The following is a 54,731-nucleotide window of genomic DNA, read 5'->3' as shown; positions in this document are numbered from 1 at the left end:
ACGAGATGACATTCATCACTGTGATCTACCTGATCGGAGCACCCATCAGGGAACTACTCGTTCCATAGCATTTCCACGTCCAACGTCGAAGAACCGAAACGCAACGAGTAAACAAGCATATTAGCCCTTATTGCCGTCCTCGGACAACAGCTTTGATCTGCTGTCGCATATCGGGCGTGACTGTGTCGGTGCGGTCCAACTCTGTCCGATCGAAAGAGACCCTCCCCCACAGTCCTTGACATTGACGCCACTCCCATCACCGATGATCAGATAGCCGGGAATGCTCACCCTTTCAACGGACTGCTAAAGATCCGGATACTTCCAGGGAACAGGGATGTCCTTGAAGGAGCACACGGTGATGTCCTTGGCCAGGGAATAGGATTCTCTCCCCGGGTAGATAATCCAGGCATGAGACAAGTTCAGGTCCTTCATAGCGGTGGTCAGGCTTTTGGTCCTTCCAGGAGCATCCGCATACTTGAACTCAATCCCCCAGTTCCGCCCTCCATGCTGCCAGAAGAGATCGAGTTCGGTTCCCCCGTGGGTGCGGTAGAAGAAAAGCTCCTCGTTCCGCTTGTTCAGGGCGAAAGCAATGTTTTCAAGGGCGAATCCTTCCCAGGAAGCGCCTAGCTTTGGGTGCGTGTGCAACTGTTCATGGGAGAAAATCGTCATGAAGCCATGGAACAGTCCCGAATCCCGCAGGTAGATCTTTGGTCGTTTCACAAGGCGTTTGGAAAGGTTCTCGCTCCATGGTGCAAGAAGACGGACCATGAACGTTCCGGCAAGAATCTCCAGATACTTGCGCACGGTCATATCGGAAATGCCGAAGGACCGGGCCAGTTCGGAGTAATTGAGTTCCTGGCCGTGGTAGTGGCTGATCATGGTCCAGAAACGGCGCAATGTCGGTGCGGGGATGGAGATGCCCAGTTGCGGGATGTCGCGCTCCAGAAAGGTGGAGACATAGTGTTCGATCCAGAGGAAGGCCTCATGGTCACCCGGAGCGAGAAAGGCCCGAGGGTATCCTCCTCGCAGCCAAAGGGTTTCCATGTCATCAACATCCTGAAGTTGGAATCCCCCAAGATGATAGTACCCGATCCGGCCCGCAAGGCTTTCACTGCTCTGCTGCATCAGATCACGTGATGCGCTGCCCAGGATCAGGTATCGCTGATCGGTTTGGTAATCGACAAGGACGCGGAGCAGAGGGAATAGATTCGGCCGACGTTGGATTTCGTCGATCACGATCAGCCCCTTCAACCCTTCAAGCGTGAGTTGCGGTGTCTCGAGGCGCGCAAGATGGCGGGGATTCTCGAGATCAAAGAAGTGGTCGGAAGCGAAGGTCCTCGCCAGCGTCGTTTTGCCGCATTGGCGGGCCCCGAGAATGGCGGAGACAGGAAACAACGCCATCATCTGTTCCAGTCGCTGGGAATCAGTGGTTCGCTGGATCATCTAGTATCCTTGAAATTTCATAGTGCAAGTATGATTTTTCAATGAAAAAGTCAAATGGGGAATCCAGGAGCGCCGTATCGCGTCCTGTCAACCATATCGAACCTGTCGCTTAGTTCTTCTGGTTTGTCGAGTGGTTTCGAGTATATTTGGCTCAAATCGGCAAAATCGTTTGACTTCGTGCGTAATCCCTTTGTAAATGAGAAAATTTTTAGCCTGGGAGAGATTCGTCCAGTCTCTCCCGTTTCGCCTCTGGCGAACGTGGCAACAAGCAAAGCGTCCGTGGAGCATGACAGTGTGTTGAAAAGCCAGATTCTGCAGGCTGTTCAAAAAACCCGAAGGAGCAACGACGGGCCATGAACCATGTGATCCATAACAGCATCGTGAATTTTATCTGGGGCATCGCCGACGACGTGTTGCGCGATGTCTATGTGCGCGGAAAGTACCGTGACGTGATCCTGCCGATGACGGTCATCCGCCGTCTCGACGCGCTTTTGGAGCCGAGCAAGGAAAAAGTCCTCGGCATGAAGAAACAGCTCGACGGAGCCGGAATCGCCAACCAACACGCCGCGCTTTGCCAGGCTTCCGGCGAGGCCTTTTACAACGTCTCGCCATTTACGCTGCGCGACCTGAAAAACCGCGCCAGGCAGCAGCAGCTCAAGGCCGACCTGCTGCTCAAGCCGCAAGCCGGAACCGGTGCTGGACCAACTGAGCAACATCATCAAGACGTTCAACGACCAGTTCGGCAATATCGAATGGAAGGACGGCGACAAGATCCGCAAGGTCATCGCCGAGGAGATCCCGGCCAAGGTAGCCGCGGATTCGGCCTACCAGAACGCCATGAAGAACAACGACAAGAAGACCGCCCGGATCGAACACGACGCCGCGCTGCAACGCGTCATGATCGACCTCTTGTCCGACCACACCGAGCTGTTCAAACAGTTCAGCGACAACCCATCGTTCAAGAAATGGCTGGGCGACACTATCTTCGGCGTGACCTATCAACAGCAGGCCGAGCAATCTGTAACGGAGGCGAGTTGCACCCCGGCTCGCTGCGCATCCTGACGCCCGCGCAATGTTTGGAGGAATGGCCATGAGGAGTACATTGACGATCCGTTTGCCCGACGATACGGCGCAACGCCTGAAGGCGCTTGCCAAGAGCCGTGGCTTGAGCACGAACAAGCTGATTGAGGAGTTGAGCGCGCATGCTCTGGCGGCCTAGTATACCGAAAAACTTTTCGGGCCTTGGCGGCGACGGGTGATGTGAACCGGGCGCTGGAGATTCTGGAGCGGCTGGATGCCGAGGATACTCAGGCGGGTGTATAGCGCACCGCCCACGCCGTCCCGCCCGCCGCGACTTGCCTGCCGACAAGCGCACCAACGCGCCTCGTGTTGTCAAAATATTAAATTACAAGACCTGACCCCGATCACGCATTTTGGGTGAATTTATGACTGCCGCATAAAGCTGACCTCAGCGTCAAGAGGCAGATGGCTTGAAATCGTTAATGCCTTTGAAATCATAGAATTTAATGTGGCTGTTCAGCTGAAGAAATGCTAGCAATCATAATAGCGGAAAGGACTGGAATTTGAAGGTCGGTATTTTGTGAAATCCGGATAATAACTCTGTTAAGTGAATTAAAAAAAATGAATACGAAAATTTCAAGATTCATGAATAAGTATTGTAAGGATGTACTTGCCACTATTGTGCTTATTTCACTTATTTATACCTCAATTAAGTTGAAATATTCTCTAGGCTATTTGATAGGATTTCTAATTTTATTTCTATTTCTTGTTCTAGATCATGTAAGAAGAATTATCTTTGAACTCAACGTAAGAAAAGTCTTTGGGATAGAATTCGGAGAATCAGAGAAAAAAGAAATAAAAAATCATTTTAGAAGTGAATTACACAAAAAAGGGATAGAAATTGATTCAAATATCATCGATGAAATTACTGATTCAGCACTAAATAGTGTATCAGGAGTCGAATTTAAAGGTCGATACTATGAAGAATTAGTTTCCTATGCATTAAGTGACTTAGGCCTTCCATTCCTCACGGATATGAGAGGAGGAGTAAATAATGAAATTTATCAACTTGATTTTGTGGTTGAATTAGAACATGAAAAAGTAGTAGGGATTGAAGTGGCGTATTCAGACAGAAAATATTTATCTAAAGAGAAAATTCATCAAGTTATTCAATATATGGATGTCTTTAAAAAAGTAGACAACATATCCCATTTTTTACTTATTACTAATACAGAGGTTCGTCAGCAAGATAAAGAATCGTTAAAGTCAAAAAATCCACAAATTGATGTTATAGAAAACACAATATCACCAGATGGAGTTTTAAGCCAATTACAATATTATTTTAAAAATATAGATAAAAACAAAAAAGGATCTTTAGAAAAATAAACAAGGCTCTATTGTCATCTAATGTTGAAGAATTCCTTTTCCGGCACATCCCTGTAACCAAGAAGCTGAACTTTGAACAAAGCGGCGGCTGTCCATGGTCCTGAACCAGCCCAGGTAGCTTCGGAGATATTTCGTTGCCACGCCGCGAAAACGACCGATCCAGCCCTTGAGTCTTTGATGGTAGGCGTTGACGTTTTGCAGATGAAACACAGGTTCTCTTTCATGCCATGCCGACCAGGAGCAATCATTTTGCATGAGATGCCGTTTTGTTGGGCAAATCCCCAAAGCGCTTTGCCACCGTCAATGCAACGCATCGTGTTTTTGCCGAGCGCTTTCCGGTCGCACGTCCCCAGAGCTTGACGTTTCCGGATTGGCAATGGACGCAGAGCCGGTGCTCCATGGCCTGCGATTCAATGATCCAACGACCTTTTCAAAATCAGCGCAACCTTGGAGCGCTTCATGAAGAGCATTGCGCTGGGCTTCATCCAAATCGTTGATCCAGGCCAGGATGAGTTGAAAGTCTTTGTCCGTCATAACCCATCATTAATCATTTGCAAAAAATAGTCAGAATTCTGGTATAAAAGGCGATCCAATTCCCAAGGTTCCATGTTTGCCTCTTTTGCAACATCAATAAAAAATAATTCTAGATTGTTGTGATTATAAACTCCGATTGCTTTAGCAATTTTTTTTAATCTTTCATCAATTGCAATAGATTTTCTAAAATCTTGATCATAAATATCCATCCATATATTACGACCATACTTAGATCCTATTCCTTTAAACTGAGTTACAAAATTGAACTTTTCATCCATTCCTTTGAGTCTCAACATGCTTTTCGTTACATTTTCTACGCCGCCCATATTTTCAATTATTGTAAAATTTTCTGCAAGCTGCGTTGCTTTTTTGGTTTGCATACGAACCTTTGCCTTACGAAGTGCTTCAAGAATTCGTTTTTCGCGATCAACAGGGGATAATTTAGAAAGTTCTGAATATGATACTGAATTTAGATTGTCTTGGTCACGCATTAAAAGCAGCCATCCCCTCGAATTACCTTGTGTTGATGCACTTTGGAGTAACAAGTACCAAAGCAGGTCACTACGTTTCCTAAGCATCTCTCCATAAGTTTTACTTTTTTCAATTTCTTGTATCATGTAATCTGGAAGCGATTTGAGTGCTGAGACTAGCCTAGACCTTTTAACTGTTACGGTATCCTCGTCCCGCGAAATTTTGCCTAGATCAGTAATCTCCTGGTCTATTGTGTATCCGTTGTTGCCCTCATCATGCCAATTTTCAAATAAGTATTCGTGGGTAGGCCCGCATTTCACTGCTACATGCCTAACTGTTCGCCCTTTGTTGTCAGCCAGATTTCCAAAACGCCCAAAATCGAAGTCAAGTGGTAAATGGCCATGCTCTGCTGCCTCGTGCGCTACGGTTCGCCCTTCATTATTAGCTAGTATCCCATAACGTTCCCAGTCGAAGTTTTCCGGCAGTCCTTGGGCAAAATATCCAAAATCTTGTCTTCCCGCCGCTATGTGCGCTACGGTATTGCCATGAACATCTACTAGTTCCCAATTGTTGAAGCTGTCTGGCAGATTGCCCTCTATCGCCGCCATATGCGCCACTGTCCAGCCCTCGTTATCCGCCAGTTCCCACCTATCAAATCCATCGGGTAGATTTCCTCCGAATGTACCTCGAGCAGCTTGGTGCGCTACGGTCCGACCACGTTCGTCAGCCCACTCCCAATTGCTGAAACTAATGGGTAGATTACCCCGGGAAGCCGCCTCGTGCGCTACAGTCTCGCCTTGTTTATCCGCTAGCTCCCACTTGTCGAAGTCGCCCGGAAGTTTTCCCCAGAAAGCTGCCTCGTGCGCAACAGTCCGTCCATTTTTATCCGCCAATTCCCATCTGTCGAAGTCGGCTGGTAAACCGCCATGCTCTGCTGCTACATGAGCAACAGTCTTGCCATCTTCATCCGCCAACTCCCACCTGTCGAAGTCGGCTGGTAGTCCGCCATACTCTGCTGCTACATGAGCAACAGTCTTGCCATCCTTGGCAGCCCTGTCCCAGCTGTCAAATCGATCCGGGAGTTGACCATTGCGTGCGCCATCAAAAAGATCGTCAATTTCATCTAACTTAGTAATAGGAATCGAGGGGTTAATTATTTCGATGGGCAGATGATTCCTTATTATTTGGCGGTTTGGTCTCGGCAACAGCTGAGGGAGGCGCTTAGCAGTAGCTAACTGTTTTCCCCTAAAAAGAAGTAAAAAAACAGCAGCAACTATGATAATAAGGCAAATTACAATTAATTGGCTAGCCACGGTCAATCTCCATAAAGATATTGATTCAGGATAAGAAATCTTGACGACGACAGAGTTCAGTGCCTCAAAGACGGCAATGCCTTAGCCACAGTTAACAGTTAATGGAATTCGAATTTACAATTTTTATGAATATATTCATTGCACCATATAAATAAACAAATCCATTCCTTTCAATTAGGTTATTGATGAACCATAATAATAGAATGGATGATTTAGATTAACTTTTCCACAATCTACAAGTTGCCAGGATTCTTAGAACAAAAAATTAAATTTACAATCCAGATTGTTTTTCAAAATTTCTAATGGTAAAAAGATTTAAGAAGCGTACTGAACCATAGAATTCCATACTGTCTAATAATATTATCAATAGTAATATTGTTGTCAATATTTCCAATATTATATGCAAACGGTTCATAGGTTGCAGGTTTTTATGACGCTGCTGCACATCCACTCACAAAAAATAATAAATACAAAGATATTTTAAACTTCATAGAGCATCTCTCCCGCAAATTTAATGGTTCCTAGAGATTGAAATATTTTATGATATCAAGCTGTTCACTGATTGTTAGTTAGCAGACGATATGGCGAAGTAAACGGGAGAAGTAGCAGTACAGCGATCGCAGAGTCCCCTCGGGCGGGAGGCGTAGTCGATAAACGCCCCGAGTAGGTAGAGCGGCACCCAGACGAACTGGACAATACTCATAGTAACCTCTTCGAACTGGAAGAAACAGATCAATTATGTCAAAGAATGTCTAAATCCGACTAATATAGTTCCATTTGATAAATTAGCGTACCATTCTTGACAAATCTTTGAAAAATAATCAAGTCAACCTGAGACGTTGCTTTTTCGCGGGAAGCCACGTGTTTCATGGCTTCCCGGGCATCATTAAATTTCGCTTCTAGCGAAGGACAACAGGTAAGCCGGTCGATGAGATGCGCGTTCCGTTTGACGAATGATAAGCTTGGCAAATGAAACCGTTTTCTGATCCGTCATCTGATCACGAACCCACAATTTAAAATTCAATACGGAGCAGAAGGGAACAGGATAAATATGCTTGACAATACCACGGGGGCTTCCTTCCTATAAGTACCTGTTCTTATACATTTAAACATGCTAAATATGCTTGACAGGCGCGGATATTCACGTTTACGTTCACTTTCTGAAGGACTTACATTAATATTTTAAATGGTAAAACAAACTATGTTTAATAAAAACTGTTCAAAGTGCAATACTGAGTTAGGTTTTTTCACATGGAAAATTAAATTTAAAAATGGATATTTATGTATAAATTGTGATCAAGAGAAAAAATTAAGTGATGAAAAAATTTCTAATGACGCAATTATCGATTGCGTTAATTTATATGTTTCAAAACAAAGCGATGATTCATATATTGAAAAAATTCTATGGATAAATAATGAACTATCATCTGCTGATAGAATTCTATTTGAAAATAAATCCATAGATAAATTTATTGATGCCGTACAAAAATTTATTGGAATTCACGATGAAGCGGCAAGAAATTCTATAGATACAACAGAAATAGACAACATACTTATAGTTAAAAATTTTCATACTGGGATTTTAAATTTCAGCTATGATCTTCAGAAAATTTACAAAATAATAGAAAGAAAAGGTGTAAATATATCATACTATAAATTGATAGAAAAATTTTCCAGTATTGCAAAACAAAAAAAAGAAAAAATGGCCAAAGAATTATTAGATCCAATCTATAAACATATCACAGATAAATACAAAATTCCTGTGAAAGATCATAATATAATTGAAGAACTAATCATCGAATGCAGAAAAATATACCCTAATTTTGTTGTTAGTTCTGAACTTGCATCATTTTTGTTAAAAATGTTTAACAAAAATTATGATGCAAATCATATTGACTCTTTGATAAAAGATGCTCAAGAAAACATAGAATTAATGCAGTTCGAAGCTGGCTTAAAACATCATAACAATGAAGAAATAATCAATTTTTCTGATATTAATATTCTCGATGGCATCCAGTTTGAAGATTTTTTAAATAAGTTTTTTACTCATAACGGATACACAGTTTTAAAAACAGCACGAACGGGAGATCAAGGAGCTGACCTAGTAATATCTATAAACGGCACAAAAACAGTTGTTCAGGCAAAAAAATACTCCGACAAGGTAGGAAATAAAGCTGTACAAGAGGCAATTGCAGCTAAAGGATTCTACAAAGCTGAAAAAGCAATGGTAATAACTAACAGTAGTTTTACAAAAAGTGCCATTGATTTAGCACTATCTTGCGATGTAGAATTATGGGATGGTGAAAAACTTAAAAAAAATATAGACACTTCACAAAAAAGTAAAACAATTATTAATAGCTATGTTGATAACAATCTATTATCATTACACAATGATTTTGAAGAATATTATGACTCATTAGATGAAGACAACAAAATAGCAGTTGCTGTTGTCTGCTCCTCTGTTAGCACTATCAACAAAGAACAAGTTACCGTATACGATAACTACCTAACATCTTTAATAGAAGCGATTGAATTTTCTATAAATGACATTTCAAGTGATAGTGACATAAATTTATTGAATAACGTAAAAAATTTTCTATTTGCAGTAGAAAATTTCCAAAAATGTTACAAAAATAAAGGAATATTCATAAATTCAAATGAAATATTAATTATGTTTTGCAAAATTCATGAAAAATTCTGCGATCAAAAATGAAATATATAATGTTTTCAAAGGAGCAAAGAGGGACAGGCCGGATGCAATCAGGTCCGCGTTGATAAACACCGGGCAGGCTGCTTCATTGGGAAGAAATTCGCGGGCAAAGGTTGTCTTTCCCGCTCCATTGGACCTGCGATAATGATGATTTTTTTCTCTGGCCCGTTCGGTCTCTCTGCTTTTGTCATATTCCTCGAGTTTGTCGCATGTGAGGATCAAAAGTTTCCTGGCCGGAGGGTCGAGCCAAACTTACTCTTCCACAAAGGCCATTTTACAAGGGTGGGGCATAGAGCCGTATCACCCACCTGAAGCGACAAATGGATGTCTGGTCGGTAACCAACTCGACCCAAAGAAGCGAGTCAAAAACGTCGGCAGGTGAGCAAATCAAGGACCCGGTTTACTCAAACCGGGATGATCGGGAAAACTCCGTCTTTCCCCTTGACTTTCTTACCATGGGTGTCCCCTATTGCCTCTCCTGCCGGTGTCAAAGGAACTTCAGACCTGACCAATCCCGATTGCCTTCTCACGATGGCGGCTCCTCCCGGACAATCATCTGTTTTTCCACCTTGCCGTCACGGTAGACAACCAAAGGGGTTTGTGTCCGCAGCGCCAGTTCACGAGCTTTTTTCGCAGCCCGTTTCAGTGCTGCAGCCGTATGCAGCATATCCTGGTCCCGAGGGGCTTGTTGATCCGTCATATTTTTTCCTCCAACAAGACCGGCACATCTCTGGAATTATCAAAAACCTGCCAGAAGTCTACTCGGTCACGGTATAAAACGCGAAAATTCCGCCAGCCTGCTTCATAACGGCGACGGATTACAGCTTCCGGAATATCGTGGCCACCCTGTTTCACTCGCACGGCCACACGTTCGATGGCCAAGTCGACGCTGGCCAGACGGAGAAAAATCAGTTTGATTCGATATCCAGCCGCCTGCCAAACGGGAAACCGCACGGCGTAGCCTCGACCGGCCAACGTGGTTTCAAAGGCAAAACTTTCGTTAAGCCGGACATGTCGGTAGATTTCTTTGAGCATCAGACGGCCAGCCTGTAGCGCGGCTTTCTCAGGAGCAAAGGGGGACAGGCCGGATGCAATCAGGTCCGCGTTGATGAACACCGGGCAGGCTGCTTCATTGGGAAGAAATTCGCGGGCAAAGGTTGTCTTTCCCGCTCCATTGGGGCCTGCGATAATGATGATTTTTTTCTCTGACCCGTTCGGTCTCTCTGCTTTTGTCATATTCCTCGAGTTTGTCGCATGTGAGGATCAATCCCTTTTCGGCTTGATGTACTCTGAGTCATATCCATGTCAACTTGATTCGAACTCGATTATGGGAAAGGCTCTACAGCAAGGTCACACTCCCCTTCGTTGCCCATTCATAGCCACCAATGACGATATCGACAATCAGACGACAATCTTGCGACAATCAGACGACAAATTGGGCCTGGCCTGCGCACTGCTGGGTTTGAGCGGGGCGCACTGCTGGGTTTGAGCGGGGATGCGCTGTGGGCGGACCGTTCACTGTTCGGGAGGATTCTGGAAACGTTCGTCTATCAGGAGTTGCGACGTTTGAAGTACATATCAAGAGCTTCGTCGTCGGCATCGTCCCATATGATTGCCTGTTCGGCCCTGCTCTTGCGTGGCATGGTGGATGGGTGTACTTCTCCCCACTGGTCGGCGGTTCACCCAGGCGTCGCCGCCCCTTTTGGGGAGCTAAACCCGCCATCCATCCTTCCAAAAACTCGACACCTATGCAGCGCGCCGAGTCGGAAGTCGGCGACCACCGGCACTCAAGACGTTGAGCAAGGCGCGTCAGCGAGGATGTCATGTCAAAAAATCCATTGCCTTTCGGGGTGAACGACATTGGTGCGTTCGCCCGCTCTGTGCGCAAGTCCCTGGACGGTTTGGAACGTTCTCCGAGCCACGTGGAGATGCTGAACCTGCTCGCCAGGGCTGGGGGCTTTCGCAACTTCCAGCACTTCAAGGCCCGGCACGAGGCCGGCACGAGCCTGCAAACCTTTCCTCCTGTCCAGGCCGAGGTCGACTACCGGCTCGTCAAGCAACTGGTGCGCCTGTTCGACGACAACGGGCGCCTCGTCCGCTGGCCCAAGAAGTTCACCCTTCGCATGTTCTGCCTGTGGGCGCTCTGGTCGCGCTTTCCGGCCAGGACCTCCATGACCGAGCGGGAGATCAGCGACTGGCTGCAGGAGCGCCACTGCTTCGGCGACCACGCCCTGCTCAGGCGCGAACTCGTGGATCGGAGGTTGGTGACCCGCACCCCGGACGGCCGGGTGTATACGCGGATCGAGCAAAGACCTCCTGCCGAAGCCGCGGCCCTGTTTGAACAGCTCCGCAAATAGCCAACCCGCGCGGAACGCGTCGAAACAACAGCAGGAGGCCGCACAACCGGCCTCCTGCTTGATCAATGATACCCTCTCCTGTTGCGGGGCGTGTTTTCCTACCTGTAATTATTGGGGGGGGCATCGGCACCAGGGATCCCCTCAAGTCAAAAAATCATCGCTCCAAGGCTCCGTTCTTAACACAGGAGTCGCCTTTCTGGATTTTGCCTCACGCTTCCTGCCGGAGGAGCCAAGTCCTCCAGTTTCAGGCGTCCACGTGCCAATATCCTTCGCTGCGGGTCGCAGGCGGTGCACGTCGGGACGGGCCTGCTCCGGATTCCAACGTATCTCCACTTCATTTCCAGGGCCATTTTGTTCTCGGCAAAACTCTATAATTTCAGATTGATAGATTGCAGTATGTTCAAAGGGAACCTCCAGAGTGGGCCAGCAATCATCGAAATCGAAATCGCTATCGAAATCGGAAAGTTACCAGAAATCGATTTCGATCACGATTTCGATTTCGATACCGATTCAGAGCGCCCGTAGTGCGAGAACAAATTTGCCCTGACTTCATTTCTTATCAGCATTGACAATATTTTATATTTATATCAAAAAACGAATAAATTTTATTTATAACTTGAAACACTATTCAACAGCCATGCAAACACGAATCAAGGTCACCTCGCCAGAGTCTCTTGGAGCATCGCTCAGAGCCCTGCGCAAGGACAAGGGGCTGAACCAGACTGAAGCCGGGAAACCGGCGGGCGTGAACCAAGTCACCGTGTCGAGCATCGAACGGGGAATTCCGACCAGTGTGGATACCCTTTTCCGGCTTCTTGCAGCCCTCGATCTGGAGCTGGTGATCCAGCCGAGAGCAAAGCCGGATGAGGATGCATGGTGATGGGGCGCCGCAAGCTTTCAAGGGAACTCTCCGTCTGGATGAATGGTCTCCGGGTGGGGACGCTCAGGCGTCATTCGAGCGGCAAGCTCGAATTTGCCTATCATGAACACTGGATGCGCGGAAATTCAGCGCGGCCTCTGTCGCTTTCAATGCCGTTACGAGCAGAGCCGTATTCCGGGGAAGTGGTGGAAAATTATTATGACAATCTCCTCCCGGATAACCAGGCCGTCAGGCGTCATCTCCAACGGAAATTCCAGACTCCCTCGGACAACAGCTTTGATCTGCTGTCGCATATCGGGCGTGATTGCATCGGTGCGGTTCAACTCTGTCCGATCGAAAGAGACCCTCCCCCAGTCCATGACATTGATGCCACTCCTGTCACCGATGTTCAGATAGCCGGGATACTCAGCAACAGCCGGATCATGCCGCTCGGCATTTCCGGCGATGATGATTTTCGGATCTCACTGGCTGGAGCGCAGGATAAAACCGCGTTGCTCCATTACGATGAAAGATGGCATCGTCCCCATGGCTCAACTCCGACCACCCATATCCTGAAGCTGCCGATCGGCCGCCTCGAACATCAAAACATCGACTTGTCCGACAGTGTGGAAAACGAATGGCTTTGCCATCAAATCGTCAAGGAATTCGGGCTCCCGGTTGCCGAAGCAAGCATGCGGCAGTTTGCGGGCGTAAACGCTCTTGTCATCAAACGGTTCGACAGGAGGGCGTCAGAAGATCAGTCCTGGATTGTCCGGTTGCCTCAGGAGGACATGTGTCAGGCGCTGGGCGTCGCTCCAGCTCTCAAATACGAAAGCGACGGCGGGCCGGGTATTGAAAACATCATGAAGCTGCTCCTCGGATCATCCAGAAGTTTTGAGGACAGAAAAACATTCCTCACGGCAAATTTCCTTTTCTGGTTGTTGGCGGCGATCGATGGGCATGCCAAAAATTTCAGCATTTATATTCAGGCGGGAGGGATTTACCACCTCACTCCGCTCTACGACATCCTTTCCGCGTATCCCTGTCTTGCGAAACGGAATCTGGAGGAACGCAAAATAAAAATGGCCATGGCTGTGCGCGGAGCAAATCGCCAGTATCATTGGTTCAAAATTCTGAACAGGCATTGGATCAGTACAGCTAAAACCTGCCACTTTCCCCCGGATGAGATGGAAGCAATCATCTCGGAAATACTCCAACGACTGGATGGCGTGATTGCAAGTGTTGCTCGGCAAGTACCAACCGACTTCCCGAGCAGTGTGGCGGAACCAATATTCAACGGACTGCTGCACGCCCGGGACAGGTTGATTCGAAGCAGGAATTGAAGATTGACCCGCTCTGAGGCATTCAGATCGTCAACAATCACAAAAATTTCGGTAACTCAGCACACGTTGTGTGCTCTTCCTCCGGAGGAGCTTGCTGAGGTGAAGCAAGTGGAATAATGGCTGAGCCATTCACGAACCGGCCAAGGGGAATCTTGGCTCATCGGCTTTTAAGGAGGGCTTGGTTCGTATGATGCCAGCCATACTCGCTGTAGTTTCCGGCTTGGCGCTTCTGCTTTGGAGCGCCAACCGTTTTGTGGAGGGCTCGGCCTCCACCGCCCGCCATTTCGGCATGCCGCCGCTGTTGATCGGCATGGTGATCGTCGGTTTCGGCACCTCCGCGCCGGAGATGGTGGTTTCGGCACTGGCTGCCTCGCAGGGCAACCCGGGGATTGCGCTTGGCAATGCCTACGGCTCGAACATCACCAATATCGCTCTGATTCTGGGGCTCACGGCTCTCATCAGCCCCATTGCCGTCCATTCGCAGGTCTTGCGCAAGGAACTGCCCATTCTGACCATCGTGACCGCCCTGGCCGCATGGCAGATTTGGGATGGGGAGATCACCCGGTTCGATGCGGTTGTGCTGCTTGCGGTATTCGGCGGGCTGATGACCTGGACGATTTGGCAGGGGCTGCGAAAGAACGAGGATTCGCTGGGAAGTGAGATGGAGCAGAAGCTTGAAGTCAGCGCCATGCCCATCCGCCGGGCCGTCTTCCGGCTTGTTGTCGGGCTGGTGCTGCTGATTGTCAGTTCCCGCATCCTGGTCTGGGGCGCGGTGGAGATCGCTCATGGATTCGGAGTCAGCGACCTGATCATCGGCCTGACCATCGTCGCGGTGGGCACCTCGCTGCCGGAACTGGCTTCGTCACTCATTGCAGCCGGGAAGGGCGAACACGATATCGCTCTCGGCAATATCCTGGGGTCCAATCTGTTCAACACCCTGGCCGTGGTGGGGATCGCCGGCGCGATTCACCCGCTGGCGGTGGGGCCGGAAGTCTTCAATCGGGACATGCTGGTCATGGCCGCGCTGACCCTGTCGCTGTTCGTCATCGGCTACGGGTTCCGGCGCGGGCAGGGTCGTATAAACCGCGTCGAAGGCGCGGTGCTGCTGGCCTGTTACGTGGGCTATACGGCTTACCTGGTGAGTACGATTTTCAGCCAGCAGGCATAATGCGGTTCGATTCTTGTTTTGGGGACCGAACCGGCGTCCGAAATCCGGATACGAAGTTGTCGCGGTTGAGATCCAAATACCCGATTTCGCGAGTTTTGCTTGATCGAGACTGGGTAAGAAAAATGTAACTATTCAGCATAGAGTAATGCCGTTGTCGGGGTCGGAGTCGGGGTCGGGATCGGTATCGGGATCGAAAACGCTGGGAAGCGTTCAAAATTTTTTCTGTTCCGATTCCGATTCCGATAGCGACCCCGACTCCGATTGCCGGAGCAAGGGCGGATACAAAATGTGCTGAGTAGATACCAGGAATTGAAGATTGACCCGAGTGATGGACCACGCGAAGACGCATGCTCACGCGCCAGAAATATCCACGCCCCAGCGGGCCAGGGCCATGCAGATCAGCAGCGCGCCTTCGGTTCTGGAGATGCCCCAGTTGCTGCGGATGAAGAGCAGGACCAGGAGCATCATGGCGTTGAGCAGGAGCATGGAGAGCAGGGCGTTTTCCGGGGCATGGAGGGGGCGCAGGAGCATGGTCAGGCCCAGGACACCGGCGAAGTTGAATATGTCGCTGCCCAGCAGGTTGCCCAGGATCATGTCGTTGCGGCCCTTGAGCGAGGCGGCCAGACAAGTGGCCAGCTCCGGCAGGGAGGTTCCGGCGGCGACGATGGTCACGCCGATGGTCCATTGACTCACTCCCAGGACCAGGGCCAGTTCCGTGGCCGCCTGGACCATGATCCTGCCGCCCAGGGCCACGCCGATGAAGCCCGTCAGAAGCAGCAGGTAGGTTCGCCAGGCGACCTTCTTTTCTTGGCCGTTCTCTCCACTCGTTCCTTCCCCAGCCTGGGTTCCGGAATCCATCGCGATCCGGGCAATCTCCTTCGGTGCGCGGACGAAGAGCAGCGTTGTGTAGCCGACAAGGCCGCCCAGCAGGATCATGCCCGACCACCTGCCCAGAAAATCCAGGTAAATCATGGTCATGATCGCAATGGTCAGGCCCAGCAACAGGCCTCCGTCCCGGTAGAGCAGGGTAGGGTGGGTTGGAATGGGGCGGATCATGGCCACCAGGCCGAGGATCAGGCCCAGGTTGAAAATGTTGGACCCCAGGACGTTGGAAAGGGCAATGGCGGGCAAGCCCTGATACGCGGCGGTTATGGTGACCAGGAATTCCGGAGCCGAGGTCCCGGCGGCGACGATGGTCAGGCCGATGACCAGCTCGGAAATGCCCCAGCGCCGGGCAATGGCCGCGGCGCTGTCCACGATCAGCTCCGCCCCTTTCCAGAGCAGCGCGGCGCTGATCACGATCAGGCCGATGTTGACGAGGGTGTCCATGGTGGTCGCCTCAGCAATCCGTTGAAAAACGCCCAATTGCCGCGTCGCTGCAAAAAGTTCAAACTCTCACGTATCAATAAATACGCTTCGATCTTAAACTTTTTTTGCTCCTTGCACTTGGGGGTTTTTGAACGGATTGCCGACAAATGTTTTTCACAGTCAGGATGGGGAATTGGCGTCGATCCAGTCCTGCTTTTCTCGTTTGGTCCGGTCCCAGGTGAACTCCGCCCAGCCGGTTTCGGACGGGGATTCGGCGGGGCATTCCAGGGTGGAGGATTGGCCGGAACTGGTGACGCGAATGAGGGGAGTTTGTCCAGGGGGGCGTTTTTTCGCGGTGAAGCCGGCCACGAAGGTCGCGGCCCGGCGGATATCCTCCTCGGTCCAGATTATGCCCGGCTTGCGACGGCCCAGGGCCAGGGGGCCTTGGACGTCCGCGGTCTTGAACAGCAGATCCTCGGCCTGGGCCATGCGCGCCAGGGCATCGTTATTCGACTTGTTGCGGCCGACCATCATCCAAAGTCCGTCGTTCCAGTATTGCCGGGACATGTTGGCCAGGGCGAAGTCGTGCGGGGACGGCTCGGGAATGCGGGTCAGGACCGGCCAGAATCGTTTGGCGGATTCCTGTTCCGCCAGCAGGCAGCCGCCGGCCGGAGTGGGGATTTCGGCCAGTCCGTAAGATTCGGCCAGACGGAGCTGGTCCTTGCGTCCGCGGCCGGAAATGGAATGCAGCCGGGTTCGGTCCACCAGGCCTTCCTCCTCCATGGGCGTGGAGGCCATATGCCCGGCGCACAGCGGACGCAGCAACAGGTCGCGGACCTCGGCCTGCTTGCTGATCAGGTTCAAGGTGTCCCGGCGCTGGGACATGGGCCGCTGGCCCAGGACTTCGCCGCTGATCAGAAACCGGGCGCTGTACTGGTCCAGCAACGACCTGGCATGGGAGAGCATGGTGATCTTGCAGTCCACGCAGGGGTTGAGCACCTTGCCGTAGCCGAAGCGCGGGCCTTGGCGCAAAATGTCGATAAACGTTTGGTGCACGTCCACGGGGTGGATTTCCAGCCCATAAATGCGTTGCCAATGTTCGATTTTATCCGGATGGCCGAAAAACGGGGAACAGAAATGCAGGCCAAGGACCCGCAGTCCCTGGTCGAGCACGGTCTTCATGGCCAGGATGCTGTCCAGGCCTCCGGAGTAGAGGGCCAGGGCGTGGTAGGATTGGGTCATGCGTGTTGGGAAGAATGGGGCGAACGTTGAGTGGAAGGGGATCTGCCGTGTTGAAGCATGAGCCTACCCCTTTTCCCTCCCGGGCGCAAAATTGGGGAGGCGCACCCGGAAGGGAAACAAAGGGCTAAAGCCCCTTGCGTTCAAACCAGCGAAAAAGCAGGATCGCGCCGACGATGAATACCGGAATGATCAGCCAGTGATTGACGCCGAGCATTTCCGGCAGGGTCAGACGTCCGTAGTCGCCCCAGTTATAGACCGTGGAGCGCAGCCAGGGATAGGCTTCGGCAAAGAGTCCCCCGCCCACGATCATCCCCAGAATACCCCACAGCGCGTCCCAGCGCCCCTCGCCCAGGGCTCCCATGGAGGTGCCCGGGCAGTAACCCAGCAGACCCCAGCCCAGTCCGAAAAGCAGGCCGCCGATGATGATCGGTCCGAGTATCAGGGGTTTGACCGAGAGCTTGGCCACTCCCAGATCCTGAAGCAGGTACACCCCGACCATGCCCACGATCACGCTGGAAAGCATGAACTTGACGATGGTCATGTCCATCAATCGCAGCGCGCCGAGCTGCTTGTCATAGCGCAGCACGCGGCCCTTCTGGAGCAGGAAGCCGAACAGGAAACCGGTGATCAGTCCGTAGATCAGGATGTTCATGACTTGCCACCTCCATAGACGATGCGGGCCATGATCATCCCGCCGATAAAAAAGCAGACCAAAGCCACAAAACCGCTGACAGCCAGTTGAAGCGAACCGCTCAACCCATGACCGCTGGGTCAGCCGTCAGCCAATCTGGCCCCGAACATGGCCACCACGCCGCCGGAAAAGGCGACCACGGCCCGCTTGACCGGGGTGTGGCCGAAGCGTTCCCGCCACATGTCCGGAACGGACTGCCAGCGGAACGATCCTGAAGTCCAGGCCGAGACCAGGGAGCCGAGGACGATCCCGATCACGAACATCCACTGCCAGTCGATGCGCGGGACCACCCGGATGAAGTACTCCAGCTGGCCGACCCGCTCCGGACTGAACCATTGCTCGATCATCCCCGCCGTGCGCACGAAGGACGTGGACGCACCGAAAAACTGCCCGGCCAGCCAGACCGACATCACCCCGACCAGGCCGCTGAGCCCTCCGGCCAAATACGGGCTCCATCCGCCGTCACCTTTGTTCATGACGCTGCCTCCTTGATGTTTGCCAAGCACGCTGTTTGGCGTTTCGCGAAAGCCGAATGCTTTTGGGTTTGTTCTTATCACATTCCGGAATCAGGTCCAGTCCGATCACGGTCCGGCCTCTTGTGAGCTGATGGACAAGCGAGGTTTTCGGATTCTTTCGGGGTTGACATTCATACGCTGGCATGTAGATTGGTCTGGCCATTTGGTGGCGCCTTTTGGAGATTTATTCTTGATTTTGTTCAGTTTTGCCTTTTCGACACCGACAAATCTTGTCAGGAGGACAGCTTAATGGACCGTCCATTTAGTGCCGGTAAAGCCGAAGGGCTGGAGGAAGTCTGCTCGGCTCCCATCAAGGCTGGACGTGCCGGCGAGGACATCGCTTTGCAGATTCAAGCCGCGGTGCTTGGCGGCAAGGTCAAGCCCGGTGAGCGGCTGCCCAGCGAGCGGGAGCTGCAAGTCCTGTTCAAGACCGGGCGCGGCGTAATTCGCGAAGCGTTGCAGGTGCTCAAGCACAAGGGATTGATCGATATCCGCAAAGGGGCCAAGGGCGGGGCGTACGTCAAAAACATCGAGGTGGTCAGCATCAGCGAATCCTTCGCCTTGTTCCTGAAGCAGAACCAGACCGATCCCATGCATCTGATCGAATTTCGGGAAAGCATGGACTCCGTGATCACGGACCTGGCCATTGCCCGCGGCAGCGTGGAGCAGAAGCAACGGCTCCAGGACAAGGCCGATGCCCTTGCGGGCGTGGCGGACGAGGCGAACATGGAGCTGCTTGCCGAACTGGACCGGGAACTGAACCTGTTATTTGCCAAAATGGCCGATAATCCGATTTTTGAATGGATCATGCAGGCCGTTCAGATCGGTTTCAGTTCCATGGACAACGCCCTGTACGAGGACGCGGAATACCGGCAGTGCATCGTGGACAATTGGCGGCACACCGCCCTGGAGATCGCCCGTCACGACCCCATTAAAGCCAAGTCCTACATCAGCTTTCACTATATGATTTTGCGCAGGAAGGTGGAGGCGTTTCAGAAAACGCTTCGAACCAATGAACTCTGAGAACTCTGAATTCAAACCCCAAGGAGAAACAAGATATGTCCAACACAACATACGACGTGATTATCATCGGCGCGGGAACCGCGGGAAGCATCCTGGCCAATCGGCTGAGCGCGGATCCTGATCGACGGGTGCTGGTCCTGGAGGCCGGCCGCTGGGACCACAAGATGGATTTCCGGATCCACATGCCCTCGGCCCTGTCCTTCAATCTGACCAACACCTTCTACAACTGGGCTTACGAGTCCGAGCCGGAACAGCACATGCACAACCGCCGGATCGCCCAGCCCCGGGGCAAGGTTCTGGGCGGTTCCAGCTCCATCAACGGGATGATCCACATTCGCGGCAACGCCATGGACTACGAGAAATGGGGCGCGATCAAGGGCCTGGAGAACTGGGACTACGCCCACTGCCTGCCGTATTTTCAAAAGATGGAATACCGGCTGAAGGGCGCGGACGCTTATCAGGGCAGGACCGGCGGGCAGTACCTGACCACCCCGAAATGCGAGAACCCGCTGTTCGACGCTTTTTTCGCCGCGGTCCAGCAGGCCGGGTATCCCATCACCTCGGACGTGAACGGTTTTCAGCAGGAAGGCTTCGGCAAGTTCGAAAGCACCACCTATCGCGGCAATCGCTGGAGCACGGCTCGCGGATATCTGCACCCGGCTTTGCACCGCTCCAATCTGAAACTGATCTGCAAGGCCCTGACCACCCGGATTCTTTTCGACGGGCGCACCGCCGTGGGCGTGGAATACCGCAAGGGCGACAAGCTGCACAAAGTTTACGCCGGGGAGGTCATCTGCTGCGGCGGGGCGATCAACTCGCCGCAACTGCTTCAGCTTTCCGGGGTCGGCAATTCGGAGCACCTTTTATCCAAGGGCGTTTCCGTGGTCGCGGACCTGCCGGGCGTGGGCGAGAATCTGCAGGACCACCTGGAGGTCTACATCCAGTGCGCGTCCAAGCGGCCGGTGAGCCTCTATCCGGCACTCAAGCCCTGGAACATGCCCAAGATCGGTCTGGAATGGCTGTTTCGGCGCACGGGCATCGGGGCCAGCAACCATTTTGAGGCCGGGGGCTTTGTCCGGAGCAACGACGAGGTCGCGTACCCGAATTTGCAGTTCCATTTTCTGCCCATCGCCATCCGCTACGATGGCACCGCGCCCAGCGAGGGCCACGGGTACCAGCTCCATGTCGGCCCGATGTACAGCGACGCCAAGGGCTCTGTCCGGCTGCTGTCCAATGACCCCAGCACCGCGCCGCGAATCCGGTTCAACTATCTGTCCACGGAAAAGGACCGCAAGGAGTGGGTCGAGGCCATTGCATGCGCCCGCCGGATCTTCAATCAGCCGGCTTTCGCCGAGTTCAAGGCCAAGGAGCTTTCCCCCGGGGAGCACGTCTCCACGGAAGAAGAGGTCCTGGACTTCGTGGCCCGGGAAGGGGAGAGCGCGTATCACCCCAGCTGCACCTGCAAGATGGGCTACGACGACATGGCCGTGGTGGACAAGGATTTGAAGGTCCACGGCCTGAAGAATCTGCGCGTGGTGGACGCCTCGGTGATGCCGGAAATCACCAACGGCAACATCTGCGCCCCGGTGCTGATGATCGCGGAAAAGGCCGCGGACGCGATCCTGGGCAACACGCCCCTGCCGCCGTCCAGCGTGGACTTTTATCGGCATGTGCCGACAGTCAAGCAATAATACCAATTCTACTTCGGCAATGCTTTCTTCGCTTGGAAATGCAGTTATCGGGGTCGGCGTCGGTATCGGGATCGGGATCGATACAGTTTGTTCGCCAATAATCCTAATGTGACCCCGATGCCGATATCGATACCGATACCGAAAGAGAAGCTTTGAATTAGAAATGGTATAACAGGATATTCAAACCATCCAACCAAGGAGAGGAACGATGGACAAGACAATGCGCAACATGATGGCGGCCATGGTTATGGCCGTGGTGATCAGTCTGGCCGGCAACGCCCTGGCTTCCAAGGAAGTCCGGTTCGTGTACGTGCCCTGGACCTGCGTCACGGTGAAGACCGAGGTGGCGCAGTACTTTCTGAATGAGCTGGGCTACGATGCGACCAGCATGCTGCTTTCCGTGCCCATCGCCTATCAGGCCATTGCCTCGGACCAGGCGGACGTCTTTCTGGGCAACTGGATGCCCACCATGCAGAGCATCGCCGAGCCCCATTTTGAGAGCGGCAAGGTGGAGTCGTTTTCCGTGATCATGGAGAACGCCAAATACACTCTGGCCGTGCCCACCTATGCCTACGAGGGCGGCTTGCGCGACTTTTCGGACATCGCCAGGTTCGGGGAAAAGCTGGAGTACAAGATCTACGGCATCGAGGAAGGCAACGACGGCAACGAAGTCATCGAGCTGATGATCAATGAAAACATGTTCAACCTGGGGAATTTCGAACTGATTCCCTCCAGCGAGACGGCCATGTTGACCCAGGTCCAGAATTTTGCCCGCAACCAGCAGTGGATTGTTTTTCTGGGCTGGTCTCCGCACTGGATGAACAAGATCATCGACATGTCCTACCTCACGGGCAGCGATGAAACCACCTTCGGCGAAAACGACGGCACGGCCACGGTGTACATCAACATCCGCACCGGATTCGACCAGGAGCAGCCCAACGTAGCCACATTCTTGAACAACTACCTGGTGCCCATCGCGATGGTCAACGAGGCCATGAACATGCTTCATGAAGACAACGCAATGGAACCCCTGGAAGCCGGCCTGGCCTGGCTGCGCGCCAACCCGGAAGTCTATCGCGGCTGGATGGACGGCGTGACCACGGCCGACGGCCAGCCGGCCCTGCCGGTGATTGAAGCGGCGATGGCGAAGTAGGCCTCCATGCACCAGACCCGTCCCCCCCTATTCATCCGCACCCATTTCGATGCCTGCACGGGCTGCCAGCTCTGTCAGGCGGCCTGCTCCCTGCACGTGTTCGGTGGGTACAACCCGCGCAGATCCATGCTGACCATTCGGAGAAAGTGGGAGAATATGGCCCATATTCCGGTGGTCTGCGAGCAGTGCGCAAATCCGATGTGTCTGCGGGCCTGTCCGGTGAAGGCTATTTCCCGGGACGAGCAGACCGGAGTCGTGGCCATTGACCGGGAGACGTGCATTTCCTGCGGGTTGTGCGGTCGGTACTGCCCCTTGGGCATGATCCATCTGGATGCGGAAAGCGGCAAGGCCTTCAAGTGCGACCTGTGTGACGGCACTCCCAATTGCGTGAAGGCCTGCCCCACGGGGGCTCTGGAATTGTTTGCATCGTCGGAAATGCCGACAAGCGATGGGGAGGGCCGATCATGAGCAGTGCGGCCTGGGGCGTGATGCTCCATGCGGATCTGACCACGGGCACGTTTCAGGATGTGCTTCTTCCGGACTGGCTCCAGGAGGAATACCTGGGCGGCAAGGGGTATGCGGCCAAGCTGCTTCTGGATTTGGTTCCGGAACGGGCTGATCCCCTGGGGCCGGACAATGTCCTGCTCTTCCTGCCCGGTCCGCTCACCGGAACCCCGGCCCCGGCCATGCGGGCCTGCGTGGCGACCAAGTCTCCGCTGACCAATCTGTTCCTGGACTCCTATTTCGGCGGAATGTTCGGCCCGGAAATCAAGTACGCCGGATACGACGGGCTGGTGATTACCGGCCGTGCCTCGGAACCGGTGATTCTGGTCCTGGACCGGGACGGTCCCAGGTTGCGGTCGGCAGGAGAGCTTTGGGGCCTGGACACCATGGACGCCACTCAGCGGGTCAAGGAAACCCTGGGCGACGAGGGATTCAAAATCGCGACCATCGGGCCGGCCGGGGAACAGCGCGTTCCCTATGCCCTGATCTGCTGCGAATTCAACCGTCAGGCCGGGCGGGGCGGGGCGGGCGCGGTGATGGGGTCCAAGAATCTGAAGGCCCTGGCCCTGAAGGGGGACCGCCTGGTCCGGGTTCATGACCAGGCCGGATTCGATCGCGCCCTGGACCGGGCCAACCAGGAGATCCAAGACAGCGCGGAATGCCGGGCCTTGATGGCTTCCGGCACCGCGGCCTCGGTGGAATTCGCCAACGAGGCCGGGTTGATCCCGGCCAACAACTTCAGCGACGGGACGTCGCCCCTGGCCAAAAAACTGGGGGAGGGCGGCCAGTCCCGGGCCTTGTGGCTGAGCCGGGCGGCCTGTTTCGGTTGCCCCATCGCCTGCACCCAGATGGGCGCGGTCCGGACCGGAGCTCATGCCCAGATGGTCACGGACATCGTGGAGTACGAGTCCGCGGCCATGCTCGGCACCAACCTGGGCATCGGGGACCCGCGGGCCGTGGCCCATCTGACCAAGCTTTGCGATCTGCTGGGTCTGGATTCCATCTCCACCGGTGCGTGTGTGAGTTTTGCCATGGAGGCCACGGCCAAGGGGCTTCTGGCCGGACTGGAAACTCCCGAAGAAAACGCGGACCTGGAGTTCGGCGGCGTCGCGGCGGCAGAACGGTTGATCCGAACGATCGCCGGTCGACAGGGCGAACTGGGGCGTCTTTTGGCTCAGGGCGTCAAGGTCGCTGCTGAGGTCCTGGGGCCGGAGGCGGAAAGTCTGGCCCAGCACGTCAAGGGCCTGGAAATGCCCGCCTGGGGGCCACGCGGTGCGCCGGGCATGGGGCTGGCCTACATGACCGCGGACCGGGGAGCCTGCCACCAGCGCGGCTTTCCCGTGGGCTACGAGGCCACGGGCATGGAGTGGCGGGGCAAGCCGGTCCGGGCGTTGGACCTGGAGGGCAAGGCCGAGCTGGTGGCGGCCTTGCAGGACTACCTGGCGGGCACGGATTGTCTGGTGAAATGCGACTTCGGAGCCATGGGCGTGACGCCGGAAACCTATGCCGAACTGCTGAACGCGGCCACGGGCCGCGAGGTGGAGTCGGGCTTTTTCGACGAATTGGGCCGCCGGATCTGGAATACCACCCGGCTGTTCAACCTGCGTGAAGGAATGGACGTGTCCCAGGAGCGCCTGCCCCGACGTTTCGTGGAGGAATCTCTGCCCAGCGGCCCCCACAAAGGACACCGGATTACCAAACAGGATATGCAAACCCTGCTGACGGACTACTACCGGATCAGGGGCTGGGACGAGCGGGGCCGACCTTTGGCGGAAAGCCTCGTCCGAACCGGTGTGGAGACGGATCGCCGGGTGGTGGTGACGGCGTCCGCAGTAAAGAAACCGTAACAAAAGAGGTCTAAGTGAAATATGCAAAAATCGTTTTCTGGTCGTTTTTGTTGAGTGTTGTTTTTTCCCTGAACCTCCAGGCCGCCGAGCCAGGGGTTCAGGTGCGCACAGGGCCGACGGACATCGTCAACGGCATCGCCCTGGCTGACGAAGACATCACCATTTCCAACGAGTTCTTTAAAATAGCCTTTGCCGTTGGAACCACCCCGCCCTGGGGCGTTCCGCATGGCTCCATCGTGGACTCCGCTCTTTTCGTGGACGGAGAATGGACCGACAATCGAACCGCATTGATCGATTTCCTGCCCCACGGCTGGTCCGCCTGGCCCAGTGAATCCCAGCAGACGCGTATCGTGGAGCAGAGCCCTGACCGGGTCGTCATCCAGATCACCAGGGACTACGACGCGAACATTGAACTGATCACGACGTATACGGTTACATCTGGAAGCAATATCCTGGATGTTTCCACGCGGATGACGAATCGCGGAGAGAAAACTTACGAAGATCTTCTGGCGGGATACTCCTTGTGTACGCTTAGCGGATACATGTTCGGTCCCTGGGGCACGGTGGAAAGAGGCTACGACCAGGTGGCCGAAGAGTGGTTTGGGGACTATGTTCTCGGATATGACGAACATTTCGCCATGGCCGTGCATTACCCCGGATTCACGGATTTTGCCTGGGGGACCGGATGGCGCGATCTTTACAGGAAGCAGACTCTGGCACCCGGGGATACCGTGGATCTGGCGGCCTGGATCCAGTTTGATGATATCGGCAGCACCGCGGAAGTGATGCGCCACAACCTTGCGCTGAACGAAAAGCCTTTTGGGACGGTTTCCGGCGTTGTGCGATCCACCGAGGGCAATGCCGTTGACGTACCTGTCGTGATATTCGAAAAGGCCACGCCGGAGGCCCGGGACATGCTTTTCGCCTGGACCGTCGGGGAAAACGGCGCCTATGAGATCGCCCTGGAAGAGGGGGAATATGCCGTCCATGCCGTGGCCAAGGGGTATTCGCTGACCGCCAAGCAGCGAATCAGCGTCTCCGCGGGGGAGAATACCCCCCTTGATTTCAATGACATCAGTACGGGAGGCGAGGTTGTCCTCTCCGTTGTGGACAAGAAGACGCAACAACCCGTTGACGCCCGGATCGAAGTGGTAGAGGGGCCGGAAATCCTCGTGGAGTACGTTGGGGCCAGGACCTTTTTCACGGAGTTGGAAAAACCGGGCATGGCCGGCTTCCAGTTGGCTCAGGGCGAGTACACCCTGTCTGTTTCCAGTGGCGCCGATTTTACGGCCAGAGAGGAGATGGTCAACCTGTCCGTTGTGTCCGAAGGACGTCACGAACTGGTTCAAGCCATCGAGCAGTTGATCGACCTGCCCGGTTCAGGCTGGTATGCGGCGGACTTGCACCACCATTCCGATATTCTGGACGGTGTGACGCCCCCGGATTATCTTGTTCGCTCGCAGCTCGCCGGCGGATTGGATATCGTCTTTGTCAGCGATCACGACTCCATTGCCAACAATGATCAGATCGCTGAAATGGCCAAGTCCAGGTCCGTTTCCTTCATCTCCGGGATCGAGGTTTCTCCGAACTGGGGACACATCAATGTTTTGCCGATTCCCTTGGATGGGCGGGACGTGTCCATTGATCCCGGCGCCACGGCGGGAGAGATTTTTGCCAGGGCCAGAGAACTGGACGCTTTGGTGATGGTCGCGCATCCCTACATCACGTACGGGTATTTCCACAGCGCGGAACGCGACATGGTTCCCGGAGGCTGGGACGCGGATTTCGATTTGATCGAAATCAACGGCGCCATCTCCACCAAGGATAACCACAAGGCTCTGCAGCGAACCTGGGAGTTTTGGAATAATCAGGAAAAATACTATCTTGCCGGTGGAAGCGACGTCCATGACGTGTGGCGATACCGGTCCGGCAATGCCAGGACCATCGCGCGGGTCGACGGCGACTTCACCCTGGAGAAGTATTACCAGGCTTTGAAACAGGGCAATTCCTATGTTTCCTTCGGTCCGCTGGTTTATCCCGAGCATGCCTTCGGCCAAACCATCCATGTTCCCGCCAGTGGGTTTGATCTGAACTTCAAGACGGTCTCCGTTCATGGAGTTGATACGATCACGGTCGTGACCGAAGGGGCCAGATTCAACGACGACGGTGAAATCGAAGGATTTGCCTTCCAGCAAAACTATGACGGTGTTGACGAACAATATGTCTCCGTGCCTCTCACGCCGAAAAAGAATACCTGGTACGCTTTGATCATTGAAGATGGTCAAGGGAATTGGGCCATGAGCAACCCCATTTGGGTGAATGTCCTGTAGCTGGACAACCTCTTGCTCTGTGTAATGAAAACGCGGTACTTCAGCCGGACAAGCTGAAGTACCGCGTTTTCTGCGTTGGATGCGTACGCACTCTGTCTTGCTTTGCCACACGGGAAATCCATGCTGCATCTCATCCTGCCCTCCGACCTGGACGCCTTGCGGGAACTCCTTGACGAGAATCCGGAGTCTCTGCTCGACGTGGCCGCCGTGGTCAATTGCCTGGGGACCTGCGGGTTGTGCGAGCGGCGATTCGTACCCGTTGCCCCTTTGGTGGAATCCCTGGAGCCCCTGTATGGCGACTCCAAAGGATTACATGCCCTTTTGCGTCACAACCAGTATATTTCCCTCTCCGAGGCCATCTGCGGGTTTTGCCACGCGGACCCAGGGCTTCTGAACATGTTCCAGAAAATGAAGAAGCTGTGAGTTCCATTCTCCTGGTTCATCGCGGTGCATTGGGGGATTTCCTGATGGCTTGGCCGTCCATGCTGGCCGTTCGCGAACGGTTTGCGGATCAGGCCGTGTTTTGGGCTGGTTCCTCCACCCGTTTACCCTGGTTGCGGCCTTTGGGCGTGGAGCCCTGCCCTTTGGAGATGCGACGGGGCATGGATGCCTTGTTCCTTCGTGAGCCGTGGCCGGTGGAGTTGGCGGACGCGCGGGTTTTCTGGTTCGTGCTGGAAACGGCCCCTCCGGTTCCGGCGCACTCCCGGTTGCATGTGCTGCACGGCATTGTCGGTTCCGGGAGCGTTCCGACCACGGCGCCCAGGGATGCGTATGCCCAGGGGCTGCGCGAACTCGGTATCGGTTGGAACCCCGACTGGCCGGCTGGTTGGCGAGGGCTTTTCGGGGCGTGGGGGAGCGGACAGGGGAGGAAGGGGGATGCCGAGATTCTGCTCTTTCCCGGAGCCGGGCATCCGGCCAAGCAGTGGCCGCTTGTACAATTTTTTGAACTGGCCCGGTGGCTCCAGGGGCAGGGCCGAAGCGTTCGGTTCGTGCTCGGCCCGGCGGAGCGGGATCGGGGGATGGAAATCAGGGATTATCCCGTCAGCTGGCCGCATTCATTGGATGTCTTGCAAAAGCTGCTTTTGGGCGCACGTCTGGTGGTGGGCAACGACAGCGGGCCGATGCATCTGGCGGGCATGCTGGGCGTGCCGGGTCTGGCCTTGTTCGGACCGGCTCTGGAAACGCAGTGGGGCCCCGTGGGATTGCGGACCATCGGTCTGGACTTGCCCTGTCGTCCATGCACGCGAACCGGACGGATAGCCTGCGCCGATCCCCGGTGCATGCTAGAGATTCCCCAGAATATGGTTCGCCGGGAAGTGGGCGCTCTCCTGGCTCGGTGAGTAGGCCAAGAGTTTGTTTGCTTTATCCGAATAACGGGCACAAAAAAACCGGTTTTGCTTCAGGGTGGGCTGCCCAAAAACAAAACCGGCTTTTGCAAAAGGAGGAAGGTGATTTGGTTATAGCAAGCAGGATGCCAAACTCATATTTTCGGCAATTTTGGGTTAAGCGAACAAGCTCTTCGAGCCGAAAACCCTGTCCTGGCCTCCTTCTCCCGGATCAACGCTTCGTCCCTTCGACCCCTTGGAGTCAGGTCGCGGATCGAAAAATTTGGTCAAAGGCGTACAAAAAATTATACCCTTGAATTGAACGGCTCGGTTTCCGGTAAATTCTGGTTCAAAAAATTCAACCGACCTCCCAGCCGACCTGTTGAAGCTGCTCCAAACTGATTGCTCCCAAGCGAAAAATCTTCAAGCGTCCGTCGGGCAGAATACGGACAACGGTGGAAGGCGCTCCTCCGGCCGGATAGGGTGGTTGCTTGAGGATCATGCCTTTGATGGAATTCGACTCGTCTTGGCTTGATGGTGGTGACGGCGAGGAACATGCTTCGAGGAAGAGGGCCGCCGTCAGTTTCGGATCCAGGTGCTCCGGGCGGGAGGCCGCGGATTGGCCGCTGGTGTTGGCGCTGGTGGCCGTCAGCGGGGTGGAGCTCTGGACGGCCAGGGCCTGGGCCGTGGGGTGGGAGGTCCAGCGCACAGCGATAAAACCTTGCTGGTCCTGCAAAAGCGGCGACAGTCCGACCCGGGCCGGAACAAGAATACTCAAGGGACCGGGCCAGAAATCGCGGATCAGTCGGTCAAGAAGGGCGTCGCGATGGTCCGTGACCATGGCCAATTGCTCCGGTGCGCCGATGAGCACGGGCAACGGCTTGCCCCGGGGCCGACCCTTGGCCCGGAAGACCCGCTGGACGGCGTCCTCGGATCGAATATCCGCGCCCAGGGCGTAGAGGGTTTCGGTGGGATAGACGACCAGTTCCCCTCGGGTGATGGCCGTTGCCGCCAGGATGAGTTCCCGCTGACGGTGTTGCCCGTTCACTTTCGAGTTCATCGGGTCATCCAGGAGCAAACCAACTCCTCCATTTCCTCGGAATCAAAACTGGGCCGGTCGTAACAGCCACGGGCTTGGCGCTGCCGCCAAGCCTCGTAGAGGATCACGGCCGCGGCCACGGAGACGTTCAGACTCTGGATCATGCCCTGCATGGGGATGAACAGGTTGTCCGGGATCAGGGCGTCCAGGGCCGGGTCCTGGCCGCGGTGCTCGTTGCCCAGGAGGATGGCCGTGGGGCCGGTGAAGTCCCATTCCGGGAGCGGTTTGGCGTCAACGGTCAGGTTGGTGCCGATGATCTGGTAGCCCTGGGCGCGGAGTCCGTTGATCATGGTCGCGGCGTCATGGTGCCGAACCCGGTCCACCCATTTCTTGGCCGAGGCCGAGGAGCGCTTGCCCACCAGGGGAAAGGATTCGCGGGTATAGTACAACTGCACGCCGTGGACCCCGAAGGCGTCGCAACTGCGCAGGATGGCGGAGACGTTGTGCGGGTCGTGAATGTTGTTCAGGATCAGGGTCAGATCTTTCTGCCGTTTGGCCAGGACTTCCCGGATCCTGTGGACGCGTTGTTCAGTGATGGAGGTTCTCATGGTCGTGGTTAGTTCACCAGGGCTGCGTGTCGCCTTCCAGAATGACCACCGCCGCGGCGGTGTCCCGACCGTGGGTCAGGCTGAGGTGGACGCGATGCGCCCCGAGCCTGGCGGCGGCGTCTTGGGCCGCGCCGGAGAATTTCAGCTCCGGTTGACCGGAAGAGCGTGAGGAAACTTCGATTTGCTGGAACGTGATGCCGTGACGGAATCCGGTGCCCAGGGCCTTGACCGCGGCCTCCTTGGCCGCGAACCGGGACGCCAGATAGGGAACCGGTGGTCCGGCATGGGCCCTTGATAGATGGATTTGTTCGGTTTCCGTAAGCACGCGCCGGGAAAACGTTTCGCCGAAACGTCCCCAGATTCTTCGGATCCGGTCCAGTTCCACCACGTCCAGCCCCAGGCCGACTATGGGCATGGGGCTTTCCGCGGCTTGTTTTGTAAAGACGGCATGGTTCCGGTTTTCAGGCGGAAAAGGTCTGGATGATGTCCGTCATTTCGCGAACCGCTTGGCGCAGGCCGACATGAATAGCCCTGGCCATGATGCTGTGACCGATGGAGTATTCCTTGATGCCGGGCGCTTGGGCAAAGGGCAGGACATTGGTGTAGTTCAGGCCGTGGCCGAGGTTGACCTTCAGCCCGATGTCCTGGGCGAGTTGGATGCCGTGGAGGATTTTGGTCAGTTCGGCTTCGCGTTGTCCCCGGTTCGGCGCATCCGCGTAATGGCCGGTATGGATTTCAATGTACTCCGCGCCAATAGCCTTGGCGGCCTGGATCTGTTCCGGGTCCGCGTCGATGAACAGGCTGGAGAGAATCCCGGCGGCGTGGATGTCCGTCAGGTAGTCCCGGAGGTTCTGTTCTCGACCGATCAGGTTCAGTCCGCCCTCTGTGGTCAGTTCTTCCCGTTTTTCCGGGACGAGGCAGACCATGTGGGGGTGGGTGGCCAGGGCAATGGCATGCATTTCCTTGGTGGCGGCCATTTCCAGGTGCAGGTTGGTCTGCACGGTTTCCTTGAGCAGGGCCAGATCCCGGTCCTGGATGTGCCGACGGTCCTCGCGCAGATGGACGATGATCCCGTGGGCTCCGCCCAATTCAGCCAAATGGGCGGCGGTGACCGGGTCGGGTTCGCGGCCCATCCGGGCTTGGCGCAGGGTGGCGACATGGTCGACGTTGACGACGAGAACGGGCATGGATCGTGGTCTCCTTATCTGGTGCTATTTTGAAATGGGGCGAAAAAAAACGCCGTGTCCATGGTTGTCGATATGCCAGGGGGTATTGCGATTTAGTCCAAAAAGACATGGTTGGTAAAGTGGCAGGATACCAAACCTCAGGGCAGATTTGTTCTCGATCCTCACCCGCTAACTGAATCGGTATCGAAATCGAAATCGTAATCGAACATCGTAATCACAAGGTGATGCACAGCATAATTCCGATTTCGATTTCGATCGCGATTTGGATTTTGATGAGGTAACCGCGGTCAGGGGTCATTTTTTTCGCTTCTGCCTTGCCTTTGCCAAATATTTTTGTTTCGTCTTCGCATACCGTGCGGTGGTCCAGAGCGCGGCGACGACTCCGCTGATGAGAATCATGAGCATGCTTACGGTGCGCTGGACCTGCCATCGTTGAGTCGTCATCCACTCCGTGGCCCAGACGGAGCCGGATTCCTGGATCGCGTACAACAGGACCGGAACCGCGATGGCTGACGCCAGCAATCCGAACATGGCCAGCCAAAGGAACGTTTTACTTAAAAACAAGAAAAAGAGCGCCCCTTCTCTGAGGATTACCAAACTTCTCATGCGCTTGCCCATCCTGTCCAGGATGTCGCCCGCCTCTTTCATTTCCATGGTGGCTTGCCGAAAGGAACTGCCGTTGCTCAGATCCGACTTGGCAATGCGCTGAAGAATACGGCCTGCCTGGTTATAATCGCGGTTGATTTTGCTGATCAGTTTTGGAAAAGGGAAATAGGCGATTTCATCAAAAATGGCGCGAGCCCGTTCAATATTGTTCTGGGCTTCCTTTTTTAAGGAAGCTACGGCCTCCTTGATCTCACGGTCAGTTTCCTTATGCAGTTTTTCGGTGACTTCGGCTAGTTTGGTAAAGGACACATAGTTTTCCACTTGGCTGTTTTTCTGAAGGGTCGCGGCACGTTCCTCAGTATCCTTGCGAAACTGGTTATCCGGTCCGAACCACGTCTCCAGTTTCGAGCAAAGTTGCTTGAGCGCGTCCTGCTCTTTTTCGGCTTTTTGTATGGTCGCCGTCCATGGACCGGCCAGGGCCGAAAGCAAGAAGGAGCGCCCACGTTCAAGCTCGTGGTCGAAGAGAATGCGGTTGAAAATGTGCGGCTCCTGGATGATCAGGTCGACGAAAATTGTCCAGGCTTGATCCAGGAAGCCTTTTTTCGTGAGGCAAACCGCCTGGCGATAGCGGGGCTCCAGCCATTTTGGGGAATAGCGCAGGGAGTCTGAATATGTTTCATGGGCTTGGTCGTATGTCCCTTGGATCTCGAGCAGCCGTGCCTTGAGAAACAGCAAGTACCCTTGTTGCAACGGGGTATAGCACAGGTTCCGAGCATTTTTCCAATGTCCCTCGGCCTGGCGTGGATTTCCCGTCTCCAAGGCGATGAATCCCAGCAGAACATGAGGTTGGTAGTTTTTCGAAGCTCGCAGGATGGCCTGCTGCATCATGCGCTCGGCTTGGGAATAGTTGCGTGAGCGGGTGTTTTCCAAGGCCGACCAGACGTATTCGCCCTCAGGCGGGGAGAGTTGGCGCAGTCCGTCAGGCAATTCCTTGCCGCGGCTGCGCCAAACCATGCGCATCATCCGGTGCTGAGTCGGGCAATTGATTTCAAAAACAGCTTTGAGAAAAGTATGTTCCGGTCCCTCGGCCAGCAGCAGTTCCGGCATGGCGGCAAGGTCCCCGTTTCCGACGGTTTTGTCCAGGGTTTTGACGGCCTTGGCCAGCTCCTTGATGTCCATGACCCCGACTTTGTCCCAGACTCCCGGTTCCGCGTTGAAGATCTGTCGACTGGGGCAATTTGACGATTCGTGAGATTTCATGCCGCAATAAAAGCAGGGCGCTTTTTTTCCGGCGGACAGGGAAGCTGAGGCCGGAAAATCCACCCTGCGTCGTTCAGGGGAATCGTGGTCGGAAAGACCGAGTTGGCAAAGAGAATCCAGAGGCAGGTCGCCCGCCGCATCCAAGAAAGTAATCGCGAATTCGTCGCGCAGCAGAAGTCCCGTGCTGAGGGGGAGATGAGGGGTGTCCGGGGCGAGGCGGTCCCAAGTGATCGGGATTTTGGTCGGCAGTTCGTCGTTGAAGTTCAGGCCTTGGGACTGAACGGCGCAGTAAAGGCAAGGCCAGTAGGCGTCCGGTTCGTCGGATTTGTGATGCGCGATGGTCGCCAGAATTTCTCGAATCCAGGAAGAGAGTTGGTTCAGCCCGTCGATTTTAAAGAAGAGCAAGTTGTCTTGATAGATGTAGCGGATGCCCAGACGGTCCAGAATGGTCTTCAGGCGCATGTAGAAATTTTTCCAACGCAGAACGTAGTTTTCGCTTTCCTTGTCCTGCATGGGCTTGATGAAAAAAAACCATCCAAGATCCGCGTCCAAGGAAAAGCCGGGATCAACCTTGATGGCATGCCAGTTGATGGGCGTCATCCCGAACATCGGCGGGCGTTGTTCGACTCCCAGACCGGGGAAGGTGGAAACGTGACTGATCAAGTCCGGATGGACCCAGACGTCGAAGGACTCCCCTGGAGTGATTTTTTGCTCCGCGAGTTGGTTGGAGATGCTTAACGAGAGTTCGCTGTTTGATTCTCCCAAGATCAGTTTGGCCGGCAATACCTGGCTCAGTACCGGTTCGGGGTGGACCTTGGTCCAGAGCAGCATTCGCGCCAGAGCCGGAAAAACCTGGGAGTTTGGAAAGTACCACAGACTTTGATTGGAGCCGATGCTGATCTTGATTCCGCCGAAGCGCGTCAAGGTCTGGTGAGTGGTGCTGCCGGCCTTGTTACGCCAGAGCACCCAGACGCCGAACCCAGACAGCACCAGACGAGGGTTGGTTACTTTGGGCAGACTTTTCAAGATATCGGAAAGCAGATACATGACTTCCTCGGGAGAATCGGCGGTTTTGATTCCGCTTTATGTTCAGATGACAGAAGCAGCCCGGGCATGCCCGGGATCGAAATCGATATCGAAATCGGTATCGCCGTCATTCAATGATGCGCTTGTTCTTCTCGATTTCGATTTCTATACCGATTTCGGTTCCAGAGCCAAGACCTGATACCGCCATTTGAAGGCAAAACAGATGGGCGGAGCCGTTGTCGTCAACTCATAAATAAAGGATGGGAGCATGGATATCAGCAAGGCCATCGGGCAATTGAAACAGGAACCCGGATTCGTGGACAACGTCGGCATGGTGCTCGTGCATAACGGTACTGTTCGTAGCTGGTCCAGAAAGGACAAGCAACAGGTCCAGGCCTTGGAAGTAACCCCGGATCAGGAAAAAATTCAGGAACTGGTCCGGGAGTTTTCCGCCAAACCGGGCATTTTTCGAATCGTGGTGGAGGCTAGGTCCGGACTGTTCCAGCCCGGCGACGATCTGCTGTTCATTATCGTGGCCGGGGACGTGCGCGAGCACGTCAAACCCGTTCTTTCAGAGCTTTTGGAGCGAATCAAGGCCGAGGGCGTCAGCAAGCGGGAGATTCCAGCCACGGGCTGAGCCACAGCTTGATCCGTTCAGCCTCCTCAGGTTTGTCGTGCTTGAGGCAGCCGCTGATGTAGACCCGTGCCTTTGCTCGGAGTTCCCGGATCGTGGCCAAGCGTTGCAGCGAGGAGAGGACCTGGGTTCGCAGCAGCTTGACCAGAGCCTGGATCCGGTAGAGATCCAGGCCGATGATTTTTCTGGAGAGTTGGTCCGGATGGCCGCCGGTCTTGTGGACCAGCTTTTCAGGGCAGAAGCCCACGGGATGGCGGATCAGCGTACGTAGCCAGAGATCGTAATCCTCACAGGCCGGGAGTGCAGGGTCGAAGGGCCCGACCTCTTCCCAGAACCGGCGGTCGAACAGTACGCAGGACGGGCTGATCAGGCACAGCTTCAGGGCGTCTTCAAAAAACCAGCCTTCGGGTTTGGCATGTTTGACCATGGGGTTGACCCGACGTCCTCGGCGAATCCAGATTTCGTCGGTCTGGGAAATGCGCCAGCCTCCGGCTTCATGGTAGGCAAGGTGGGTCGCCAGTTTTTCCGGCAACCACCAGTCATCCGAATCCAGCAGCGCCAGGTATTCGCCCTGGGCCACCGTCAGCCCCGTGTTGCGAGCAGCCGAAACGCCTTGGTTTTGATCGTGGCGCAGAATCCGCACTCTCGGATCCCGGATTTCGCGCAGCGCCGTCGGGATTCCTTCCGTACTCCCGTCGTCCACCACCAATACTTCCAATCCCCTCCAGGGGCTGTGACGGCCGCGCTGGGCCAGTACGGAGCGGACCGCCCGGAGGATCTGCTCCGAGCGGTTGAAGACCGGAATGACGATGGAAACCAGCACGATGCCTTCACCGGACTCAGCGCGGGCGGGAAGCCGAGTCTTGGTCAGTCGAGTTTTGGCCCGAGGGCTGGAAGTGGGGGCAGCGCATGGAGTTCGGCGGTTGACCTCAGGGCTCTGCGTCAGCAACCGGCTGCTTCCAGCCGGAGAGGAAGAATCGCGCTTCGATGGGGCCTACGGGAGAGACCAGTTGGACTCTGACGTCCTGTCGGCCTTCCGGGGGGAGGGTCGAGGACAAGCGAGGGGAGGCGTCGATGTCGCCCTTGCGCATCCCGGCCTGGGCGACCTGGATGCCCTGCTTGTTCAGCAGGTGAACGAAGTAGCGTTTGACAATGGTGAAGAAGAGCCTGTTTCGGCCCTGACAGCGCAGATCACAATGAACATCCGCTTCGGAAACCGCCAGTTTCGCCGCGATTTTCAGGGCGTTGCGTTCGCTGAGGCTGGTGGCCATGGCGACCCAGGTTCCGTCGATGGTCTCCAGCCAGACCAGAAACGTCCAGGAGAGGTCTGGCGTGGGCGGTCCGTCTATGGCCACGATGGTCGTGGGGGAGTGGGCAAAGCGGAGAAAGGCTCGGTGCAGAGCCTCGGTCCCGGCGACGACCACCAAGGACTCAGGCAGGGCGCGTAATCCGGCTTCGACTCCGCGTTGGCGGTCTTGCTCATAGCGGTTGTATTCGTTGAGCAATCGACCCAGATCGGAAGCGGACAGATGGCCCAGTTCCACCAGGGCTTCGCCGATATGGGTGGTGGCCACGATCTGTGAAAACAGAAGATCATCCAGCTGTTTCGGGGTCAGGTAGTTTTTGCGCAGGGCGATCACGCCGAAGGGCAGGTCCAGGAGCTTTTGCTCCCTGGTCGTCTCCCGGATCTGGTCCTCGCTCAGGTAACCTCGGGAAAAGGCCAGTTCGCCAAGCAACTGGTTGTGCCGTTCCTGCAAAGCCAGGGCCTTTTGGAGTTGGGCCTCGGTGATGATCCCGGCCTGAAGCAGGTACTGGCCGAAGAAAATGGGGTTTGGGTTCGTCGCCGGTGTCCGGGTCATAGGAATTTGTAAGTTTTAGCAGGTTTGGGGGCGTTTGAAGATCTTGGAGCGAATGAGCCGATGCGTTTTTCCAGAAACGTCTTGAATTTTCGGGCTTCGGTCAGGTTTGGGTTCATGGCCAGGGCCTTGTCGACGAATTTCAAGGCCAAGGTCGGGCGACCTTTTTCTAGAAACGTGCGACCCATGTTGAAGATCAGGTTTTCGTCCTCACCGCTGATGATGCTCGCCTTGACGTAGTACTTCAGGGCCTGAGGATACATCTTGTTCTTGCGCAGGGAGATGCCGAACTGGTTGAACATGTGTTTGTGTCGCGGCTCAAAGGCCGCGTTCAGGCGAACCAGACGACGAAAGACGATGGCCCCGTGCTGGGTGTCGCCTCGGGCCAGATAGGACAGACCGAGTCCGAACGTGGCCCGGATGTTTTCCTCGTCGATGCGCAGGGCGGTCTTGAATTCCATTTCCGCGCTGAAGGTTTCGTTGTTGCGCAGATGCCGTTCGCCGCGGGCCACGGACTTTTCCACGGCGCGCATCATGGGGAAGACCTTGGAAAGGTAGACGTCCGGCTCGGGCAGGTAGTTTTTGAGCAGATTCTCTCGGGTGATCACCTTGGCCGTTCCCGTGGGAACGAAATGGGCGTTCAGGGATTGGATGGAAATGTTGCCGTCTTCTTCCTCAACGGCAAAGACCAGAACGTTTTGACTGATTTTCTTTTTGGTGTGCCCAAAACCCACGGTGATGCGGGAGGTGGTGGAAAAGACCCCCTTGATGCGGACGTCCTGAGAAGGGGGAGGGGTGACTGGTGTCGGATGGTATTGCATTGCTGAAGGAAATAGGAAAAAAGTTGATGTGTCGCCTCGCACGGGTTTCTTTTTGTAGTTGGCAACAGCGGGGGACGCAAGCGGTCGGAGAAGGAAAGCAGGGTGGATTTGGTCTTAATGGCCACTGAGTCGAAGATTGATCGGAATCGAATGCGGTTTTGATTGCGATTTCGATAAAAGCAACCAAGCGATAGTCAAAAAGGGGCGAGGATATGAGCGACGTCATTCTGGTAACCGGCGGGGCCGGGTATATCGGCAGCCAGACCTGCAAGGCCCTGGCCGCGGCCGGATATCGACCGGTGACCTTGGACAACCTGGTTTACGGCCATGAGTGGGCCGTGCGCTGGGGAGAACTGGTCAAGGGGGACATCCTGGACGGGGCCGTTCTTGACGCGTTGTTCGCGACTCATGCGCCCAAGGCGGTGATCCACTTCGCGGCCTATGCCTATGTGGGCGAGTCCGTGACCGATCCCCAAAAATATTACCGCAACAACGTTGCCGGGTCGCTCAGCCTGTTGGAGGCCATGCTCCGGCACGGGTGCCGGCGGATCGTCTTTTCCAGCACCTGTGCCACCTACGGCGAACCATTGGAGATTCCCATTCCCGAGTCCCATCCCCAGCATCCGGTCAACCCCTATGGCTGGAGCAAGCTGATGATCGAACAAATGCTCCGGGACTTCGACGCGGCCTATGGTCTGCGTCACGTGGCCCTGCGCTACTTTAACGCGGCCGGGGCCGATCCGGACGGTGAACTGGGTGAGGAGCACGATCCGGAGACCCACCTGATCCCGCTGGCCGTGCTCGCGGCCCAGGGCAAGCGCGGGCCGTTGTCCGTTTTTGGCCGGGATTATCCGACTCCGGACGGGACGGCGATTCGGGATTATATCCATGTCGCCGATCTGGCTCGGGCCCATGTGGCCGCGTTGCGATTCCTGCTGGACGAGGATCGCAGCGAGGCGTTCAATCTGGGAACCGGCTCGGGGCACAGTGTACGTCAGGTCGTGGACATGGTCCGGGAAGTGGGCGGACGAGAGGTGCCGACTCTGGACGCCCCCCGGCGGGCCGGAGACCCTCCGGCCCTGGTGGCCGTGGCGGACAAGGCCCGGGCCGTTTTGGGATGGGAACCGAGCCTTCCTCGATTGGAGGACATTGTCCGGACGGCCTGGGACTGGCACGCCGGACCACGATGATTGCACGCCGTTCGGGCCGGGAACCGTCCTCCTTTGGGAATGCCGTCGAATCATGATCCTGACCCACCGCCCCGCCGCTGAAAGCGACCTCCACGCCATTTGCTCATTCCCACGCAACGAGGACGAGCTGTTCTTCGCGTATCCCAAGGCCACGTATCCGTTGACGCCGCCTCAACTGCTGGAGGCCGTCCGTCAACGCTCGGATTCCACGGTGGTGGAGGATAACGGAAACGTCGTCGCGTTCGCCAATTTTTATCGCTGGGAAACGGAAGGATGCTGTTCCATCGGCAACGTCATCGTCTCCCCGACGGCGCGAGGAAAGGGCGTGGGTCGGTACCTCGTTGAGCGAATGATTGACCTTGCTTTAACGAAATACAGGGCGGCCGAGGTGACGGTATCGTGCTTCAACCGCAACGTTGCCGGGTTGTTGCTGTATCCCCGGCTGGGATTTCAACCCTATGCCGTGGAAGAACGGCGTGATAAGAGTGGGAGCCGGGTCGCGCTGATTCATATGCGACTGCGCGCCCCGGGCAGTCCGTCATAAGTACTGCCAGTTCTACTTGGGCAATGCGTTATTTACTTGAGAGAATGCAGATATCGGGGTCGGTATCGGTATCGGTATCCGAATCGGGATCGAATGAGAATTATTGGCGAACAAACAGTATCGATCCCGATCCCGATACCGATACCGACCCCGATTCGGACCTCGATTCTGATACCGAAAGAGAAGCTTTGAATTGGAAATGGGATAACAGACAAAACAGGAGACAATCATGAGTGTATGTTCCGTGGTTATTATGGGAGCCAACGGCAGGATGGGCGCGACGTTGGCCCGGTTGGCGCGAGAGGATTCGGAACTGACTCTGGCCGGAGTGGTGGAACGTCCGGGACATGAGCAGGGCCTGGAAGCGCACGGTTGCGTGCATGGCGACAGTCTGGAGCAGGTGCTGGACGGGCTGGGAGACGCGGTGGTCATCGACTTTACCGCGCCGGAAGCCTCGGTGGTTACGGCCAAGACCGTGGCCAAGACCGGGCATCGAGCCGTGATCGGGACCACGGGCATGACCCGGGAGCAGACCGAGGAGCTGCGTGAGGCGGCCAAGGCCGCGCCGGTGCTCTGGGCTCCGAACATGAGCGTGGGCGTGAACGTGTTGTTGCGCATCCTGCCCCAGCTCGTGGCTCTGCTGGGTCCGGCCTACGACCTGGAACTGATGGAAATTCACCACAAGGCCAAGAAGGACGCGCCCAGCGGCACCGCGGTCAAGCTGGCCCAGTGTCTGGCCGAGGCCAAAGGCTGGGAGTACAACACGGTCAAGCAGTGCTGCCGGGAGGGCATCATCGGCGCTCGTCCGGCCGAGGAGATCGGCGTGCAGACCTTGCGCGGCGGGGATGTGGTCGGAGATCACACGGTCTATTTTTTCGGCCCCGGGGAGCGGATCGAGATCACCCACCGCGCCCATTCCCGAGAAACCTTCGCCCAGGGCGCGCTGCGGGCCGCCAAGTGGTTGTCCGGTCAACAGCCCGGCAAGCTCTACGCCATCGCGGACATGCTGGATACGGCGTTGTAGGACTTGGCATCAGGAAGCGTCAGGTTTTCAGAAGCAGATCCGCCACGGCGCCCAAGTCCGGTGCCAGAATGTCCGGATGGTCCGGGATTGTCAGCGGGTGCAGGGCCACGGCCTTTGCGAGCGGATGCGGCAGGCCCAGGTCCTGGTCTATCGCCGTTTGTCGGCCGTGGCCCGTGAGTACCAGGGCCGCGGCGGCCAGGCCCGCGGATCGCGCGAAGCGGATGTCCGCCACCTTGTCGCCGATCATGATGGTCCGGGCCGGGTCGAGACCGTGCGTGGCCCGCAGTTCCTCCCACAGGCCGGGCAGAGGCTTGCGGCAGACGCAATCGTCATCCGGCCCGTGGGGGCACATTACGGTGGCCGTGAGTTCCACGCCCTCTTCGCTCAGTAGTTGGAGCAAGCGCCCCTGCACGGCCTCATATTGGGCAAGGGAAAAATAGCCGCGTCCGATGCCGGATTGGTTGGTGACCAGAAAAAGGCGTCGTCCGGAGTCCATCAGGGCGCGCAGGGCCGGACCGGCTCCGGGAATGAGTTGGACGCCGTCCGGGGCGGCCAGATAATGGCGCTCTTCGATGACCGTGCCGTCGCGGTCCAGAAGGATGTTGTGGATTTGTTCGTACATGGATTGTCGCTTCATTGGTTGTAGTGCGTCGGGTTTGGTAATTTGGAATGCGGATGTTTCGTTGATCACCCATCAACGATCAACCGTCAATCTTCAACGAGCGGGACGCAAAACGCTGTTTTGCGCTTCGCTCACGTCAGGATGGCGCGATGTTCGAGTTGCTGTTGGTGGTCGGTCTGGCGACCTTGGTTTCCGGGCTGTGCTCGTTGTCCGAGGCCGTGCTCTATTCCGTTCCCTGGAGCCATCTGGAGCAGATGCGCAAGAGCGGAAAAAAGAGCGGCGTGCTGCTCTTTGACCTCCGGAATAATGTCGAGCGGCCCATCGCCGCGATCCTGACCCTGAACACCGTGGCCAATACGGCCGGGGCGGCTGTGGCCGGGGCTTTCGCCGCCGCGCTCTTCGGCACGGAGAGTCTGATCTATTTTTCCGCCGTCTTCACGATGATCATCCTGGTCTTCGCCGAGATCCTTCCTAAAACCATGGGCGTGATGTACAATCGGCAACTTGCCGGTTTCCTGGCCCAGCCCTTATGTTTTCTGGTGGTGCTGTTCAGCCCGGTGATCTGGCTGATGGACCGGATAACCCGATTGATCGGGCGGAAAAAAGCCGGACCAGAGGCCACGGAAGACGACCTGCGGGCCGTGATCAGCCTGACCCGAAAGGCCGGGGTCATCAAACATTATGAGGAGATGTCCATCCGCAACATCTTGTCCCTGGACACCAAGATGGTCAAGGATATCATGACCCCGCGCACGGTGATTTTCTCCTTTCCGGTTGAACTGAGCGTGGGCGAGGCCAGAACGTTGAAGACCGTGTGGCCGCACAGTCGTATTCCGGTCTACGAGGACGAGGACCAGGAAGATATCGTGGGAATCGTGTATCGGCGTGAATTACTGGAAGCCCTGGCCAATGACCAGGACGATCTGGTGCTGGGCAGGTTGATGAAGCCGGTTCAGTTCGTTCTGGAATCCATTACCCTGGACAAGCTGTTGGTGCGCTTTCTGGAGTCTCGGATGCACCTGTTCATTGTCCTGGATGAATATGGAGGCTTGGTCGGACTGGTAACCCTGGAAGATGTGCTGGAGGAGATCCTGGGCAGCGAGATCGTGGACGAGACCGACCAGGTCGTGGACATGCGCGAGCTGGCCCGGCAGCGACGCAGTCAACTGGTGGCGAAAAAGACGACGTCCCAGGCGTCATGATGGGAGGAACGCCCGAGCTTCGCGGCTTGCGGCGGCTTCCAGCACCGTGACGATCCGTTGGGTGTAGAGGTGTTTTGTCAGGATGTGGTCGCGCCATGCGTGTTTGAGGTGGCCGGCCAGGGGCGGATCGTCGTCCAAGCGACGAATACGATCGTGCAGGGACGTTTGAGTCGTGAAGGTGACTTCCCGAATTAGCTCCGGGTCGAAGATCGCCAAGCCGGGGGTGTGGTCCGTGAGCAGGAAGCCTCCCGCGGCCCAGACGTCGAAGTTGCGCTGGGTCAGGCCGTGGGGCAGGAGCAGGCTGGTCAGGTTCAGGGTGACACGGGCCTGGCGATAGATTTGAGCCAGGGGGCCGTAGTAGTCCACTTCCGGGCGGACGTCGCTCTTTTCAAGCAGGTCGTTCCAGCCCGCGTCTCCGAATACGGTCAGATTTCCATCCCGGCCCGCTGCCTGAAGATAAGCCGCGCGGCGACGTTGGCTGAACTCCTCGGCGGCGAACCCCACCTGGCGCGCCGCTTGTCCCGGCCATAAGGCCGGGAAGCGCAATTGTTTCCACCACCAGGAAAAGTCCGGACGCCCGCCTTGGGCCATGAAGGCCGCGGCCCTTGGCTCCAGATTTTCCGGAACCGCGCAACCGGCGAAAAAGCGCTCTTTTCCCGGAAAGGCCGAGCGTCCGACGAACACGACCCTTCGGTGGAGTTCGGACCAGTCTTCCTTCGAAGGAGAAGGTGTTGCCGGATGGAGAAAATGTTCGGCCGCGGCCAGAGGTAAATGAGCGACTTGGGTCGCGCCTTGTTCCAGCAGGCGGGGAATGAACCAGTCGTCCGTGACGAACAACCGGCATTGTTTCCAATAGGCCGAGCGCAGCCCGGTCAGCAGGTGAAACGGATTGTCCACGCACCAGACGCAGACCTGAGCCCCGGCGTGCCGAAGCAGGGCGTGGTTTTGGCCCTGAGGGTCCAGCCCCTGGAAATTGACGCTGAAGAACAGGTCCGGCCGCTCCTCCTTCAGTCGTCCGAGCGTTTCCCGAGGCGATATGGATTCCGGTACCAACCGTACGGTCAAGCCCTGGGAGGTGAAGGCCCGGGTCAGTTCGCGGGCCAACAACCTGTGCTCGGAAGCGGGCAGCCAGGCGAGGTTTTTGTCCTGGGCGGTCGGAGGCGAAAGGCGTCGCAGGGCGATCCGGGCCAGGACCGGGGACCAGAAATCCGGGAAAAGGGACAGTCCCGGCCCGTAGAACAGGATGGTCCTGGAGATTAGGTCCGGATCGTCCAGGTCGTGGAGGGTGACGGGCCGCCACCGGGCGGGTAGGGCGGCTCGGTGACCGGAGGGCGCCTGGTGTTGCATTTGGCGTTGCAGCTCCGGGCACTCCAGGTAGGCCACGTCGCCTTGATCTCGAAGCATGTCCACGACAACGTCCGGGTCCGGCCCGATGCCCAGCAGGAGAACGCCGGAGTTTGCGGCCCCGTCTCCAGCGTAGAGTATCCGATACTGCTTTGGATCACCGGGAAGGGATTTGCGGCGTCCGAACTGGTCCAGGACCTGAGTGCGTTGAGGGCGTGTCTTTCGGTCTTCCGTCGGTTTGCCGGTCATTGGGGGCGCTTGGCTCCGGAGCGGGTTTCGGGTAGGCTGCCCGGCGGAAACAGAGGTGGGCATGATGAAAACGTATCGGGATCACTACTTCCAACGGGCCAAGCAGGACAACTACCCGGCCCGTTCGGTGTACAAGCTCAAGGAAGCGGACAAACGGTTCAAGCTGTTGCGTCCCGGTCAAAAGGTGCTGGATCTGGGCGCGTCGCCGGGGTCGTGGTCGCTGTACGCCGCCGGGAAAGTCGGTCCCTCGGGCCGCGTACTGGCTCTGGACCTGAATCCGCTGACCATCGACCTGCCCGAACAGGCGCTGTTCATGCAGGGCGACGTTTTCGACGAGTCCGGGGACGGCTATCGCCTGATCCTGGAAACGGCCCCGTTCGACGTGGTGCTCAGCGACATGGCGCCCCGCACCACGGGCGTCAAGTTCGCGGACCAGGCCCGCTCCCTGGACCTGGCCGATCAGGCTCTTGCACTGTGTAAAGCTTGCCTGATAAAGGGCGGCTCGTTCGTGGTCAAGTTCTTCGAAGCCCAGGAAGCCAAGCAATTGTTGGATGAAATGCGGACCGTCTTTTCGCGGGTGCAAGGCTTCAAACCCAAAAGCTCCCGGGCGGAAAGCAAGGAAATGTTCTACATCGCCACCGGGAAGAAGTAGGCGGCCTTTCGTGACATCTCAAGATTTTTTGCAGCTATCCCAGGGCATTTTTGTCCTTTCACTACGGGCGCTCTGAATCGTGATCGAAATCGATTTCTGGTAACTTTCCGATTTCGATAGCGAAAGCGGCGATTTCGATTTGGATGATTGCTGGCCCCCCTTGGATGTTTTCTTTGAACATGCTGCAATCTACCGCTCTGAAATTATAGAGATTTTGCAGAGAACAAAGCGGACTTGGCAGCTACCCGGCAGACTTCATTCCACAAATCAATCGATTAGAGAAGGATACTCCATGGCAGGACACAGCAAGTGGAAGAACATCCAGGCCCGCAAGTCCGTGCAGGACAAAAAGCGGGGCAAGGTATTCACCAAGGTGACCAAGGAAATCATGCTCGCGGCCCGGCAGGGCGGCGGTGATCCGGACAGCAACGCCCGGTTGCGCACGGCCATTGCCGCGGCCAAGGCCGTGAATCTGCCCAAGGACAAGATCGACGCGGCCTTGAAAAAAGGAACCGGCGAACTGGGCGGCGAGGCCCTGGACGAGATCACCTACGAGGGCTACGGGCCGGGCGGGGTAGCTATTCTCGTGGACGCGGCCACGGACAACCGCAACCGGACCGTGGCGGACGTGCGGCACATCTTTTCCAAGAACGGCGGGAACCTGGGCGAATCCGGCTGCGTGGGCTGGATGTTCGACAAGAAGGGCCTGTTCACCTTCAACCGGGCCGACCATACCGACGAACAGCTGCTGGAGATCGGGCTGGAAGCCGGGGTGGAGGACATCCGCGAAGATGGCGACGTCTGGGAGGTCAGCACGTCTCAGGAGCATTTTCAGGCCGTGCAGGAGGCTTTTGCCGCGGCCGGACTGACCCCGCTCAGCGAAGAAGTAACCATGGTCCCGCAGAATCTGGTTCCGGTGGACGTGGAGACCGGACGCAAGGTCATCCGGCTGATGGATCTCCTGGAAGACTACGACGACGTTCAGAACGTCCACGTCAACTGTGACTTTCCGGAAGAATTAATGCAGGATGAATAGCCGACCAAGGGCGATTCCCGTGTCGGATCAGGAGGAATGGGATTGATCGTCCTGGGGATCGATCCCGGATCGCGGATCACCGGGTACGGATTGATCCGCGAGGTTTCCGGCCGGCTTTCCCTGGTCGACGCCGGGACTATCCGGACCACCGCGGACGCTGGGATGGATGTTCGCCTGGGCCAGATTTTTTTTGGACTCGTGGAGATTATCTCCCAGCACCGGCCCGCCAACAGCGCCATTGAGAACGTGTTCCAGGCCCGCAACCCGTCTTCCGCGCTCAAGCTCGGTCAGGCCAGGGGCGTGGCCATCGCGGCCTGCGCCCAGGGACGGGTTCCGGTGTTCAGTTACGAGCCGACCATGATCAAGAAGAGCATCGTGGGCGTGGGCCGGGCGGAAAAATCCCAGGTGGCCTTCATGGTGGCGCGGCTTCTGGGAGTGTCCAAGCCGGACTGGGCCGTGGACGCCAGCGACGCCCTGGCCGTGGCCATCTGTCACGTCAACCAGCAGCGCTTTTTGCGTCTGGCCGACGGGAGTCGAGTTCATGGCTGAATCCCATACTCTTCATCCCCGCGAAGGCGGGCATCCAGATCATGCTTGCCCGGTTACTGAGCAGTTACGCGGTTGCCGCCTCCCTCGGCGGTTTCTTCGTCAATTTTTTCTTCTTTTCACCCGTTCGAGGCATTCATGATCGGATACCTGCAAGGCCGGGTTCTGCAAAAAGTTCCTAAGGGCTGCATTCTGGCCACCTCCGGAGGGGTGGGATACGCCCTGGTTTTGCCGGTGCGAGAGATTCAAAATCTACCCGCCCCTGGAGACGAGGCCGCCTATTTCGTCTACACGCTGGTCCGTGAGGACGCCCTGGAACTGTACGGCTTCGCGACCTGGGAAGAGCGGGCCGCCTTTGAGGTCATGCTGAGCATTTCCAAGCTGGGTCCGAAAACCGCCCTGGCTATCCTCTCCCACTTCGACCTGGCCTCCCTGCGGGAAACCGTGGCCAAGCAGGACGGCTATTCCCTGGCCAAGGTTCCGGGCATCGGCCAGAAGACCGCTCAGCGCATTCTCCTGGAACTGCAAGACAAACTGAAGATCCTGCCCGCGGCCCCGCGCCAAGCCGAAGCGGCTTCCGGCCCATCCTGGGTCCGGGGCGACATCTTGGCCGGGTTGGTCAACCTTGGCTACTGCGAAGCCGAAGTCGCTCCGCTGGTGGACGCGGCCTTGCGGGACGAACCGGACCTGGCTCCCGGCGAGGTGATTCGGGTTGTGCTGAAAGGGATGGCGTCCAAGAAATGAATTCGAGATCAACCCGAAACAACGGTGAAGGCTCCCGAACCGTTTTGCAATGGTTCCGGGGCGACTATGGAGAGGCGCGGCAGACGCGCAAAGAAGCACTATGACCCAGGCTCAAGCCTTGCCCCAAACGTTGCCCGTTGAAGAGACCATCCGTCCGAAGCGACTGGATGACTTCATTGGGCAGGACGATCTGCGGGCTAATTTGCGGGTTTTCCTGCAGGCGGCCCGGGATCGCGGACAGGCCTTGGACCACACTTTGTTTTACGGTCCTCCGGGGCTTGGCAAGACCACCCTGGCCCAGATCATGGCCAACGAACTGGGTGTGAATCTTGTGACCACATCCGGTCCGGTTCTGGAGCGCAGTGGGGACTTGGCCGCCATCGTGACCAATCTGGGGCGTCAGGATCTGCTGTTCATCGATGAAATTCACCGCATGCCGGCCAGCGTGGAGGAGATTCTCTATCCGGCCATGGAGGATTTCAAGCTGGATCTGATCATCGGTCAAGGGCCGGGCGCGCGTACCGTGAAGATCGATCTGGAACCCTTCACCCTGGTCGGGGCCACGACCCGCCTCGGACTACTGACCTCTCCGCTGCGGGATCGCTTCGGCGTGATTTCCCGGCTGAATTTTTACAACGAGGCGGAGCTGGCAACCATCATCCGGCGGGCCGCGGCCCTGCTGTCCGCGACGATCACCGACGACGGCGCATTGGAGATCGGCCGCCGCGCCCGGGGTACGCCCCGGATCGCCAACCGCCTGCTGCGTCGGGTTTGGGATTTCGCTTCGGTGCAGGGCGGCATTCAAATCGACGCCCGGTTAGCCCAGGAGGCCCTGGGCCGGATGGACGTGGACGCCCATGGCCTGGATCAGATGGACCGGCGCATCCTCAGCGCTCTGATCAAGCAGTTCCAGGGCGGTCCGGTGGGGGTCAAGACTCTGGCCGTGGCCTGCTCCGAAGAGGTCCGGACCATCGAGGACATCTACGAGCCGTACCTGATCCAATGCGGGTTCATCAAACGCACGGCCCGCGGCCGCGTAGCCACGGCCCAGGCCTTCGCCCACCTCAAGGAACGCGTCCCTCAAGCCTTAGCCGCTCGTGAGCAGGGGGCGCTGGATTTTGAGTAAAAGGAGACCGATATGGACTTGAGTTATTTAACGGATAGAAACGGATCTCCCGTCGCCGTGGTGGTGCCGGTCGACGAATGGGAAACCATCTGTGCCCGCCTGGACAAGCAGGCCGAAGAAGAAACATCCTACCTTCTGAAAAGCCCGGTCATGCGGGAACGTCTGGCTCAGGCCAGACTGCGAAAGGAAGGAAAGACTATGGATGAAGTGCATCGTGTCCTTGGTATTTGACGATAAGGCCATCGAAGATTTGGAGTGGTGGGTTGCGACAAACCCAAAAAAGGCAAAAAAGATCCTGGCGCTGATCAAAGAAATCGGCAAAACGCCTTTCAAGGGCAGGGGCAAGCCGGAACCGCTGAAATACGATCTGGCTGGGTGCTGGTCCAGGAGGATCGATGATGAGCACCGAATCGTTTATGAGATTGTTGACAGCGACATTCGAATTCTTGCCTGTCGATATCACTATGCTTCGAATTGATACTGGCTCTCGCATGGTATTCTTGCGGTTTTCTTCGTGTTGCATCCTTCAACCATGAGCACCAGTACATGTCTCAAGCCAAATTGAACGTTCGCCTTCTGGCCATGACCCCTGACGCCTTGGCCGTGATTTATGCCGCGTTTCGGCAGTGTTACAGCCCCGGATACGTGGGCGAGCTTTGGCCGAGGCTGGTGGGTGAGGAGGTGGACGTCGCGGAGCAGGCCCGTTTCGTCGCGGACGTGATGGAGTCCGGCCATCACAGCCCGGTGGAGCACGTCAGCTTCACCTTTGCCGTGGAAGGGGTTTCCCGGGCCTTGACCCACCAACTGGTGCGTCACCGGCTGGCCTCCTATTCCCAGCAAAGCCAGCGCTACGTGAACGAGAGCGGGTTCGAATACGTTCTGCCGCCCCAGATCGCCAAGATTCCGGAAGCCAGGGATCTGTTCGAGGAATTCATGGCCCGGACCGCCCAGACCTACGGGCGCTTGCGGGAACTGCTCCAGGCCCATGGCCGCAAGGGGGCCATGGCCAACGAGGATGCCCGGTTCGTTCTGCCCCAGGCCGCGGAGAGCAAAATCGTCCTGACCATGAACTGCCGCAGCCTGCTGCACTTCTTCGCCCTGCGGTGCTGCGAGCGCGCCCAGTGGGAAATTCGGGCCATGGCCAAGGAAATGCTGGTCATCTGCCAAGAGCAGTTGCCGGTCGTGTTCCAGCACGCCGGGGCACGCTGCGTCAGCCTGGGATACTGTCCTGAAGGGGAGCGCTTTACCTGCGGCCGCTACCCCTTGCAGTCGAAGCCGTCCGGCGGATAATCACTCCCCTCGTTCTTCGCCTTCGTTCCGATCGTCCTTCCCCGCGAGAGTTTTTTCCGCGCAGTGTTGATCCACGGCGTTGACCGGTCCCAGCAAGTAGCGCAACTGGGCTACGGATCGTCCCGTCCGCCTAGCCAGTTCCTGGAGAGCTTCGAATTCCGGCCGTTCGTATCGTTCACCTTCCATTCCCACTTGCTTGACCGGCAACGCGCCCATGGGCGTCTCGGCAACGACCTCGCGCCGGGCCAGGACGACCCGTTCCAGGCGTTGGCGACGTACGCCCAGGGTTAGTGTCTGCCGAAAAACGGCTTGCTGCACGGCGGCTGCGTGTTTTGGTCGGCAGAGCACCTGAAGCTGCCCGCCTGGACGATTTTTCTTCATCATTCCCGGAAGAAACAGAACATCCAGCGCACCGGCCTGGAATAACGCCTCGAAACAGCCCCCCAATTCCTCTCCGGTCAGATGGTCGATGTTCGTGGAGAACTGGACGATCTCTTCCGTGCGCTCCAATCCCGCGTTCGGCAATCCTTTCCCATTGCCTGAAAGGGAAGGGGAGTAGAGCAGGCAGCGCAAAGCGTTGGGCTGGGCGGGCAAGTCCATGGTGCCGAGCCCGATGCCGCATTGCAGCAGTGTGCCCTGAGGCCCGGGACGAAATTCGTCCACCAGTTGGTCCACAAGCAAGGCCCCGGTGGGGGTGATCAACTCCATTGTGTGGTCCGTGCTGAAAACGGGTTTACCGTGGAGCAATTCCACCACCGCCGGGGCGGGCAAAGGCAAGAGGCCGTGGGCGCAGCGCACCTGGCCTCGAAACCAGGGCAGCGGTCCGGCATGAACGGTGGTTATTTCCAACTCGTGCAGTCCCCAGAAGGCCCCGACAACATCGACCACGGTATCCACGGCACCGACTTCATGAAAATGGATGACCGACGGATCAACGCCGTGAACCTTGGCCTCCACTTCGGCCAGCCGCTCAAAGGCCCGCCTGGCGCGTCGGCCCACATCCGGAGGCAGGGCCAGGCCGTCCAGAAGCTCCAGGATTTCCGGAAGACGGCGCAACGGCTGCGTGGCATTCGACCGTATTTCCAATCGTTTCCCGGCAAGTCCGCACCGGACATCGTGCACCGTGCGCAGGTCTACGTCCATTCCGGCCTGGTGAAAAATCCGTTCCAGGTCGGTGATGCCCAATCCAAGATCAATCAAACCGGCGAGCAGCATATCACCGCTGATCCCGCTGGGGCAGTCTAAATACAGTGCTTTCATGGTTTCCTTTCCAAGGCTGAACTGGTATGTCTTTTCATGCGGTTGATGTCGGTCTTTCGGCCCGTGCCGAGCGCGACGCGCAGTCCGTGAAACAACGGCGTCCCGACGACACGGATCTCAATGTCTCATCTTCCAAGGAGGAACTATCCATGCTGATCAGTGACTGGATGACCAGGGAGGTCATTTCCGTGGAACCGGACGTCTCTATGATGAAGGTTTCCAAGATCATGAAGGAAAAGCGCATCCGACGCCTTCCCGTGGTGGATGCCGACAAGAAATTGCTCGGCATCGTCACGGACCGGGATATCAAGGAAGCCTCGCCGTCCAAGGCCACCACCCTTGACATCCACGAGCTGTATTATCTCCTTTCGGAGATCAAGGTCAAAGACATCATGACCAAAAAGCCCTTCACCGTCCTGCCGGAGGACACCATCGAACGAGCGGCCCTGGTCATGATGGAAAAGAGGGTCGGCGGCCTACCCGTGGTCGACGCTCAGGGCAAGATTGCCGGGATCATTACGGAGAGCGACATCTTCAAGGTGCTGATTGCCATAACCGGAGCGCATTTCGGTGGAGTTCTGCTGGCGTTCAAGCTGCCCAACACTGAGGGCAGTCTCAAGGAAGTGCTCGAAGCGTTGCGCCACGAACAGGCTCGGATCATCAGCATCCTGACCTCTTACGGCCAGCAAGAGGAAGAAGGCTATCGACAGGTGTACGTCCGGATTCAAGACCTTGAAAAGAACGTCCTGGACGCCTTGTTGGAGAAATTGAAACAATTCGAATTGTTGTACTGGGCCAGGGAAAATCTGCATCCCGTAAAATAGAGGGGTGCGGAGATCACGGGCGCTCCGACGGCTTTGAGGCGGGGCGTGAGTTGTTGGAGGCCAGGAAAGGGCAAAACTCCAGCGCCTCGGCGGTGGTTCGATGGACGACGTGTCCAGCTGGAGAGCGGTCGCGGTGATACAAAATCAAGGGGGCCTCGACGGACAAACCAGGGTTGCCTCCTTTTCTGGTTTCCAGCAAAAGCAAGGAAGCCGGTTTGTTTTGGTGGGGATGGACCAGGCGCAGGCGTTTCGGTGCGAGATTGGCGGCCGCGAGATGGCCGAGGAGCCGTGGGAGATGCTCCGGCAGATGGACCATGTAGAGCCGCCCCCTTGTCGCCAAGGCCAGTGACGCCGCTTTAAGGAAGTCCTCAATGCGTGTGCCGGTTTCAAACATCGCGGATTGTTTTGCCGGGTTGGACGGCATGCGTCCATGCCCGACCGGCCGATATGGAGGATTGCAGAGCACTGCGTCAAAGCTGCCGGGTCGGAATCCCGGAATTTCGTTCATGGCCGCGACGTTGCCGATAACCGGAGTGAAGCGGGTCCCGAAATCGAGCTTCTCGGTATTGGCTTGGGCCGCGGCGACCATCTCTCGGTTGCTGTCTACCCCGAGAACATGAAACGATTCCCCTGGGGAACGCTCTTTCGGATCAATAAGGAGGAGGCCCAGGCTGATCACGCCGCACCCGGTCCCCAGGTCGATGACCTTTCGATGTTGGCGACCGGCCGCGAAACAGGCAAGCAAAAGGGCGTCGATGGAAAATCGAAAGCCTTGCTTCGGCTGGACCAGTCCTCGCGGAAAGGAGCGACGATGCGGATTGGGGTCGTCTTGGAAGCTCATGGAGTCTTGCCTGCTTTCCGCGAAATCGAAATGGGCGGCTGGATCGGTATTCAAGAACCACGGTAATGGTAGGAACAGCTTGGGTGAGCGTGTCCTATGAGTGTGCCTGGTGAGTATGTCTGCTGAGTGCGTCCGGCGAAAATCAAAAAGGGCAGAGAAGATAGCTCCTCTGCCCTTTGAAGTTCTGGTGGAGACGGGGGGATTCGAACCCCCGGCCTCTGCCTTGCGAAGGCAGCGCTCTCCCAACTGAGCCACGCCCCCTATTCGAAAAGAAGAGTAGCCTATTATCAATTGATCTGAGATTGGTCAAGGTTTTCAATTCAGTTGGCGACCGCTCCTTGTCCTCTAGTGCCTCGAGGTCTCACTGTTTCAGTCAAATACTTCAATTCAATCAGTACTGTATTATGATAGAAAATCAATACCTGCATATTCCTCCACTTTTGTTGGTCATTTCGGAGCAAAAGTTTGACTTCGATATTTATCTTTTTCAGGATAATAATTACATTCTTTACGCAACGCCTAAGAACTTTACTGAAAAGCATCTGGAAAGATTGATTGAAAATGGTATTGGTAATATATATATCGACAACAAAGACAAGCTGACATATGAGGCTTTTGTTCAAAGAAATCTTCCTGTAATACTAGATAGTCAAAATATTTCGTTATATGATAAAGCAGAAATTCTCTACGACCATTCACTGATCGTCGTGGAAAACTTTTTAAATCAAATCAATAAGGATTATCCAAATAGTGAAAGCTATGATAAGCTAGTTCATATTGTTGATAACATTTATACTTTATTTGATAATAATCAGGGTGCTATACAATCCATACGTAACTTGATCGCTACAAACTATAAAGAGTATATCCATTGCATAAATACTTCTCTTTATTCGATTTCTTTGCTGATGCATCACCATCGTGAACAGTCGGATTCTCAAATTCTGAGAAAATCAACTGTCCGCCAGATCGGAGTTGGTGCATTGCTTCACGATATCGGAAAGTCAAAGATTAGGCAGAGTATTCTTGAAAAACCCGGTGTCTTGACCCCGAAGGAGTTCGAGGAGGTCAAGAAACACCCTATCCATGGCGTCGAAATGTGTCAGTATATGGACCTGGAACAGTCAGTGGCCCAGTGTGTCTTGTTTCATCATGAAAAACTGGACGGCTCAGGGTATCCGACCGGGACGAGGAACATCCCCAGGCATGTGCAGGTGATCACCGTGGCGGACATGTTTGACGCCATCACGTGCGAGAGACCCTATCGGAAGCACAAGGTCACCACCTTCGACGCTTTGAAGATTCTGTCCAAGGAAGTGGAACGCGGCCGATTGGACCAAGAACTCGTGGCTTCCTTTATCAGGATGATTAGTCAGGATGCGATCCGGTTGTAACAAGCAAAAGAAGAAGGGTAGTGGATGATGAGTGACTGGATGACGCATCGGCGGCAGGTTTTGGAGAAGGCTCGGCGCGTATTGATCAAGGTCGGCAGTGCTGTATTGACTTCTGAACAGGGGCTGGATTTGCGAGTGGTTTCGCGGTTGGCCGATCAGATGTCGTCCCTGCATGACCGGGGGTTGGATTTGATCTTGGTTTCGTCCGGTGCCGTTGCCGCTGGAAGGCGAGTGATATCTCGTTTGTGCCTGGATGGCCATCTGCCCGAGAAGCAGGCCGCCGCGGCCATAGGACAAAGCCGATTAATGCATGCCTATGACGAAGCTTTCGAACGGTTCGGAAAGGTTACCGCCCAGATTTTACTGACTAAAGACGACTTGCGAAGCCGGACTCGATTTCTGAATGCCCGACATACGTTTCAGACCCTTCTGGCTTGGCGGGCCATTCCCATTGTGAATGAAAACGACTCCGTGGCTGTCCAGGAATTGAAATTTGGCGACAATGACAGCCTGGCCAGCTTGTTGTTGAACATGGTCGAAGCGGATCTGTTCGTCAATTTGACCTCCGCGCTGGGTGTTTTTGAAGACAATCCGGACGAAAATCCCGAAGCTCGTTGCCTGGATTGCATTCCGGACATCCAGGCCCTGGAGCCCTCGGCGTTGTGTCGTGGAAAGACCGGGGCGGGCTCAGGAGGAATGTACAGCAAGCTTTTAGCCGCCAAACGAGCCGCCCAACTGGGGGTGCCGACTCTGATCGTATCTGGAAAAGAGAAGTTCTCTCTGGAAAAGGTTTTTGACGGCGAAATGTTGGGGACTTGGGTGGTGCCCCAGGAGAAAGGCATATCCCGGCGCAAGTTCTGGATGGCATACAACCAAGAACCGGATGGGGAGATATGGGTGGACCAGGGAGCGGCAAGCGCCTTGCGGCAAGGAGGCAAAAGTCTCTTACCCGCAGGGATCAACCGCCTCGAAGGCAACTTCGGTGCCGGTGCCTTGGTTCGAATCATGGACTCCGAAGGGCAAGCGCTCGGGGTCGGCTTGTCTAACTACAAAGCGGCGGAGTTGAAGCGGATAATGGGGCGAAAAAGTGCTGAGATCGCTGGGATTTTGGGTCAGTGCCCTTACTCCGAGGCAGTTCATCGCGATAATATGCTTATGAATGTCGCGAGTTGAATTTACCTCTTCGGGACGCAACTTGCCCGTGTATCGTTCCCTATCTTCTTTAATTAGTAATGTTTTTTGATTATGCTTGGCTGTTGCCAGCTCTTTTGATCGGTTGTCGGGACGAGGAGCTTCTCATCTCCAATTTTGTAATGCTTTGTTTTTTAATGAGAAAAAATAAATTTTTGTTTCGTGGAAATATTTGTTGACAGGTGAGGGGGGGTTCTATAGAACCTGCCTCTTCGCCGCGATCGACAGTGGTTGGGACGCGATGCGGCGAGCGAGTTCTTTGACAATGAAATAGCGAGGGGGAGACAAATTATGGTTTATAGCCATGATTCATTTTGAGCGATTTATTAAGTGGAGAGTTTGATCCTGGCTCAGAATGAACGCTGGCGGCGTGCCTAACACA

At 55.8% G+C, this 54,731-nt stretch carries 52 protein-coding genes, 1 tRNA gene and 2 pseudogenes; 33 read left to right on the top strand and 22 right to left on the bottom strand.

All coding sequences use genetic code 11. The annotated features are described in order from the left end of the window. Positions 1 to 303 precede the first annotated feature (303 nt). On the bottom strand, positions 304 to 1,443 hold the full coding sequence (locus AC559A_RS15750; RefSeq protein ID WP_028571927.1) for an ATP-binding protein: 1,140 nt from the start codon (positions 1,441 to 1,443) through the stop codon (positions 304 to 306). Positions 1,444 to 1,796: 353 nt separating this feature from the next. On the opposite strand from AC559A_RS15750, the pseudogene AC559A_RS15745 reads away from it, so the two are divergent. From AC559A_RS15745 to AC559A_RS15730, 4 genes and pseudogenes are all read left to right on the top strand, one after another. Then, positions 1,797 to 2,048: pseudogene (locus AC559A_RS15745) on the top strand (type I restriction-modification system subunit M N-terminal domain-containing protein); the annotation flags it as partial. 88 nt (positions 2,049 to 2,136) lie between these two features. After that, positions 2,137 to 2,505 (top strand): hypothetical protein, encoded by a 369-nt coding sequence (locus AC559A_RS15740; RefSeq protein ID WP_498818646.1) that lies wholly within the window; start codon positions 2,137 to 2,139, stop codon positions 2,503 to 2,505. A 28-nt stretch (positions 2,506 to 2,533) separates the two neighbouring features. Beyond that, a complete protein-coding gene (locus AC559A_RS15735; RefSeq protein WP_498818643.1) occupies positions 2,534 to 2,662 on the top strand; it encodes a ribbon-helix-helix protein, CopG family in 129 nt (42 codons plus the stop codon). Between the two features lie 446 nt (positions 2,663 to 3,108). After that, positions 3,109 to 3,849 (top strand): hypothetical protein, encoded by a 741-nt coding sequence (locus AC559A_RS15730; protein ID WP_498818642.1) that lies wholly within the window; start codon positions 3,109 to 3,111, stop codon positions 3,847 to 3,849. A gap of 18 nt (positions 3,850 to 3,867) precedes the next feature. Here the strand turns inward: AC559A_RS15730 and AC559A_RS15725 are convergent. Together AC559A_RS15725 and AC559A_RS15720 are read right to left on the bottom strand one after the other, a co-directional pair. Further along, positions 3,868 to 4,059, bottom strand: a pseudogene (locus AC559A_RS15725) (IS1595 family transposase); the annotation flags it as partial. A 320-nt stretch (positions 4,060 to 4,379) separates the two neighbouring features. Then, positions 4,380 to 6,167 (bottom strand): hypothetical protein, encoded by a 1,788-nt coding sequence (locus AC559A_RS15720; protein ID WP_498818641.1) that lies wholly within the window; start codon positions 6,165 to 6,167, stop codon positions 4,380 to 4,382. Between the two features lie 1,201 nt (positions 6,168 to 7,368). Between AC559A_RS15720 and AC559A_RS15715 the strand changes: the two genes are divergently transcribed. Beyond that, positions 7,369 to 8,880: a restriction endonuclease gene (locus AC559A_RS15715; protein WP_498818640.1), complete on the top strand. Its 1,512-nt coding sequence runs from the start codon at positions 7,369 to 7,371 to the stop codon at positions 8,878 to 8,880. A gap of 523 nt (positions 8,881 to 9,403) precedes the next feature. Here AC559A_RS15715 and AC559A_RS15710 read toward each other — a convergent pair. Both AC559A_RS15710 and AC559A_RS15705 read right to left on the bottom strand, forming a co-directional pair. Then, the gene (locus tag AC559A_RS15710; RefSeq protein ID WP_498818639.1) at positions 9,404 to 9,577 is read right to left on the bottom strand and encodes a hypothetical protein; all 174 of its coding nucleotides are present in this window, start codon (positions 9,575 to 9,577) and stop codon (positions 9,404 to 9,406) included. Then, on the bottom strand, positions 9,574 to 10,113 hold the full coding sequence (locus AC559A_RS15705; RefSeq protein WP_498818638.1) for an ATPase: 540 nt from the start codon (positions 10,111 to 10,113) through the stop codon (positions 9,574 to 9,576). Before AC559A_RS15705 ends, AC559A_RS15710 begins: the two co-directional genes overlap by 4 nt. Before the next feature lie 587 nt (positions 10,114 to 10,700). On the opposite strand from AC559A_RS15705, the gene AC559A_RS15700 reads away from it, so the two are divergent. From AC559A_RS15700 to AC559A_RS15685, 4 genes are all read left to right on the top strand, one after another. Continuing rightward, positions 10,701 to 11,234: a DUF2087 domain-containing protein gene (locus AC559A_RS15700; RefSeq protein WP_028571924.1), complete on the top strand. Its 534-nt coding sequence runs from the start codon at positions 10,701 to 10,703 to the stop codon at positions 11,232 to 11,234. Positions 11,235 to 11,871: 637 nt separating this feature from the next. Next, positions 11,872 to 12,114, top strand: coding sequence for a helix-turn-helix domain-containing protein (locus AC559A_RS15695; protein ID WP_498818636.1), 243 nt, complete (start codon positions 11,872 to 11,874; stop codon positions 12,112 to 12,114). Continuing rightward, positions 12,108 to 13,436, top strand: a complete 1,329-nt coding sequence (locus tag AC559A_RS15690) for a type II toxin-antitoxin system HipA family toxin (protein WP_498818635.1) — start codon at positions 12,108 to 12,110, stop codon at positions 13,434 to 13,436. The genes AC559A_RS15695 and AC559A_RS15690 overlap by 7 nt, the downstream gene beginning before the upstream one ends. 187 nt (positions 13,437 to 13,623) lie before the next feature. Further along, positions 13,624 to 14,604, top strand: a complete 981-nt coding sequence (locus AC559A_RS15685; protein ID WP_498818634.1) for a calcium/sodium antiporter — start codon at positions 13,624 to 13,626, stop codon at positions 14,602 to 14,604. A 351-nt stretch (positions 14,605 to 14,955) separates the two neighbouring features. Here AC559A_RS15685 and AC559A_RS15680 read toward each other — a convergent pair whose 3' ends face one another. From AC559A_RS15680 to AC559A_RS15665, 4 genes are all read right to left on the bottom strand, one after another. Continuing rightward, positions 14,956 to 15,933: a calcium/sodium antiporter gene (locus AC559A_RS15680; protein WP_498818633.1), complete on the bottom strand. Its 978-nt coding sequence runs from the start codon at positions 15,931 to 15,933 to the stop codon at positions 14,956 to 14,958. Positions 15,934 to 16,092: 159 nt separating this feature from the next. Further along, a complete protein-coding gene (locus AC559A_RS15675) occupies positions 16,093 to 17,154 on the bottom strand; it encodes an adenine nucleotide alpha hydrolase family protein (RefSeq protein WP_498818632.1) in 1,062 nt (353 codons plus the stop codon). 124 nt (positions 17,155 to 17,278) lie between these two features. Further along, positions 17,279 to 17,806, bottom strand: coding sequence for a YeeE/YedE thiosulfate transporter family protein (locus tag AC559A_RS15670; protein ID WP_498818631.1), 528 nt, complete (start codon positions 17,804 to 17,806; stop codon positions 17,279 to 17,281). Then, positions 17,803 to 18,321, bottom strand: coding sequence for a YeeE/YedE thiosulfate transporter family protein (locus tag AC559A_RS15665; protein ID WP_156932900.1), 519 nt, complete (start codon positions 18,319 to 18,321; stop codon positions 17,803 to 17,805). Before AC559A_RS15665 ends, AC559A_RS15670 begins: the two co-directional genes overlap by 4 nt. 288 nt (positions 18,322 to 18,609) lie before the next feature. Between AC559A_RS15665 and AC559A_RS15660 the strand changes: the two genes are divergently transcribed. The 8 genes from AC559A_RS15660 (at position 18,610) to AC559A_RS15625 (ending at position 28,248) form a co-directional block, all read left to right on the top strand. Continuing rightward, positions 18,610 to 19,383 carry a FadR/GntR family transcriptional regulator gene (locus tag AC559A_RS15660; RefSeq protein ID WP_051434471.1) on the top strand — a complete coding sequence of 258 codons (774 nt, stop codon included), beginning with the start codon at positions 18,610 to 18,612 and terminating at the stop codon, positions 19,381 to 19,383. Positions 19,384 to 19,418: 35 nt separating this feature from the next. After that, positions 19,419 to 21,074 carry a choline dehydrogenase gene (gene betA, locus AC559A_RS15655; RefSeq protein ID WP_028571915.1) on the top strand — a complete coding sequence of 552 codons (1,656 nt, stop codon included), beginning with the start codon at positions 19,419 to 19,421 and terminating at the stop codon, positions 21,072 to 21,074. A gap of 208 nt (positions 21,075 to 21,282) precedes the next feature. Next, entirely contained in the window at positions 21,283 to 22,227 is a 945-nt protein-coding gene (locus tag AC559A_RS15650; RefSeq protein WP_498818629.1) for an ABC transporter substrate-binding protein, read from the top strand. A 6-nt stretch (positions 22,228 to 22,233) separates the two neighbouring features. Beyond that, on the top strand, positions 22,234 to 22,695 hold the full coding sequence (locus AC559A_RS15645) for a 4Fe-4S dicluster domain-containing protein (RefSeq protein ID WP_498818627.1): 462 nt from the start codon (positions 22,234 to 22,236) through the stop codon (positions 22,693 to 22,695). Beyond that, a complete protein-coding gene (locus AC559A_RS15640; RefSeq protein WP_498818625.1) occupies positions 22,692 to 24,578 on the top strand; it encodes an aldehyde ferredoxin oxidoreductase family protein in 1,887 nt (628 codons plus the stop codon). Before AC559A_RS15645 ends, AC559A_RS15640 begins: the two co-directional genes overlap by 4 nt. A gap of 14 nt (positions 24,579 to 24,592) precedes the next feature. After that, positions 24,593 to 26,908, top strand: a complete 2,316-nt coding sequence (locus AC559A_RS15635) for a CehA/McbA family metallohydrolase (RefSeq protein WP_498818624.1) — start codon at positions 24,593 to 24,595, stop codon at positions 26,906 to 26,908. A 120-nt stretch (positions 26,909 to 27,028) separates the two neighbouring features. Further along, on the top strand, positions 27,029 to 27,331 hold the full coding sequence (locus tag AC559A_RS15630) for a hypothetical protein (RefSeq protein WP_028571910.1): 303 nt from the start codon (positions 27,029 to 27,031) through the stop codon (positions 27,329 to 27,331). Next, the gene (locus AC559A_RS15625) at positions 27,328 to 28,248 is read left to right on the top strand and encodes a glycosyltransferase family 9 protein (RefSeq protein WP_498818623.1); all 921 of its coding nucleotides are present in this window, start codon (positions 27,328 to 27,330) and stop codon (positions 28,246 to 28,248) included. The genes AC559A_RS15630 and AC559A_RS15625 overlap by 4 nt, the downstream gene beginning before the upstream one ends. Positions 28,249 to 28,591: 343 nt before the next feature. On the opposite strand, the gene AC559A_RS15620 is transcribed toward AC559A_RS15625, so the two are convergent. From AC559A_RS15620 to AC559A_RS15600, 5 genes are all read right to left on the bottom strand, one after another. Then, the gene (locus AC559A_RS15620; protein ID WP_498818622.1) at positions 28,592 to 29,293 is read right to left on the bottom strand and encodes an L-threonylcarbamoyladenylate synthase; all 702 of its coding nucleotides are present in this window, start codon (positions 29,291 to 29,293) and stop codon (positions 28,592 to 28,594) included. Further along, complete coding sequence (locus AC559A_RS15615) at positions 29,290 to 29,880, bottom strand: TrmH family RNA methyltransferase (RefSeq protein ID WP_028571908.1); 591 nt, start codon at positions 29,878 to 29,880, stop codon at positions 29,290 to 29,292. The genes AC559A_RS15620 and AC559A_RS15615 overlap by 4 nt, the downstream gene beginning before the upstream one ends. Positions 29,881 to 29,893: 13 nt before the next feature. Further along, positions 29,894 to 30,295: a holo-[acyl-carrier-protein] synthase gene (locus AC559A_RS15610; RefSeq protein ID WP_498818621.1), complete on the bottom strand. Its 402-nt coding sequence runs from the start codon at positions 30,293 to 30,295 to the stop codon at positions 29,894 to 29,896. A 46-nt stretch (positions 30,296 to 30,341) separates the two neighbouring features. Further along, positions 30,342 to 31,067, bottom strand: a complete 726-nt coding sequence (locus AC559A_RS15605) for a pyridoxine 5'-phosphate synthase (RefSeq protein ID WP_028571906.1) — start codon at positions 31,065 to 31,067, stop codon at positions 30,342 to 30,344. Positions 31,068 to 31,361: 294 nt separating this feature from the next. Beyond that, entirely contained in the window at positions 31,362 to 33,980 is a 2,619-nt protein-coding gene (locus AC559A_RS15600; protein WP_498818620.1) for a hypothetical protein, read from the bottom strand. Between the two features lie 247 nt (positions 33,981 to 34,227). Here AC559A_RS15600 and AC559A_RS15595 point away from each other — a divergent pair, with 247 nt between their 5' ends. Continuing rightward, positions 34,228 to 34,596: a molybdenum cofactor biosynthesis protein MoaE gene (locus tag AC559A_RS15595; RefSeq protein ID WP_028571904.1), complete on the top strand. Its 369-nt coding sequence runs from the start codon at positions 34,228 to 34,230 to the stop codon at positions 34,594 to 34,596. Here AC559A_RS15595 and AC559A_RS15590 read toward each other — a convergent pair. The 3 genes from AC559A_RS15590 to AC559A_RS15580 form a co-directional block, all read right to left on the bottom strand. After that, on the bottom strand, positions 34,565 to 35,416 hold the full coding sequence (locus AC559A_RS15590) for a glycosyltransferase family 2 protein (RefSeq protein ID WP_498818619.1): 852 nt from the start codon (positions 35,414 to 35,416) through the stop codon (positions 34,565 to 34,567). The two genes, AC559A_RS15595 and AC559A_RS15590, sit on opposite strands and share 32 nt — an antisense overlap. A 106-nt stretch (positions 35,417 to 35,522) precedes the next feature. Beyond that, positions 35,523 to 36,452: a cyclic di-GMP-binding domain-containing protein, MshE-related gene (locus tag AC559A_RS15585; RefSeq protein ID WP_498818618.1), complete on the bottom strand. Its 930-nt coding sequence runs from the start codon at positions 36,450 to 36,452 to the stop codon at positions 35,523 to 35,525. Beyond that, on the bottom strand, positions 36,449 to 37,270 hold the full coding sequence (locus AC559A_RS15580) for a tetratricopeptide repeat protein (protein WP_498818616.1): 822 nt from the start codon (positions 37,268 to 37,270) through the stop codon (positions 36,449 to 36,451). Before AC559A_RS15580 ends, AC559A_RS15585 begins: the two co-directional genes overlap by 4 nt. A gap of 212 nt (positions 37,271 to 37,482) precedes the next feature. Between AC559A_RS15580 and galE the strand changes: the two genes are divergently transcribed. The 3 genes from galE to dapB all read left to right on the top strand — a co-directional run bounded on the left by galE (position 37,483) and on the right by dapB (position 40,028). Next, the gene (galE, locus tag AC559A_RS15575; protein ID WP_028571902.1) at positions 37,483 to 38,460 is read left to right on the top strand and encodes a UDP-glucose 4-epimerase GalE; all 978 of its coding nucleotides are present in this window, start codon (positions 37,483 to 37,485) and stop codon (positions 38,458 to 38,460) included. Between the two features lie 52 nt (positions 38,461 to 38,512). After that, entirely contained in the window at positions 38,513 to 39,004 is a 492-nt protein-coding gene (locus AC559A_RS15570) for a GNAT family N-acetyltransferase (RefSeq protein WP_498818615.1), read from the top strand. Between the two features lie 229 nt (positions 39,005 to 39,233). Beyond that, a complete protein-coding gene (dapB, locus tag AC559A_RS15565; protein ID WP_498818614.1) occupies positions 39,234 to 40,028 on the top strand; it encodes a 4-hydroxy-tetrahydrodipicolinate reductase in 795 nt (264 codons plus the stop codon). A 19-nt stretch (positions 40,029 to 40,047) separates the two neighbouring features. Here the strand turns inward: dapB and AC559A_RS15560 are convergent, their stop codons facing one another. Beyond that, positions 40,048 to 40,650 carry a D-glycero-alpha-D-manno-heptose-1,7-bisphosphate 7-phosphatase gene (locus AC559A_RS15560; RefSeq protein ID WP_498818613.1) on the bottom strand — a complete coding sequence of 201 codons (603 nt, stop codon included), beginning with the start codon at positions 40,648 to 40,650 and terminating at the stop codon, positions 40,048 to 40,050. A gap of 149 nt (positions 40,651 to 40,799) precedes the next feature. Here AC559A_RS15560 and AC559A_RS15555 point away from each other — a divergent pair, with 149 nt between their 5' ends. Then, a complete protein-coding gene (locus tag AC559A_RS15555) occupies positions 40,800 to 41,852 on the top strand; it encodes a hemolysin family protein (RefSeq protein ID WP_028571899.1) in 1,053 nt (350 codons plus the stop codon). Here AC559A_RS15555 and AC559A_RS15550 read toward each other — a convergent pair. Continuing rightward, positions 41,847 to 43,445 (bottom strand): glycosyltransferase family protein, encoded by a 1,599-nt coding sequence (locus tag AC559A_RS15550; protein ID WP_498818612.1) that lies wholly within the window; start codon positions 43,443 to 43,445, stop codon positions 41,847 to 41,849. The genes AC559A_RS15555 and AC559A_RS15550 overlap by 6 nt on opposite strands. A 64-nt stretch (positions 43,446 to 43,509) precedes the next feature. On the opposite strand from AC559A_RS15550, the gene AC559A_RS15545 reads away from it, so the two are divergent. The 8 genes from AC559A_RS15545 (at position 43,510) to thyX (ending at position 48,839) form a co-directional block, all read left to right on the top strand. Then, positions 43,510 to 44,097 carry an RlmE family RNA methyltransferase gene (locus tag AC559A_RS15545; protein WP_498818645.1) on the top strand — a complete coding sequence of 196 codons (588 nt, stop codon included), beginning with the start codon at positions 43,510 to 43,512 and terminating at the stop codon, positions 44,095 to 44,097. A gap of 292 nt (positions 44,098 to 44,389) precedes the next feature. Continuing rightward, positions 44,390 to 45,133: a YebC/PmpR family DNA-binding transcriptional regulator gene (locus tag AC559A_RS15540; RefSeq protein WP_498818611.1), complete on the top strand. Its 744-nt coding sequence runs from the start codon at positions 44,390 to 44,392 to the stop codon at positions 45,131 to 45,133. A 36-nt stretch (positions 45,134 to 45,169) separates the two neighbouring features. Then, complete coding sequence (gene ruvC / locus AC559A_RS15535) at positions 45,170 to 45,682, top strand: crossover junction endodeoxyribonuclease RuvC (RefSeq protein WP_498818610.1); 513 nt, start codon at positions 45,170 to 45,172, stop codon at positions 45,680 to 45,682. 135 nt (positions 45,683 to 45,817) lie between these two features. After that, positions 45,818 to 46,423 (top strand): Holliday junction branch migration protein RuvA, encoded by a 606-nt coding sequence (gene ruvA / locus AC559A_RS15530; RefSeq protein WP_028571895.1) that lies wholly within the window; start codon positions 45,818 to 45,820, stop codon positions 46,421 to 46,423. 100 nt (positions 46,424 to 46,523) lie between these two features. Next, positions 46,524 to 47,549 (top strand): Holliday junction branch migration DNA helicase RuvB, encoded by a 1,026-nt coding sequence (ruvB, locus tag AC559A_RS15525; protein ID WP_498818609.1) that lies wholly within the window; start codon positions 46,524 to 46,526, stop codon positions 47,547 to 47,549. 12 nt (positions 47,550 to 47,561) lie between these two features. Beyond that, the gene (locus AC559A_RS15520; protein ID WP_498818608.1) at positions 47,562 to 47,780 is read left to right on the top strand and encodes a hypothetical protein; all 219 of its coding nucleotides are present in this window, start codon (positions 47,562 to 47,564) and stop codon (positions 47,778 to 47,780) included. Beyond that, positions 47,752 to 48,027 (top strand): Txe/YoeB family addiction module toxin, encoded by a 276-nt coding sequence (locus AC559A_RS15515; RefSeq protein WP_498818607.1) that lies wholly within the window; start codon positions 47,752 to 47,754, stop codon positions 48,025 to 48,027. Before AC559A_RS15520 ends, AC559A_RS15515 begins: the two co-directional genes overlap by 29 nt. A 68-nt stretch (positions 48,028 to 48,095) precedes the next feature. Beyond that, positions 48,096 to 48,839: an FAD-dependent thymidylate synthase gene (gene thyX / locus AC559A_RS15510; RefSeq protein ID WP_498818605.1), complete on the top strand. Its 744-nt coding sequence runs from the start codon at positions 48,096 to 48,098 to the stop codon at positions 48,837 to 48,839. Here thyX and larC read toward each other — a convergent pair whose 3' ends face one another. Continuing rightward, a complete protein-coding gene (larC, locus tag AC559A_RS15505) occupies positions 48,840 to 50,099 on the bottom strand; it encodes a nickel pincer cofactor biosynthesis protein LarC (protein ID WP_498818604.1) in 1,260 nt (419 codons plus the stop codon). 149 nt (positions 50,100 to 50,248) lie between these two features. On the opposite strand from larC, the gene AC559A_RS15500 reads away from it, so the two are divergent. Continuing rightward, positions 50,249 to 50,923 carry a CBS and ACT domain-containing protein gene (locus AC559A_RS15500; RefSeq protein WP_028571893.1) on the top strand — a complete coding sequence of 225 codons (675 nt, stop codon included), beginning with the start codon at positions 50,249 to 50,251 and terminating at the stop codon, positions 50,921 to 50,923. 13 nt (positions 50,924 to 50,936) lie between these two features. Here AC559A_RS15500 and AC559A_RS15495 read toward each other — a convergent pair whose 3' ends face one another. Both AC559A_RS15495 and AC559A_RS15490 read right to left on the bottom strand, forming a co-directional pair. After that, entirely contained in the window at positions 50,937 to 51,764 is an 828-nt protein-coding gene (locus AC559A_RS15495) for a tRNA1(Val) (adenine(37)-N6)-methyltransferase (RefSeq protein ID WP_498818603.1), read from the bottom strand. A 185-nt stretch (positions 51,765 to 51,949) separates the two neighbouring features. After that, positions 51,950 to 52,025: transfer RNA gene (locus AC559A_RS15490), tRNA-Ala, on the bottom strand. A 143-nt stretch (positions 52,026 to 52,168) separates the two neighbouring features. Here AC559A_RS15490 and AC559A_RS15485 point away from each other — a divergent pair. Together AC559A_RS15485 and proB are read left to right on the top strand one after the other, a co-directional pair. Then, positions 52,169 to 53,158, top strand: coding sequence for an HD-GYP domain-containing protein (locus AC559A_RS15485; RefSeq protein WP_498818602.1), 990 nt, complete (start codon positions 52,169 to 52,171; stop codon positions 53,156 to 53,158). A 24-nt stretch (positions 53,159 to 53,182) separates the two neighbouring features. Then, positions 53,183 to 54,331, top strand: coding sequence for a glutamate 5-kinase (gene proB, locus AC559A_RS15480; protein ID WP_498818601.1), 1,149 nt, complete (start codon positions 53,183 to 53,185; stop codon positions 54,329 to 54,331). The last annotated feature ends 400 nt before the right edge of the window (positions 54,332 to 54,731 follow it).

Source organism: Desulfonatronum zhilinae (genome assembly GCF_900182865.1).
In the GTDB taxonomy this organism is placed as follows: Bacteria; Desulfobacterota; Desulfovibrionia; order Desulfovibrionales; family Desulfonatronaceae; genus Desulfonatronum; species Desulfonatronum lacustre.
The sequence above is the reverse complement of the archived record's forward strand: the minus strand, read 5'-3'. Positions and strand labels throughout refer to the sequence as shown.

What these genes read in the sequence shown, in the direction of transcription:
- AC559A_RS15750 (WP_028571927.1), bottom strand. Translation starts at nt 1,443, where the DNA reads ATGATCCAGCGAACCACTGATTCCCAGCGACTGGAACAGATGATGGCG.
- AC559A_RS15735 (WP_498818643.1), top strand. Translation starts at nt 2,534, where the DNA reads ATGAGGAGTACATTGACGATCCGTTTGCCCGACGATACGGCGCAACGC.
- AC559A_RS15730 (WP_498818642.1), top strand. Translation starts at nt 3,109, where the DNA reads ATGAATAAGTATTGTAAGGATGTACTTGCCACTATTGTGCTTATTTCA.
- AC559A_RS15715 (WP_498818640.1), top strand. Translation starts at nt 7,369, where the DNA reads ATGTTTAATAAAAACTGTTCAAAGTGCAATACTGAGTTAGGTTTTTTC.
- AC559A_RS15710 (WP_498818639.1), bottom strand. Translation starts at nt 9,577, where the DNA reads ATGACGGATCAACAAGCCCCTCGGGACCAGGATATGCTGCATACGGCT.
- AC559A_RS15705 (WP_498818638.1), bottom strand. Translation starts at nt 10,113, where the DNA reads ATGACAAAAGCAGAGAGACCGAACGGGTCAGAGAAAAAAATCATCATT.
- AC559A_RS15700 (WP_028571924.1), top strand. Translation starts at nt 10,701, where the DNA reads ATGTCAAAAAATCCATTGCCTTTCGGGGTGAACGACATTGGTGCGTTC.
- AC559A_RS15695 (WP_498818636.1), top strand. Translation starts at nt 11,872, where the DNA reads ATGCAAACACGAATCAAGGTCACCTCGCCAGAGTCTCTTGGAGCATCG.
- AC559A_RS15690 (WP_498818635.1), top strand. Translation starts at nt 12,108, where the DNA reads ATGGTGATGGGGCGCCGCAAGCTTTCAAGGGAACTCTCCGTCTGGATG.
- AC559A_RS15685 (WP_498818634.1), top strand. Translation starts at nt 13,624, where the DNA reads ATGATGCCAGCCATACTCGCTGTAGTTTCCGGCTTGGCGCTTCTGCTT.
- AC559A_RS15680 (WP_498818633.1), bottom strand. Translation starts at nt 15,933, where the DNA reads ATGGACACCCTCGTCAACATCGGCCTGATCGTGATCAGCGCCGCGCTG.
- AC559A_RS15675 (WP_498818632.1), bottom strand. Translation starts at nt 17,154, where the DNA reads ATGACCCAATCCTACCACGCCCTGGCCCTCTACTCCGGAGGCCTGGAC.
- AC559A_RS15670 (WP_498818631.1), bottom strand. Translation starts at nt 17,806, where the DNA reads ATGAACATCCTGATCTACGGACTGATCACCGGTTTCCTGTTCGGCTTC.
- AC559A_RS15660 (WP_051434471.1), top strand. Translation starts at nt 18,610, where the DNA reads ATGGACCGTCCATTTAGTGCCGGTAAAGCCGAAGGGCTGGAGGAAGTC.
- betA (WP_028571915.1), top strand. Translation starts at nt 19,419, where the DNA reads ATGTCCAACACAACATACGACGTGATTATCATCGGCGCGGGAACCGCG.
- AC559A_RS15650 (WP_498818629.1), top strand. Translation starts at nt 21,283, where the DNA reads ATGGACAAGACAATGCGCAACATGATGGCGGCCATGGTTATGGCCGTG.
- AC559A_RS15645 (WP_498818627.1), top strand. Translation starts at nt 22,234, where the DNA reads ATGCACCAGACCCGTCCCCCCCTATTCATCCGCACCCATTTCGATGCC.
- AC559A_RS15640 (WP_498818625.1), top strand. Translation starts at nt 22,692, where the DNA reads ATGAGCAGTGCGGCCTGGGGCGTGATGCTCCATGCGGATCTGACCACG.
- AC559A_RS15630 (WP_028571910.1), top strand. Translation starts at nt 27,029, where the DNA reads ATGCTGCATCTCATCCTGCCCTCCGACCTGGACGCCTTGCGGGAACTC.
- AC559A_RS15620 (WP_498818622.1), bottom strand. Translation starts at nt 29,293, where the DNA reads ATGAACTCGAAAGTGAACGGGCAACACCGTCAGCGGGAACTCATCCTG.
- AC559A_RS15615 (WP_028571908.1), bottom strand. Translation starts at nt 29,880, where the DNA reads ATGAGAACCTCCATCACTGAACAACGCGTCCACAGGATCCGGGAAGTC.
- AC559A_RS15610 (WP_498818621.1), bottom strand. Translation starts at nt 30,295, where the DNA reads ATGCCCATAGTCGGCCTGGGGCTGGACGTGGTGGAACTGGACCGGATC.
- AC559A_RS15605 (WP_028571906.1), bottom strand. Translation starts at nt 31,067, where the DNA reads ATGCCCGTTCTCGTCGTCAACGTCGACCATGTCGCCACCCTGCGCCAA.
- AC559A_RS15600 (WP_498818620.1), bottom strand. Translation starts at nt 33,980, where the DNA reads ATGTATCTGCTTTCCGATATCTTGAAAAGTCTGCCCAAAGTAACCAAC.
- AC559A_RS15595 (WP_028571904.1), top strand. Translation starts at nt 34,228, where the DNA reads ATGGATATCAGCAAGGCCATCGGGCAATTGAAACAGGAACCCGGATTC.
- AC559A_RS15585 (WP_498818618.1), bottom strand. Translation starts at nt 36,452, where the DNA reads ATGACCCGGACACCGGCGACGAACCCAAACCCCATTTTCTTCGGCCAG.
- AC559A_RS15580 (WP_498818616.1), bottom strand. Translation starts at nt 37,270, where the DNA reads ATGCAATACCATCCGACACCAGTCACCCCTCCCCCTTCTCAGGACGTC.
- galE (WP_028571902.1), top strand. Translation starts at nt 37,483, where the DNA reads ATGAGCGACGTCATTCTGGTAACCGGCGGGGCCGGGTATATCGGCAGC.
- AC559A_RS15570 (WP_498818615.1), top strand. Translation starts at nt 38,513, where the DNA reads ATGATCCTGACCCACCGCCCCGCCGCTGAAAGCGACCTCCACGCCATT.
- dapB (WP_498818614.1), top strand. Translation starts at nt 39,234, where the DNA reads ATGAGTGTATGTTCCGTGGTTATTATGGGAGCCAACGGCAGGATGGGC.
- AC559A_RS15560 (WP_498818613.1), bottom strand. Translation starts at nt 40,650, where the DNA reads ATGTACGAACAAATCCACAACATCCTTCTGGACCGCGACGGCACGGTC.
- AC559A_RS15555 (WP_028571899.1), top strand. Translation starts at nt 40,800, where the DNA reads ATGTTCGAGTTGCTGTTGGTGGTCGGTCTGGCGACCTTGGTTTCCGGG.
- AC559A_RS15550 (WP_498818612.1), bottom strand. Translation starts at nt 43,445, where the DNA reads ATGACCGGCAAACCGACGGAAGACCGAAAGACACGCCCTCAACGCACT.
- AC559A_RS15545 (WP_498818645.1), top strand. Translation starts at nt 43,510, where the DNA reads ATGAAAACGTATCGGGATCACTACTTCCAACGGGCCAAGCAGGACAAC.
- AC559A_RS15540 (WP_498818611.1), top strand. Translation starts at nt 44,390, where the DNA reads ATGGCAGGACACAGCAAGTGGAAGAACATCCAGGCCCGCAAGTCCGTG.
- ruvC (WP_498818610.1), top strand. Translation starts at nt 45,170, where the DNA reads ATGGGATTGATCGTCCTGGGGATCGATCCCGGATCGCGGATCACCGGG.
- ruvA (WP_028571895.1), top strand. Translation starts at nt 45,818, where the DNA reads ATGATCGGATACCTGCAAGGCCGGGTTCTGCAAAAAGTTCCTAAGGGC.
- ruvB (WP_498818609.1), top strand. Translation starts at nt 46,524, where the DNA reads ATGACCCAGGCTCAAGCCTTGCCCCAAACGTTGCCCGTTGAAGAGACC.
- AC559A_RS15520 (WP_498818608.1), top strand. Translation starts at nt 47,562, where the DNA reads ATGGACTTGAGTTATTTAACGGATAGAAACGGATCTCCCGTCGCCGTG.
- AC559A_RS15515 (WP_498818607.1), top strand. Translation starts at nt 47,752, where the DNA reads ATGAAGTGCATCGTGTCCTTGGTATTTGACGATAAGGCCATCGAAGAT.
- thyX (WP_498818605.1), top strand. Translation starts at nt 48,096, where the DNA reads ATGTCTCAAGCCAAATTGAACGTTCGCCTTCTGGCCATGACCCCTGAC.
- larC (WP_498818604.1), bottom strand. Translation starts at nt 50,099, where the DNA reads ATGAAAGCACTGTATTTAGACTGCCCCAGCGGGATCAGCGGTGATATG.
- AC559A_RS15500 (WP_028571893.1), top strand. Translation starts at nt 50,249, where the DNA reads ATGCTGATCAGTGACTGGATGACCAGGGAGGTCATTTCCGTGGAACCG.
- AC559A_RS15495 (WP_498818603.1), bottom strand. Translation starts at nt 51,764, where the DNA reads ATGAGCTTCCAAGACGACCCCAATCCGCATCGTCGCTCCTTTCCGCGA.
- AC559A_RS15485 (WP_498818602.1), top strand. Translation starts at nt 52,169, where the DNA reads ATGATAGAAAATCAATACCTGCATATTCCTCCACTTTTGTTGGTCATT.
- proB (WP_498818601.1), top strand. Translation starts at nt 53,183, where the DNA reads ATGATGAGTGACTGGATGACGCATCGGCGGCAGGTTTTGGAGAAGGCT.